At 64.3% G+C, this 55,308-nt stretch carries 59 protein-coding genes and 1 pseudogene (1 of these 60 only partly in view); 33 read left to right on the forward strand and 27 right to left on the reverse strand.

The features are described 5' to 3' along the window. Together AN189_RS14970 and AN189_RS14975 are read left to right on the forward strand one after the other, a co-directional pair. Positions 1–1,885 (forward strand): annotated as a pseudogene (locus AN189_RS14970) (DUF11 domain-containing protein); the annotation flags it as partial. Between the two features lie 14 nt (positions 1,886–1,899). Further along, a complete protein-coding gene (locus tag AN189_RS14975) occupies positions 1,900–5,361 on the forward strand; it encodes a hypothetical protein (protein WP_056037574.1) in 3,462 nt (1,153 codons plus the stop codon). A 6-nt stretch (positions 5,362–5,367) separates the two neighbouring features. Here the strand turns inward: AN189_RS14975 and AN189_RS14980 are convergent, their stop codons facing one another. Continuing rightward, positions 5,368–6,195, reverse strand: a complete 828-nt coding sequence (locus AN189_RS14980) for a class II fructose-bisphosphate aldolase (protein ID WP_056037579.1) — start codon at positions 6,193–6,195, stop codon at positions 5,368–5,370. Beyond that, entirely contained in the window at positions 6,192–7,034 is an 843-nt protein-coding gene (locus AN189_RS14985; RefSeq protein WP_056037581.1) for a 5-deoxy-glucuronate isomerase, read from the reverse strand. The genes AN189_RS14980 and AN189_RS14985 overlap by 4 nt, the downstream gene beginning before the upstream one ends. A 109-nt stretch (positions 7,035–7,143) precedes the next feature. Here AN189_RS14985 and AN189_RS14990 point away from each other — a divergent pair, with 109 nt between their 5' ends. From AN189_RS14990 to AN189_RS15010, 5 genes are read left to right on the forward strand one after another with little or no spacing between them, the layout of a single operon-like run. Continuing rightward, positions 7,144–8,247: a Gfo/Idh/MocA family protein gene (locus tag AN189_RS14990; protein WP_083484442.1), complete on the forward strand. Its 1,104-nt coding sequence runs from the start codon at positions 7,144–7,146 to the stop codon at positions 8,245–8,247. A 9-nt stretch (positions 8,248–8,256) separates the two neighbouring features. Beyond that, the gene (locus tag AN189_RS14995) at positions 8,257–9,165 is read left to right on the forward strand and encodes a TIM barrel protein (protein WP_056037584.1); all 909 of its coding nucleotides are present in this window, start codon (positions 8,257–8,259) and stop codon (positions 9,163–9,165) included. Next, a complete protein-coding gene (locus AN189_RS15000; RefSeq protein WP_056037587.1) occupies positions 9,162–10,331 on the forward strand; it encodes a Gfo/Idh/MocA family protein in 1,170 nt (389 codons plus the stop codon). The genes AN189_RS14995 and AN189_RS15000 overlap by 4 nt, the downstream gene beginning before the upstream one ends. Then, positions 10,328–11,491 (forward strand): phytanoyl-CoA dioxygenase family protein, encoded by a 1,164-nt coding sequence (locus AN189_RS15005; protein WP_056037590.1) that lies wholly within the window; start codon positions 10,328–10,330, stop codon positions 11,489–11,491. The genes AN189_RS15000 and AN189_RS15005 overlap by 4 nt, the downstream gene beginning before the upstream one ends. After that, a complete protein-coding gene (locus AN189_RS15010) occupies positions 11,482–11,703 on the forward strand; it encodes a hypothetical protein (protein ID WP_056037592.1) in 222 nt (73 codons plus the stop codon). The genes AN189_RS15005 and AN189_RS15010 overlap by 10 nt, the downstream gene beginning before the upstream one ends. On the opposite strand, the gene AN189_RS15015 is transcribed toward AN189_RS15010, so the two are convergent. Further along, positions 11,696–12,484, reverse strand: coding sequence for a glutaredoxin family protein (locus AN189_RS15015; protein ID WP_083484443.1), 789 nt, complete (start codon positions 12,482–12,484; stop codon positions 11,696–11,698). The two genes, AN189_RS15010 and AN189_RS15015, sit on opposite strands and share 8 nt — an antisense overlap. A gap of 123 nt (positions 12,485–12,607) precedes the next feature. Here AN189_RS15015 and AN189_RS15020 point away from each other — a divergent pair, with 123 nt between their 5' ends. After that, on the forward strand, positions 12,608–12,880 hold the full coding sequence (locus AN189_RS15020; RefSeq protein WP_056037595.1) for a metal-sensitive transcriptional regulator: 273 nt from the start codon (positions 12,608–12,610) through the stop codon (positions 12,878–12,880). A gap of 118 nt (positions 12,881–12,998) precedes the next feature. On the opposite strand, the gene AN189_RS15025 is transcribed toward AN189_RS15020, so the two are convergent. The 5 genes from AN189_RS15025 to AN189_RS15045 form a co-directional block, all read right to left on the reverse strand. Beyond that, positions 12,999–13,598, reverse strand: coding sequence for an SCO family protein (locus AN189_RS15025; RefSeq protein WP_056037598.1), 600 nt, complete (start codon positions 13,596–13,598; stop codon positions 12,999–13,001). Then, positions 13,598–14,560, reverse strand: coding sequence for a DUF1775 domain-containing protein (locus AN189_RS15030; protein WP_083484449.1), 963 nt, complete (start codon positions 14,558–14,560; stop codon positions 13,598–13,600). The genes AN189_RS15025 and AN189_RS15030 overlap by 1 nt, the downstream gene beginning before the upstream one ends. A 97-nt stretch (positions 14,561–14,657) precedes the next feature. Further along, positions 14,658–15,008, reverse strand: coding sequence for a hypothetical protein (locus tag AN189_RS15035; protein WP_056037605.1), 351 nt, complete (start codon positions 15,006–15,008; stop codon positions 14,658–14,660). Between the two features lie 108 nt (positions 15,009–15,116). After that, positions 15,117–17,093 carry a TonB-dependent receptor gene (locus AN189_RS15040; protein ID WP_056037608.1) on the reverse strand — a complete coding sequence of 659 codons (1,977 nt, stop codon included), beginning with the start codon at positions 17,091–17,093 and terminating at the stop codon, positions 15,117–15,119. 152 nt (positions 17,094–17,245) lie between these two features. Then, positions 17,246–18,256, reverse strand: a complete 1,011-nt coding sequence (locus AN189_RS15045) for an MBL fold metallo-hydrolase (protein ID WP_083484444.1) — start codon at positions 18,254–18,256, stop codon at positions 17,246–17,248. A gap of 145 nt (positions 18,257–18,401) precedes the next feature. On the opposite strand from AN189_RS15045, the gene AN189_RS15050 reads away from it, so the two are divergent. From AN189_RS15050 to AN189_RS15060, 3 genes are all read left to right on the forward strand, one after another. Continuing rightward, positions 18,402–19,358, forward strand: a complete 957-nt coding sequence (locus AN189_RS15050) for a LysR family transcriptional regulator (protein ID WP_056037613.1) — start codon at positions 18,402–18,404, stop codon at positions 19,356–19,358. 132 nt (positions 19,359–19,490) lie between these two features. Further along, the gene (locus AN189_RS15055) at positions 19,491–19,841 is read left to right on the forward strand and encodes an MbcA/ParS/Xre antitoxin family protein (RefSeq protein ID WP_056037616.1); all 351 of its coding nucleotides are present in this window, start codon (positions 19,491–19,493) and stop codon (positions 19,839–19,841) included. Continuing rightward, entirely contained in the window at positions 19,841–20,353 is a 513-nt protein-coding gene (locus AN189_RS15060; RefSeq protein WP_056037619.1) for an RES family NAD+ phosphorylase, read from the forward strand. The genes AN189_RS15055 and AN189_RS15060 overlap by 1 nt, the downstream gene beginning before the upstream one ends. Positions 20,354–20,370: 17 nt before the next feature. On the opposite strand, the gene arsJ is transcribed toward AN189_RS15060, so the two are convergent. The 3 genes from arsJ to AN189_RS15075 are packed head-to-tail and all read right to left on the reverse strand — an operon-like array spanning position 20,371 to position 23,455. After that, positions 20,371–21,627, reverse strand: a complete 1,257-nt coding sequence (gene arsJ / locus AN189_RS15065) for an organoarsenical effux MFS transporter ArsJ (protein WP_056037621.1) — start codon at positions 21,625–21,627, stop codon at positions 20,371–20,373. Beyond that, positions 21,624–22,622 (reverse strand): ArsJ-associated glyceraldehyde-3-phosphate dehydrogenase, encoded by a 999-nt coding sequence (locus AN189_RS15070; RefSeq protein ID WP_056037624.1) that lies wholly within the window; start codon positions 22,620–22,622, stop codon positions 21,624–21,626. The genes arsJ and AN189_RS15070 overlap by 4 nt, the downstream gene beginning before the upstream one ends. Next, positions 22,619–23,455: a helix-turn-helix domain-containing protein gene (locus AN189_RS15075; protein WP_056037627.1), complete on the reverse strand. Its 837-nt coding sequence runs from the start codon at positions 23,453–23,455 to the stop codon at positions 22,619–22,621. The genes AN189_RS15070 and AN189_RS15075 overlap by 4 nt, the downstream gene beginning before the upstream one ends. 177 nt (positions 23,456–23,632) lie before the next feature. Between AN189_RS15075 and phnC the strand changes: the two genes are divergently transcribed. From phnC to AN189_RS15110, 7 genes are all read left to right on the forward strand, one after another. Further along, entirely contained in the window at positions 23,633–24,448 is an 816-nt protein-coding gene (gene phnC, locus AN189_RS15080; protein WP_056037629.1) for a phosphonate ABC transporter ATP-binding protein, read from the forward strand. Between the two features lie 58 nt (positions 24,449–24,506). After that, a complete protein-coding gene (gene phnD / locus AN189_RS15085; RefSeq protein WP_056037811.1) occupies positions 24,507–25,418 on the forward strand; it encodes a phosphonate ABC transporter substrate-binding protein in 912 nt (303 codons plus the stop codon). A 66-nt stretch (positions 25,419–25,484) separates the two neighbouring features. Next, positions 25,485–26,360 (forward strand): phosphonate ABC transporter, permease protein PhnE, encoded by an 876-nt coding sequence (gene phnE, locus AN189_RS15090; RefSeq protein WP_056037633.1) that lies wholly within the window; start codon positions 25,485–25,487, stop codon positions 26,358–26,360. Further along, on the forward strand, positions 26,357–27,685 hold the full coding sequence (gene phnE, locus AN189_RS15095; protein WP_056037636.1) for a phosphonate ABC transporter, permease protein PhnE: 1,329 nt from the start codon (positions 26,357–26,359) through the stop codon (positions 27,683–27,685). The genes phnE (AN189_RS15090) and phnE (AN189_RS15095) overlap by 4 nt, the downstream gene beginning before the upstream one ends. Beyond that, positions 27,685–28,326 (forward strand): SDR family NAD(P)-dependent oxidoreductase, encoded by a 642-nt coding sequence (locus AN189_RS15100; protein ID WP_056037639.1) that lies wholly within the window; start codon positions 27,685–27,687, stop codon positions 28,324–28,326. Before phnE (AN189_RS15095) ends, AN189_RS15100 begins: the two co-directional genes overlap by 1 nt. Before the next feature lie 2 nt (positions 28,327–28,328). Then, positions 28,329–28,952 (forward strand): DapH/DapD/GlmU-related protein, encoded by a 624-nt coding sequence (locus AN189_RS15105; RefSeq protein WP_056037644.1) that lies wholly within the window; start codon positions 28,329–28,331, stop codon positions 28,950–28,952. Positions 28,953–29,020: 68 nt separating this feature from the next. Beyond that, positions 29,021–29,893: a lysophospholipid acyltransferase family protein gene (locus AN189_RS15110; RefSeq protein WP_056037815.1), complete on the forward strand. Its 873-nt coding sequence runs from the start codon at positions 29,021–29,023 to the stop codon at positions 29,891–29,893. 5 nt (positions 29,894–29,898) lie between these two features. Here the strand turns inward: AN189_RS15110 and phnF are convergent, their stop codons facing one another. Next, positions 29,899–30,618 carry a phosphonate metabolism transcriptional regulator PhnF gene (phnF, locus tag AN189_RS15115; protein ID WP_056037647.1) on the reverse strand — a complete coding sequence of 240 codons (720 nt, stop codon included), beginning with the start codon at positions 30,616–30,618 and terminating at the stop codon, positions 29,899–29,901. Between the two features lie 81 nt (positions 30,619–30,699). On the opposite strand from phnF, the gene phnG reads away from it, so the two are divergent. The 9 genes from phnG to phnN are packed head-to-tail and all read left to right on the forward strand — an operon-like array spanning position 30,700 to position 36,782. Continuing rightward, entirely contained in the window at positions 30,700–31,155 is a 456-nt protein-coding gene (gene phnG / locus AN189_RS15120; RefSeq protein WP_056037650.1) for a phosphonate C-P lyase system protein PhnG, read from the forward strand. Further along, entirely contained in the window at positions 31,155–31,736 is a 582-nt protein-coding gene (gene phnH, locus AN189_RS15125) for a phosphonate C-P lyase system protein PhnH (protein WP_056037653.1), read from the forward strand. Before phnG ends, phnH begins: the two co-directional genes overlap by 1 nt. Continuing rightward, positions 31,736–32,830, forward strand: a complete 1,095-nt coding sequence (locus AN189_RS15130; RefSeq protein ID WP_056037656.1) for a carbon-phosphorus lyase complex subunit PhnI — start codon at positions 31,736–31,738, stop codon at positions 32,828–32,830. The genes phnH and AN189_RS15130 overlap by 1 nt, the downstream gene beginning before the upstream one ends. Further along, positions 32,827–33,426, forward strand: coding sequence for an HAD family phosphatase (locus AN189_RS15135; protein WP_056037659.1), 600 nt, complete (start codon positions 32,827–32,829; stop codon positions 33,424–33,426). Before AN189_RS15130 ends, AN189_RS15135 begins: the two co-directional genes overlap by 4 nt. Beyond that, positions 33,423–34,280 (forward strand): alpha-D-ribose 1-methylphosphonate 5-phosphate C-P-lyase PhnJ, encoded by an 858-nt coding sequence (locus tag AN189_RS15140; RefSeq protein WP_056037662.1) that lies wholly within the window; start codon positions 33,423–33,425, stop codon positions 34,278–34,280. Before AN189_RS15135 ends, AN189_RS15140 begins: the two co-directional genes overlap by 4 nt. Beyond that, on the forward strand, positions 34,277–35,080 hold the full coding sequence (gene phnK / locus AN189_RS15145) for a phosphonate C-P lyase system protein PhnK (protein ID WP_056037665.1): 804 nt from the start codon (positions 34,277–34,279) through the stop codon (positions 35,078–35,080). Before AN189_RS15140 ends, phnK begins: the two co-directional genes overlap by 4 nt. A gap of 3 nt (positions 35,081–35,083) precedes the next feature. Then, a complete protein-coding gene (locus tag AN189_RS15150) occupies positions 35,084–35,545 on the forward strand; it encodes a GNAT family N-acetyltransferase (RefSeq protein WP_083484445.1) in 462 nt (153 codons plus the stop codon). After that, positions 35,542–36,225, forward strand: a complete 684-nt coding sequence (phnL, locus tag AN189_RS15155; RefSeq protein WP_056037670.1) for a phosphonate C-P lyase system protein PhnL — start codon at positions 35,542–35,544, stop codon at positions 36,223–36,225. Before AN189_RS15150 ends, phnL begins: the two co-directional genes overlap by 4 nt. Then, entirely contained in the window at positions 36,222–36,782 is a 561-nt protein-coding gene (gene phnN, locus AN189_RS15160) for a phosphonate metabolism protein/1,5-bisphosphokinase (PRPP-forming) PhnN (protein ID WP_056037673.1), read from the forward strand. Before phnL ends, phnN begins: the two co-directional genes overlap by 4 nt. On the opposite strand, the gene AN189_RS15165 is transcribed toward phnN, so the two are convergent. Beyond that, a complete protein-coding gene (locus AN189_RS15165) occupies positions 36,734–37,435 on the reverse strand; it encodes a DUF1045 domain-containing protein (RefSeq protein WP_056037819.1) in 702 nt (233 codons plus the stop codon). The two genes, phnN and AN189_RS15165, sit on opposite strands and share 49 nt — an antisense overlap. A gap of 49 nt (positions 37,436–37,484) precedes the next feature. Here AN189_RS15165 and AN189_RS15170 point away from each other — a divergent pair, with 49 nt between their 5' ends. Beyond that, the gene (locus AN189_RS15170) at positions 37,485–38,627 is read left to right on the forward strand and encodes an alpha-D-ribose 1-methylphosphonate 5-triphosphate diphosphatase (protein ID WP_056037822.1); all 1,143 of its coding nucleotides are present in this window, start codon (positions 37,485–37,487) and stop codon (positions 38,625–38,627) included. Here the strand turns inward: AN189_RS15170 and AN189_RS15175 are convergent. Beyond that, the gene (locus AN189_RS15175; protein WP_056037675.1) at positions 38,620–38,817 is read right to left on the reverse strand and encodes a hypothetical protein; all 198 of its coding nucleotides are present in this window, start codon (positions 38,815–38,817) and stop codon (positions 38,620–38,622) included. The genes AN189_RS15170 and AN189_RS15175 overlap by 8 nt on opposite strands. Before the next feature lie 204 nt (positions 38,818–39,021). On the opposite strand from AN189_RS15175, the gene AN189_RS15180 reads away from it, so the two are divergent. After that, on the forward strand, positions 39,022–39,609 hold the full coding sequence (locus AN189_RS15180; RefSeq protein ID WP_056037825.1) for a YceI family protein: 588 nt from the start codon (positions 39,022–39,024) through the stop codon (positions 39,607–39,609). Here AN189_RS15180 and AN189_RS15185 read toward each other — a convergent pair. The 7 genes from AN189_RS15185 to AN189_RS15215 are packed head-to-tail and all read right to left on the reverse strand — an operon-like array spanning position 39,606 to position 46,594. Further along, positions 39,606–40,439, reverse strand: a complete 834-nt coding sequence (locus AN189_RS15185; RefSeq protein ID WP_056037679.1) for a carbohydrate ABC transporter permease — start codon at positions 40,437–40,439, stop codon at positions 39,606–39,608. The genes AN189_RS15180 and AN189_RS15185 overlap by 4 nt on opposite strands. Further along, on the reverse strand, positions 40,436–41,350 hold the full coding sequence (locus tag AN189_RS15190) for a carbohydrate ABC transporter permease (RefSeq protein ID WP_253279643.1): 915 nt from the start codon (positions 41,348–41,350) through the stop codon (positions 40,436–40,438). The genes AN189_RS15185 and AN189_RS15190 overlap by 4 nt, the downstream gene beginning before the upstream one ends. Beyond that, on the reverse strand, positions 41,347–42,636 hold the full coding sequence (locus AN189_RS15195; RefSeq protein WP_056037682.1) for an extracellular solute-binding protein: 1,290 nt from the start codon (positions 42,634–42,636) through the stop codon (positions 41,347–41,349). The genes AN189_RS15190 and AN189_RS15195 overlap by 4 nt, the downstream gene beginning before the upstream one ends. Positions 42,637–42,655: 19 nt before the next feature. Further along, positions 42,656–44,224 carry a hypothetical protein gene (locus AN189_RS15200; RefSeq protein ID WP_056037684.1) on the reverse strand — a complete coding sequence of 523 codons (1,569 nt, stop codon included), beginning with the start codon at positions 44,222–44,224 and terminating at the stop codon, positions 42,656–42,658. Beyond that, positions 44,221–45,126, reverse strand: coding sequence for a lysylphosphatidylglycerol synthase transmembrane domain-containing protein (locus AN189_RS15205; protein ID WP_056037687.1), 906 nt, complete (start codon positions 45,124–45,126; stop codon positions 44,221–44,223). Before AN189_RS15205 ends, AN189_RS15200 begins: the two co-directional genes overlap by 4 nt. After that, on the reverse strand, positions 45,117–45,851 hold the full coding sequence (locus AN189_RS15210) for a CDP-alcohol phosphatidyltransferase family protein (protein ID WP_253279644.1): 735 nt from the start codon (positions 45,849–45,851) through the stop codon (positions 45,117–45,119). Before AN189_RS15210 ends, AN189_RS15205 begins: the two co-directional genes overlap by 10 nt. Beyond that, positions 45,848–46,594: an endonuclease/exonuclease/phosphatase family protein gene (locus tag AN189_RS15215; protein WP_253279645.1), complete on the reverse strand. Its 747-nt coding sequence runs from the start codon at positions 46,592–46,594 to the stop codon at positions 45,848–45,850. The genes AN189_RS15210 and AN189_RS15215 overlap by 4 nt, the downstream gene beginning before the upstream one ends. Positions 46,595–46,866: 272 nt before the next feature. Here AN189_RS15215 and AN189_RS15220 point away from each other — a divergent pair, with 272 nt between their 5' ends. From AN189_RS15220 to AN189_RS15230, 4 genes are read left to right on the forward strand one after another with little or no spacing between them, the layout of a single operon-like run. Then, entirely contained in the window at positions 46,867–48,465 is a 1,599-nt protein-coding gene (locus AN189_RS15220; protein WP_056037695.1) for a glucan biosynthesis protein, read from the forward strand. Further along, positions 48,450–48,620: a hypothetical protein gene (locus tag AN189_RS19215; protein ID WP_157057515.1), complete on the forward strand. Its 171-nt coding sequence runs from the start codon at positions 48,450–48,452 to the stop codon at positions 48,618–48,620. The genes AN189_RS15220 and AN189_RS19215 overlap by 16 nt, the downstream gene beginning before the upstream one ends. A gap of 28 nt (positions 48,621–48,648) precedes the next feature. Next, complete coding sequence (mdoH, locus tag AN189_RS15225; RefSeq protein ID WP_301281462.1) at positions 48,649–50,391, forward strand: glucans biosynthesis glucosyltransferase MdoH; 1,743 nt, start codon at positions 48,649–48,651, stop codon at positions 50,389–50,391. Beyond that, a complete protein-coding gene (locus tag AN189_RS15230; protein ID WP_056037700.1) occupies positions 50,366–51,604 on the forward strand; it encodes an OpgC family protein in 1,239 nt (412 codons plus the stop codon). Before mdoH ends, AN189_RS15230 begins: the two co-directional genes overlap by 26 nt. Before the next feature lie 42 nt (positions 51,605–51,646). On the opposite strand, the gene AN189_RS15235 is transcribed toward AN189_RS15230, so the two are convergent. The 6 genes from AN189_RS15235 to AN189_RS15260 all read right to left on the reverse strand — a co-directional run. Further along, entirely contained in the window at positions 51,647–52,165 is a 519-nt protein-coding gene (locus tag AN189_RS15235; RefSeq protein ID WP_056037703.1) for a CoxG family protein, read from the reverse strand. Between the two features lie 78 nt (positions 52,166–52,243). Continuing rightward, a complete protein-coding gene (locus AN189_RS15240; RefSeq protein ID WP_056037707.1) occupies positions 52,244–53,077 on the reverse strand; it encodes a 3-keto-5-aminohexanoate cleavage protein in 834 nt (277 codons plus the stop codon). Between the two features lie 9 nt (positions 53,078–53,086). Next, complete coding sequence (gene pcaG, locus AN189_RS15245; RefSeq protein WP_056037711.1) at positions 53,087–53,698, reverse strand: protocatechuate 3,4-dioxygenase subunit alpha; 612 nt, start codon at positions 53,696–53,698, stop codon at positions 53,087–53,089. Continuing rightward, entirely contained in the window at positions 53,698–54,423 is a 726-nt protein-coding gene (gene pcaH / locus AN189_RS15250; RefSeq protein ID WP_056037714.1) for a protocatechuate 3,4-dioxygenase subunit beta, read from the reverse strand. The genes pcaG and pcaH overlap by 1 nt, the downstream gene beginning before the upstream one ends. After that, positions 54,420–54,797, reverse strand: a complete 378-nt coding sequence (pcaC, locus tag AN189_RS15255; protein ID WP_056037716.1) for a 4-carboxymuconolactone decarboxylase — start codon at positions 54,795–54,797, stop codon at positions 54,420–54,422. Before pcaC ends, pcaH begins: the two co-directional genes overlap by 4 nt. A 5-nt stretch (positions 54,798–54,802) precedes the next feature. After that, positions 54,803–55,308: the end of a cytochrome P450 gene (locus AN189_RS15260; protein ID WP_056037719.1), read on the reverse strand. It continues 673 nt past the right edge of the window; 506 of the gene's 1,179 nt are visible here — the last part of the coding sequence; its start codon lies beyond the right edge, outside the window — the gene reads right to left on this strand; the stop codon is at positions 54,803–54,805.

Consider the following 55,308-nt stretch of genomic DNA (forward strand, 5'->3'; position numbering starts at 1 on the left):
AACGGATCTGGCGATTGCGCCGACACCTGCACTGGAGGTGATCAAGGTGATCAGTCAACCTGCCAGTGCCGTGGGCGAGACCGTGGTGTTCGAGATCACGGCGACGAACACAGGCAACGTCACGCTGAGCGATCTGGCCGTGACCGATACCTTGACGGCGCTGGACGACAGTCCGCGCGATCCGGGGCCAGTGGTCCTGATTGCAGGCGATAGTGCCGATGTGCTGGCCGTGGGCGCGCGCAATACCTACGAGGTGCGCTACGTGCTGACGCAGGCCGACGTGAACGCTGGCGGTTTGCAGAACCTCGCAGAGGTGACGGGAACCACACCGGCGGGCGATGTGGTGCAGCGCGTCTCGCGCGATGACGACGACACCGACGGCAATCCGGAGGTCGACCCGACCGTGTTGCTGGTGGACGGCCTGTCGGCCATCGCGGTGACCAAGACGGCAAGTGTGCCGATCCGGCTCAGCCCGACCGAGGTGCGTTATGATTTCGAGATTGCCGTCGAAAACACCGGCACGATCACGCAGACCAACCTGCAGGTGCGTGACGACTTGCGCGCCTTTGCGGCACCGGCGCGGGTGATTTCGGTGTCCGGTCTGACCGCCAGCGGTCTGAGTGGGCCGGGTGGGATCGACCGCAGCTATGACGGTGTTGACCAGACCCGGACATTGCGTGGCGATGCGCAGCTGGAACCGGGTGTCACGGCTGTCGTCGCGTTTTCGGTCGTGCTGGACGTCAGCGCGGGCTATCCCGCGCAACCGAACCGGGCCGAGGTCACATCCGATACCGAAGAGGCCGCGATCGTGGGCAGCGCCGTGGTGACGGCACCGCCCCCGGCAGAGGTCCGCGTGACCAAGGTGGCCGATACGCAAACCGCGCTTTTGGGTGCAACGGTGGGTTACACGCTGACCTTTACCAACGTGAACCGCACGATCGAACGGGGTCTGACCTTTGTCGATGCGCTGCCGGCGGGGCTGGCCTATACGCCGGGGTCCGCCGTGTTCGACGGGCGTACAGAATCCGAGCCCGTGATTGACGGGGCGCGGCTGGAATGGCGCAACGTGACGCTGGGACCAGAGCAGACGATCACCGTCACGCTGTCGGCCCGGGTTACCGGCGGTGACGGCGATCTGGCCAATACCGCCTTTGCGCTGGACAGCAGCGGCGCGATCATTTCGAACCGCGCCGAGGCGGTGATCGTGCGCCGTCCCGAGGCCGTGTTCGACTGCGGCGACGTGATCGGCAAGGTGTTCGATGACCGCAACCTGAACGGCTATCAGGACGGCCTTGTGTCCGATGGCACCGGGGCGATCACCGACCAGACCTATGACGGCGCGAAATTCACTGCACCGCCCGTGGTCCTGCCGGATGGCGAACCGGGTCTGGCGGGTGTGCGCCTGTCCACCGTGAACGGCACCGTCCTGACCACGGACGCCTATGGCAGGTTCTCAGTGCCCTGTGCGGAACTGCCGGCGAATATCGGGTCGAATTTCACCCTCAAGCTGGACGAACGCACACTGCCGACGGGGTACAACGTAACGACCGAAAACCCGCGCACGGTGCGCCTGACACCGGGCACGGTGGCCAAGCTGAACTTTGGCGCGGCGATTGCCAACGTGGTGCGGATCGACCTGACGGCGCAGGCCTTTGCGGGTGGGGGTGCCACACCGGTGCCGGCGCTGTCGGACGGTATCGCAGCGGTGCTGGCGCAGATCCGCGACGTGCCGTCGGTGCTGCAACTCAGCTACTATACAGCCGATGAGGGTCGTGGGCTGGCGCGTGCGCGACTGGATGCGGTGGACGATCTGATCCGGTCCCTGTGGGACGGGTCGGCGGACTATAGTCTGATCATCGAACGCGCGATCCGGGCGGCGCAATAGAAATGGGACGAGCCATGACCACTGCATTGACCCCGCGTCGCACCCTGCTGGCCCTGCTGGCCGCAACGGCGATTTCGCACCCGGGGCAGGGGGCCTTGGCGCAGCAGTCCTGTGCGCCGGGCACGGTGCCGGTCCCGGGTGATTGCGCGCCCAAGGCCCCGGCATTGTCCGGCACGGGGTTTTCGATCACGCTGAACGGTGCGCCGGTCGCGGGCGATGCGCGGGTCGTCGAAGCCGTGCGCAAGGTCGATATCGCGCTGGCGCGGGCCGACCTGCGCGTCAGTTTCGACGGTCTGGGTGTGCAACCACGGCTGGACCTGGAACAGGTGCCGGGTGATGCGCCCGACACCTATCTGCTGGGATCGGCGCTGAACTATCCCGATTACGTGACGCGCGGTGAAATGCGGATCGTCCAGCTGGATGGTCTGGGCGGGCCACGCGTCATCGCCACATTGCCGGTCAACCCGGGCGGGCAGGTCAGCTATGCCGCGCCGGACACGGGCGAATATGCCGTGATCCATCGCGTCTATGACACGCAGGGCCGGTTTGACGAAACCTTGCCACAACCCTTGGGCGCGGCCTTGCCCCCCGGTAGCGCGGCTGGTGTCGAAGAAGGCCGCGACACCGTCGCACGCCGGGCGATCCCTGTCTTTGGCGGGGCGGTCACGGTGTCGGGGGCAAACGTGCTGCCCGGCAGCCGTGTGCAGGTCATGGGCCAGACCGTGCGGCCCGATGCATCGGGACGTTTCGTGGTGCAGCGCATCCTGCCGCAAGGCGGCTATGACATCGAGGTGGCGGTGACCGGGCCGGGGCAGCGGACCTCGCTGGTGCGCGACGTGGAAATTCCCGCCTCTGACTGGTTTGCGGTTGGCACTGCCGATGTCACGCTGGGCCTGCGCACCGACGGGCGCGATGACACATCCGACAGCTATGCCACCGGCCGCATCGCGGGTTTCATCAACGGGCGCACCGCCACCGGTTACGAGGTGACGGCCTCGGTCGATACGGGCGAAGGCCCGCTGGAGGACCTGCTGCGTGATCTGGACGAAAAGGATCCGCGCCAGCTGCTGCTGCGCGTCGATCCTGATGACTATTATCCGACCTTTGGCGATGACGCGGAAATCCTCGATCTGACGCCGACCTCGGGCAAGATCTATGCCCGCATCGCGCGCGAAAACAATTTTGCCCAATTCGGTGATTTCGTGGCTGATCTGGGGGACAACGCCTTCGTGCGCAACGACCGCACGCTTTATGGCGGGCAGGCCCATGTGGAAACGCGGGTCCAGACGGTGTTCGGCACCCCGCAGGGGCGGGCCACCGTTCATGCGGCGCAGCCCGACAGCATCCCCGTGCGCGAGGCGCTGACTGGCACGGGTGGATCAATCTATTTCCTGGCCAATCAGGACGTGTTGCGAGGCACCGAACAATTGTTCGTGCAGGTGCGCGATCCACAATCGGGGCGGGTGATTGACAGCCGCGCGCTGACGCCGGGGGTGGATTACGACATCAACTATATCCAGGGGCTTGTGACCCTGTCGCAACCCCTGCTGAGCAGCGCGGGCGACGGTATCGTGGGCAGCACCGGGCCGCGCCGCAACCGCGTCGTACTGGTCGCGCAGTACGAATATGTGCCGGTGCTGGACGATATCGACGGTTTCGCCAGCGGTGCACGCGTGGAACGCTGGGTCGGGTCCGGCCTGCGACTGGGCCTGTCCGGCACCCGCGACGACACCGGGCTGCGCGATCACACGCTGGTCGGGGGCGATCTGCTGTTTGCGCTGACCGAACGGTCCTATCTGCGGCTTGATGCCGCCCAAAGCGAGGGGCAGGGCATCGACACGCTGCTGTCCTTTGACGGTGGCCTGTCCAGTGAAACAGAGGCCGCGGCCACCGGAGAGGGCAGCGCCCTCCGGATCGAGGGCCGCGCTGATCTGGCCGATCTGGGCCTGTCCCAGGAGGGCACGGTCACCGCCTATGCCGAACAGCGCCAGCAAGGGTTTTCGTCGCTGGATACGCAGGTGACGGCATTCACTGGTGACGAGGATCTGTTCGGTCTGGCGGCCGACGTGCAGCTGACCGACGCGACCGCGCTGCGCCTGAGCTATGACAGCTATCGCAACGGGGCAGGTGACAGCGATATCGAAGGCGTAGCCAGCCTGACCACGGCGCTGAACGACCGTTTCAGCTATACGCTGGGGGCCGAACGCATCGACCGCGACGACGCGGGCGAACAGGGCAGCCGCACCGATGTGGCCGCCCGACTGACCTATGCGCTGGATGATGCGCGACAGGTCTATGTGTTTGGACAGACCACCGTGGACAGTGCGGGGCTGGACGACAATGACCGGGTGGGTGCTGGTCTGACCCTGGGCAGCGGCCCCGGCTGGGCGTTCGAGGGCGAGGTATCGGACGGATCGCTGGGCGCGGGTGCCAAGGCTTATGCGGTCTATACCGATGACGCGGGCGACACGCAGTATATCGGCTACACGCTGGAACCGGGCCGAGAGCTGGACGGGCTGGACCTGACCGGCGACGACAATGGCCGTTTCGTGGTGGGCGGGCGACGGACGCTGTCCGAAACCGTGTCGGTCTTTGGCGAAAACACCTATGACATGTTCGGAGAGCGCACCTCGCTGATTTCGGCCTATGGCGTGACCTATGCCCCGACCCAAAGCTTTAGCACCACCTTGGCATTCGAGACCGGGCAGATCGCGGTCGAGGATCTGGAAACGCTGGACCGGCAGGCCGTGTCGCTGGGCTTGTCCTATGCGACCGACGCCGTGTCGGCCAAGGGGCGGCTGGAATACCGCACCGAAGACGGGGCCGAGGACGGGTCACTGCGTGACAGCGAAACCGTCGCGGCGACCGTCGATCTGACCTACAAGATCGACGAGACGCAGCGCATCCTGTTCAGTGCCGATGCCCTGCAGTCCAGCGGTGACGAAACCGGGTTCCGCAACGGCGATTACGCTGATGTGTCCATCGGATATGCCCTGCGCCCGATCACGAATGACCGGTTCAACATGCTGGCGCGCTACCGTTATCTGGATGACCAGATCGGGCAGCGGCTGGACGGCGAAGATGCGCTGGGGCCGGTGCAACGCAGCCATGTGGCCAGCATCGACGCCTCTTATGACGTGGACCGTCATTGGACCCTGTCGGGCAAGCTGGGCTATCGCGGCGGTGAATTCGCCCCGCAGGAGGGGGCCGCCTTTTCGCCCAACGACGCGATGCTGGCGGTGATCGGCGCGCGCTATCATCTGGTTGATGACTGGGACCTGCTGGCCGAGGCGCGCAGGCTGGACCTGATCACGGCGGATGTCACCCGTACCGGCGTGCTGGTCGCAGCCTTCAAGCAGCTGGGCGGCAATCTTCAGGTGGGCGCTGGTTTCAATTTCAGCACTTTCTCTGACGACCTGACCGATCTGACCTATGATGATCGCGGCGTGTTCCTCAATCTCGTGGCAAAATACTGACCCGGGTCACGGGCCCAATGCGGCGATGATCCGGCGGGCGGCGGTGCAGAGTGCGGTCTCGGTCGCGGATAGCGCCGCGATGCGGTCGAACAGCGCGGGGTCGTCGGCCAGTGTCTGCCGCAAGGCCGCGCCAAAGGTCATGCGCAGCTCTGTCCCGATGTTGAACTTGCAGATGTTGGACCCCCGCGCGAGGGCGCTGCGCTGACCGTCAGGCACGCCTGATCCGCCGTGGATCACCAGCGGCACATCGGTCAGTGTCCCGATCGCGTGGATGCGCGCCTCGTGCAGCGCGGACCCGGCCCCCTGTTGCAAATGCAGGTTGCCGACCGAAACGGCCAGCGCGTCAACGCCCGTGTCGCGGGCGAATGTCGCGGCCTCTGCCGGGTCGGTGCCGATGGATGCCGCGCCCGCGTCATAGCCCACGAAGCCGATCTCGCCTTCGCAGGACACGCCTGCCGCCTGTGCCATCCGCACCACCTGTGCCGTCTGCGCGATATTGTCGGCCAGCGGCAGGCGCGATCCGTCAAACATCACCGAAGTGAACCCAAGGTCGATGGCGGCCCGGCATTCATCCAGCGAATGGGCATGGTCCAGATGGAGGACGACCGGCACGCTGGCCGCCTCTGCGAGGTGCCGCATCATCCCTGCCAGAACGGGCAGGGGGGTATGGGCGCGACAGCCCGGCCCGGCCTGCAGGATCACGGGCGCGCGTTCAGCCTCGGCGGCGGACACATAGGCGCGCATGTCTTCCCAGCCCTGACAGACCAGCCCCGCGATGGCATAGCCGCCCGCGCGGGCCGGGATCAGTACATCGGACAGCGTGGCAAGGGTCATTTGAATTTCGCGATCATGTCCTTGATGCCGGGGATGGTTTCGATCTGTTCGGCATGGCTGGGCTGGAAATACTGTACCAGCGGCCGCTGGCTGAGGCCGCCGAGGATTGTGAAATAATACATCTCGTAGCCGGGCAGCACGGCGCATGGATGATAGCCGCGGTCGATGCAGATCGTGGACCCATCGACGATGTGATAGGCGTCGCCCGGCTTGCCGTCCTCGCGTTGCAGCATTTGCAGACCCGACCCGTGATTGGGGCGAAACCGGAAATTATAGGTTTCGTCATGGCGGGTTTCCTGCGGCAGACGGTCGGTGTCATGCTTGTGGCTTGGAAAACCGGACCAGCCGCCCTGACCCACGGTATACAGCTCGCTGACCAACAGGCGGCCCACCCGGTCGGCCTGTTTCTGGCCCAGGATATGCTTGATCTTGCGGTGGGTTTTCGTGTCGTCGCTGCCGTATTGCACAAGGTCGATCTGGTCGCGGCGCACGTCAAACGGGTCCAGCACCTTGTCGTATTTGGCCCCCGCGATGAATGTTTCGGTCGCATCCGAGGTGCAGGTGATCGTGACCCTGGCCCCTGACGGGATATAGGCGCCCTCCGGCTCTCCGTCCCAGACATCGGTGCCGCGTCCGCCCAGTCCGTCAAAGGCCACCCCCTCGACCGCAACATCGACGGTGCCGGTGGCGGGCACGATGCAGGTCTCGTAGCCGGGTACGCGGTAATCGAAACTTTGGCCGTGGGTCAGTTTGACGATGTTGAAATAATTCAGCGGCACCGTGTCGTCGTCGATATCGACGATCGGGCGGTTGCCGTTGTCATAGGGGGCGATGTGCATGGGCGGTCCTTTTGTCGGCGCGTTGCCCGCGGCTTGTGTGGGCGCTTTGAGCAGGCTACTGATTTCAAGGGCGCGTGCAACGGCGCCCACACGAAGGGGAGGTCGTGACATGCGCGAGATCGGCATCGGGATCATCGGTGGCGGCTACATGGGCAAGGCCCATGCGGTGGCGATGTCGGTGGTGGGTGCCGTGTTCGGAACTGCGCTGCGTCCCCGGCTGGAAATGATCGCCGCATCGTCGCCGGAGAGTGCCGCGCGCTATGCCCGTGATTTCGGTTTCGCACGCGCCGCCCCGGACTGGCAGACGCTGATTGCCGATCCGGCGGTCGAGGCCGTGATCATCGCGACCCCGCCGGATACCCATCACGCGATGGCACAGGCGGCCTTTGCCGCGGGTAAACCCGTGTTCTGCGAAAAGCCGCTGGCCGATACGCTGGACAACAGCCGCGCCATGCTCGCCATGGCAGAGACGTCGGGCGTCGCCCATATGGTCGGGTTCAACTATATCCGCACCCCGGCCAGCCAGTTCGCGCGGCAACTGCTGGCCGATGGTGAAATCGGGCGCGTGACATGGTTTCGCGGTGAACACACCGAGGATTTTCTGGCCGACCCCGATGCGCCGCACAACTGGCGCTGTGACGGGATGGCCAATGGCAACATGGGCGATCTGGCCCCGCATCCGGTCAACGCGGCCCTGGCCCTGATGGGCCCCATCACCAGCGTCATGGCCGAGGTCGAGACGCTGCACAGCGACCGCCCCGGCGGGCGCGTGACCAACGACGACCACGCCCAGATCATGTGCCGGTTCGCCAGCGGCGTGCTGGGCCACATCTATTCCAGCCGCACCGCCACGGGACGCAAGATGGGCTATGCCTATGAAATCCACGGCACGCGGGGCGCGATCAGGTTCGACCAAGAGGACCAGAACGCCCTGTGGCTGTACAAGGCCGAAGGCCCCGAGGCGACACGCGGTTTTCGCAAGATCCTGACCGGCCCCGCGCATCCCGACTACGCCCCGTTCTGCCAGGGCCCCGGCCACGGCACCGGCTACCAGGACCAGATCATCATCGAGGCCAAGGATTTCCTGACGGCTATCCATGAACGCAGGGCTGTATTTCCCACCTTTCGCGACGGGCTGGCCGTGGCGCAGGTGATCGACGCTGCACTGACCTCGGCGCGGGAACGGCGCTGGGTCGATGTGCCCCAGACCTGAGGACCGACCATGACGATACGGATTGGCAATGCGCCCTGTTCCTGGGGTGTGGAATTCGCGGATGATCCGCGCAATCCCCATTGGCGCGACGTGCTGCGCGATTGCGCGGCGGCGGGATATGGCGGGATCGAACTGGGGCCTGTGGGCTATATGCCAGAGGACCCCGCCGTGTTGCGTGATGCGCTGGATGAACATGCGCTGGACCTGATCGGCGGGGTGGTGTTCCGCCCGTTTCATGACCCTGCCGCCTGGGATGACGTGATGGACGGTGCGGTGCGGACATGCCGCGCCTTGCAGGCGCATGGGGCCGAACATCTGGTGATCATCGATTCCATCTCGCCGCGCCGGGCCCCGACTGCGGGACGCGCGGCCGAGGCGGAACAGATGGACGCCGCCGAATGGCAGGCGTTTCGCGACCGGATCATGACCGTCGCGCGCATGGCCGCCGATGACTATGGGCTGACGCCGGAACTGCATCCCCATGCGGGCGGATTTTTGGATTTCGAAACCGAGGTCGAGCGCATCCTGCTGGAAACCGATCCGGCACAGCTGAAACTGTGCCTTGATACCGGGCATTGCACCTATGCCGGGTTCGATCCGCTGGCCTTTATGCAGCGGCACATCGACCGGCTGACCTATGTACATTTCAAGACGACAAACCCCGTGGTCAAGGCGGATGTGATCGCCAAACGCACCGGGTTCTACGATGCCTGCGGGCAGGGCATTTTCTGCAACCTGTCCGGCGGTGAGGTCGATTTCAAAGCGGTACGCGCCCTGCTGCTGGATGCGGGTTATGCAGGGTGGTGCACGGTGGAACAGGACTGCGACCCGACGCTGGATGTGTCGCCCATGGCGGATGCGCGGGCGAACCGTGATTACCTGGCCGGGATCGGCTTTGACGAGGGGATCGTAACATGACGAAACTGAGATGGGGCATGATCGGCGGCGGCGAGGGCAGCCAGATCGGGCCGGCGCACCGGCTGGGCGCAGGGTTGGACGGCGCGTTTGAATTCACCGCCGCCGCACTGGATCACCGCCCCGACGCGGGCCGCGCCTATGGTCAGACGCTGGGTCTGGCCGCCGACCGGTCCTATGGCGACTGGCAAGAGATGCTGGCGGGCGAACGCGGGCGCGACGACCGCATCGACCTTGTGACCGTCGCCACGCCAAACGCCACCCATTTCGAGATCACCAAGGCCTATCTGGAGGCGGGCTTTCACGTGTTGTGCGAAAAGCCCATGACCATGACCGTCGAAGAGGGCGAAGAGATCGTCAGGATCGCCCGGACCACCGGGCAGATCTGTGCGGTGAACTATGGCTACAGCGGCTATTCACTGGTGCGCCACATGCGGGCGATGGTGGCGCGCGGCGATCTGGGTGCGATCCGTCTGGTCAAGGCAGAGTTCGCCCATGGTCACCACGCCGATGCCGCCGACGCTGATAATCCGCGCGTGCGCTGGCGGTATGATCCCGCACAGGCCGGGGTGTCGGCGCAATTTGCCGATTGCGGCATTCACGCGCTGCACATGGCGTCATTCGTCATCGGGCAAGAGGTGGAAAAACTGTCCGCCGACACCGTGTCCTGCATCCCCAGCCGCGTGCTGGAGGATGACGCCATGGTGAACATGCGCTTTGACGGGGGGGCGGTCGGGCGGTTGTGGACATCTTCGGTCGCATTGGGACGCCAGCACGGTCTGACCTTGCAGGTCTTTGGCGAAAAGGGCGGATTGCGGTGGTCGCAGGAAAAGCCCAACCAGTTGTTCTGGATGCCGCTCGGCGGGCGTTTGCAGACCATCGAACGCGGCGAGGCGAACCTGTCGCCAGAGGCCGACCGCACCAGCCGCGTCACGATCGGCCATGCCGAGGGGATGCCGCTGGCCTTTGCCAACATCTACCTCGACCTTGCCACTGCGATCCGCGCCCACGCCGCAGGTCGTCCTGTTGATCCCGCTGCCGATCTGTACCCGCGTGCCGAGGATGGCCTGCGGTCCATGGCCGCCGTTTTCGCCGTGGCCGCCAGCGGGCGCGACGATGGCCGCTGGGTGGATGCGCGGCCCCCGATGTTCCGGGACGCCGGGTCATGACGCAGGTCAAGACGACAGGCTATTTCGACGCGGATGCAGGCGATCCAGAGGCGCTGCGCGCGTTGATCGGGCGGCAGCTTGATCATTCCGATGTGCCCCATGCCGCGACGGTGACGCGGCAGGTGCCATTCTACGACATGCACGCCCTGGCCCCGGCGCTGGCCGACCAAGGCGCGCGGCGGGCGCTGATGGCGGAATGGGCCTGGGTGCTGCGGGAATCCGCAGGGGTGATCGTCCTGCGCGGCAGCTATGGCGACACCGGCGTCATCGACCGGGCGACGGATGTGTTCAACGCGATCATCGCGGCAGAGGCGGCGCAGGGCGCGGGCAAGGGCGACCATTTCGCGGCATCGGGTGCCAATGACCGCATCTGGAACGCCTTGCAGAAACTGTGCCTGCGCGATCCTGCCTGTTTTGCCGGGTATTTTGCCAACGACGCCATTGCCGCTGTCTGCGAGGCCTGGCTGGGCCCGGCCTATCAGTTGACCGCGCAGATCAATCAGGTGCGCCCCGGTGGCAAGGCGCAGCAGGCGCACCGCGATTATCACCTGGGGTTCCAATCCGCTGCAGGGGCCGCACGTTATCCCGTACACGCCCATGATCTGACCGCTGCGCTGACGCTGCAGGGTGGCATCGCGCATTGCGACATGCCCATCGAAAGCGGGCCTACGAAATTGCTGCCGTTCTCGCAGCTCTATCCGCCGGGCTATGTTGCGTTTCACGATCCCGCCCACCGCGCGCTGTTCGAGGATCACTGCATCCAGCTGCCGCTGGCCAAGGGCGACGTGATCTTTTTCAATCCCGCGCTGTTTCATGCGGCGGGCGAAAATCGCAGTGCCGACATCGCGCGGATGGTGATGTTGTTGCAGGTGTCCTCTGCCTTTGGCCGCGCCATGGAAAGCGTTGACCGCGCGGCGATGGTCCGTGCGCTCTATCCTGTGTTGTCGGAGTCCGCGATGACGGCGGCGCAGGTCGCGGCGGTGATCGCGGCCAGCGCCGAAGGCTATGCCTTTCCGACGAACCTCGACACGGACCCGCCGCTGGACGGCAACGCGCCGGTGTCGCAGGCCGACATCCTGCGTCGCGCCCTGACCGAAAGCTGGTCCGGCGACCGGCTGGACGCCGCCCTGACAGAAATGGACAACCGCCGATGCCCCTGAGTGACCTGATCAACGTGCGGGCGCCGTTCTTTGCGCCGCGGTCCCGCAGGCTGGTGGTCTGTGTGGTGCTCTGGGGCTGGGCGCTGTTCGAACTGCTGTTGGGCACGCCGCTGTGGACAATGATCGCCTGCGCCGCGGCGGGCTGGTGTACCTACGAATTTTTCGTGGTCTTTGACCCGGACAATTACCGCGAAAAGGATGACCCTAGCTAAAGGTCAGCATGATCATGACAATGGCCATGCCCATCATCATCAGGTTTTCAGTCAGGCTGACGAACCCCAGCGGCACGTTGGAATTGCCGCCCACACAGGCGCATTTCAGCGCGCGCTTGTCGATATAGACCGCCTTGAACACGCTGATGGCGCCGACGGTTGAAATGAACAGTGCCGCTGGTGCTGCAAGCGGGGTCAGCAGCATCCCCGTCATCAATACGCCCGCGCCGGTTTCCACCCAAGGATAGACATAGGCATAGGGCACCCATTTGCGCGCCAGCAGATCATAGTTCAGGAACATGGTGGAAAAGCTTTCGATGTCGCGCAGCTTTTGCATGCCCAGCAAGATCATCGAAACCGAGATGAACCAGCCCAGCGTCTGCCAGGTGATCCCGCCCAGAAAACCGATCGACAAGGCCAGCGCCGTCGCGGCAGCCACCGCGAACAGATAGATCACCGGGCGATAGGTCGTGGCCTTTGGGTCGTAGTCGGTCAAGGCCACGCGCAGATCGCTGTAGCCCCCGATGCGCGTGCCGTCGATCCAGACCTGCGGGGTCGTCGGCACGTCGAACGTTTCCTTGAACGCATCGACCTCGGGGCGGGTGCGAAACAGGCGGTCGTCGATGTCATACCCCTTGGACTGCAACAGCCAGCGCGCCTTTTGACCGGACGGACACAGGTGGTCGGGCAGGGCCATGCGATACAGAACAGCCGTTTTCCCAGTGGCCGCGGTGGCGGGGTCTGTCGGCACGTCGGACACGTTGCGGGTTTGGGTCGACATCGTCTGCCTCCTGACAGGGTGGTCATGTCGCATGTCGCGACATCACGTTTTCAGGTGACCTATATACCCTATAGGGGTATATGACCAGAGGGTCAGCGAACCCGGCGGAACAGGAGTGCCCGGATGAAAGCCAACAAACAAAAAACCCTCGACCGGCTGTCCCGCGTCGAAGGTCAGGTGCGCGGCGTGGCCCGCATGGTCGAAGAGGACCGCTATTGCATGGATGTGCTGGCGCAGACCGCCGCGATCAGGTCAGCCCTGCTGGGTGTCGAACGGCTGGTGCTGGAAAATCACGCCGCCCATTGCGTCGAAACCGCGATCCAAAGCGGCAACCCCACCGAACAGCGCGCCAAATTCGACGAGCTGATCGGTCTGCTGCAGAAGGCGTCCCGGTGATACGGCGCGCCGTATAAACAACATTATGTCATATATCGATTGGTTCAGGGCAGTCTGCATGCGTGCGCTGCCGGACTGACAGCCACGCCAGTCCGACATTGCAATCTGCGATCCCTTATCAGCCGGCCAAGAGGCGGCGGATCTTGGCGATGGCCCGTTCGGTGTCCTCTTGATAGCCGATCGGTTCAAACAGCCGGCCCTTGTCATCGAACAACAGGACCATGGCAGAATGGTCCATGGTATAGCCGCCACCGTCCAGGGGCACCTTTCTGGCGTAGACGCGAAAGGCTCTGATGGCTTCTTCGATCTCGTCGGGCGTTCCGGTGACGCCTGTCACGCCGGGAACCCAGCCTGCATAGTCGTCCAGCAGTGCGGGCGTGTCCCGTTCGGGGTCGACCGTCACAAAGTAGGTGCGCAGCGGCGGGTGGCCGTCCGCGGCCAAGGTGTCCTGCCAGCCTGCGATATCGCCCAGCGTCGTCGGGCAGACCTCTGGGCAATGCGTGAAGCCAAAGAACACCGCCGAAGGTGCCCCTCTGAGCGTCGCCTGGGTAAAGCGGCCACCATCGGTCATGACCAGATCATAGTCACCCTGACCGAATGTATCGGCCACTGTCGGAATCAGCCGTGGTTCCAGAACGAAATTCCACCCGATGAAAAGGAGCGCCGAGACGACGACTCCTCCCCATGCGGCAAGGGCGATCTTGCGGATCGGTTTCATCAGTGCCCACCGTGGCCTGAATGATCCGCGCCGCCGCCTTGCAGATCGGCGACCGGCATCGTCAGCGTCACTTCGCCCGCGTTTTCAAATGTCAGCGTGACCGAGATGCTGTCACCCGCGACAAGCGGTCCCGCAAGATCCATGAACATGATGTGGAACCCCCCCGGTTGAAGCGTCACGGTTTCCCCCGATGGGATCCGCAGCCCGTCATCCAGCGCGCGCATCCGCATGACGTCGCCATCCATTGCCATTTCGTGAATTTCCATGCGACCGGCCACGGAAGATGCGGCGCCAATCAGCACATCATCGGCCTGCCCGGTGTTCGTGATCGTCATGAAACCACCGGCCACGGGCTGATTGGGCAAGGTCGCGCGTGCGAAGGGTGCGGCAATTTCCAAATCACCCAAGGTTGTCGCCGTCATGTCCGTAGAGGCGTGGCCGTGACCAAGATCCGCAGCACCTGCGATCAGTTCCAGCGACGGGGCGGGGTTTGGCACGTCACGCGACCCGCTGGTATCGGTCCAATCCGCCGTGCCGTTGGCGCAGGTCTGAACCGCAGGAAAGAACATCGCCTGTCCGGCCGACATTTTTGGCCCGACCGATCCGCGGATTGTGAATTCGTCATAGTGGTCGTCGGCCAGGTCGCCGCCCGACCAGATGACGGCGCGCACGCCTTCGGTCATTTCGCGGCCGTGGTTGTCATAGGGTTCGGCGTAGGGGCCGGTTTGCGTCGTCAGCGTCCATCCTGCCTTTGGCATGGGTTTGACGGCGTAAAATCCATCGGGGATTTCAATGCGGACGGCGTTGGTGGCCTCGCCGTTGCAGCCATGCGGGACACGCAGGGTGATCTTGGTTGTTGCACCGATCAGGGCGGTGTCCTGTTCCAGCGTTGCATGGGCATTGGCGCCGCCCGTCAGTGCGATCACGGCCGCCAGAGCGGTCAGGTTGGTTTTGATAATCATGTCTGTTTCCATCAAGATAGGTTCAGGTCGTCGCTGAAAATGGGGCGACCTGCAAAAGGCACAGTCCAGGTATCCGGACCGGCATTACGGCTTGGGATCAGACAGTCAGGGGCGGTGCGCGTGGTGCGGCATGGGAACGGATGTGCAGCGGCCCGGTGACCAGATCGCGCCCGCGTCCATCTGCCAGGGCAAAGGCAAGGGTGCGCATGACCTGCGGGGCCACAGGCACCGGAGGTTCCGGCAACTTGTGACAGAACGGACAATCGGAATGGTCTGGCCCTGTGGTGCCGCAAAAGTCTTCGAGGGTCGCACCAAGCGCCAATGCTGTTTGCATTTGCTGGATGGACGCGCGTTCGGGGGCCATGTCATGGGCCGACACCACGCTTTGCGCCGCCAGAAAGGCGGCAGCAAAGGCGACAGTCAGAAATCGAACGAACCCGGTCAGCATGCGCCCTTTTAGCCAAGAAGATGAAATCGGAAAAGATGCCAACTGGCAAAAACGTAACGAGCACTGACCGGGCAAGAGCGTGATGGCCCGGTCAGTGCATGACCGTCGTCAGAATTGCGTGGTGATGCCGAAATGGGCTGTCCGACCATTCTGCGCCGTTCCGTGTTCGGCGTCGGTGATGCTGGTGTCGGTCACATTGTAGATGGCGCCGCGGAACGTCAGCGTGTCGTTGAATGCATAGTTCAGGCCGACATCCACCGTGTTGTAGCTGTCATATTCGGTTACGCGCTTGGCACCGCGTGCCATCCGGGCGGAACTGCTCTCGCCGAAATGGGTGGCGGCCGCCCAGACATCGACACCGTCCAGACCGGTTTGCCAGTCCGCGCGCAGGCTGGCCTGATGCCGGGGTGTCCGGGCAAAGGGTTCCCCCTTCAGGCTGCCATCAAGATGCCGGGTGTCGGTATAGGTATAGCTCGCCGCCACCTTGAAACGGTCCCCGATGGCCTGGCTTGCGTTCAGCTCGACGCCTTCTGACCGGGCATTGCCGATATTGTACCATTCATACAGGTCGGTGCGGCCAGCGTATTGCAGACCGGTGTCACGGCTGTCGATGCGGTTGGTGAAATCGGTCTTGTAGATGACGACACCGGCTGTGGTGGTGCCGTTGTCGAACCGCAGGCCCAGTTCATAGCTGGTGCTTTCCTCTGGCTGTAGGTCGGGGTTGCCGGGGATCACGGCCTGACTGCAACTGCCGCCGGTGCAGGAAAAATAGTCAGGCGCGGATTCACGCAGGCCCGGCGTCTTGTATCCGGTCGATACGCCACCGGCCAGAACAAGGCTGTCCGTCAGCGCCCAGGTTGCATAGGCGCGCGGCGTGACCTTGCCGCCAAAGCGTTCGTCCCGCGTGTAGCGCGCGCCAAATGTCAGGGTGACACGATCTGTCACGCTCCAGACGTCTTCGGCGAAAACGGCCCATTGCGTGTTGTCGAACCGGGTGTTTTCGGTTTCGCGCAGCCCCAGGTTCTGATCGCCAAGTTCGGCCTCCAGCACCTGCGCCCCGATGGTCAGTGCATGTGTGCCATACCAGTCCAGGTCACGCGATCCCTTGATGTCGAATGTCGTTGTGGTGATTTCCGGCTTGCGCCCTGTCCGAGAGGCCGAGGTTTCGCGCTTGGCATCTTCACGCGCCAGCAATGCCTCGATGTCCCAGGCGCCGATCGTGCTTTCGTAACCCAGTGCGGTGGTCCGGCGGGTGTCGTCGAATGCCGAAACCTCGCCATCGCCGCTGTCGTTTTCGCGGCTAATGTCGTTCACGCCGAACTGCAGGAAAACCTCGTGTCCCGTGACCGGAAGCCACGTCAGCCGTGCCGTATGGTCGGTGACGGTGCGATCATCAGGCCCGACGATCGCGCCGTCCTCACGTTTGGTCGAACCGTCACGGTCAAGCCTGCGCCCCCACAGCTGAAGCCCGAGCGTTTCACCCGCAACCGGCCCGCTGAGGTAGTAGGACAATTGTTGCTGCGCGCTGTCGTCGTCATTTTCGGGCACTGTGGTTTCAAATGTCGCGGACCCGGTCCATGCGGGTGCCACCGGCTTGGTGATCACGTTGATGACGCCGCCGATCGCGTCCGATCCATACAGCGATGACATCGGCCCGCGCACGACCTCGATCCGGTCAATCGCCGAGGCTGGTGGAATGAAATACTGGTCCACGCCACCACCGTTGCCGTTGGTGCGCGATTGGCGCGTGTTGATCCGTTGCCCGTCCACCAGCAACAGCGTGTAATCGGCGGGCATGCCGCGGACATAGATGTCCTGGGCATCGTCGCCACCGCTGACCGCAACCCCCGGCACCCCGCGCAGGGCATCGGTCAGGTCCGTCAGGCCAGCGCGTTCCAGCTGTTCACCGGTCACGACCGTCACACTGGCCGGCGCGGTCAGCGGGTCCACTGCGACACCGGCTGCGGACAGGATCAGCGTGCCGAGGTCATAGGCCTCTGTGTCCTGTGCGGTTGCGTTTTGGGGCAGGCCTGCGAGGACCAGCCCGGCAAGCGTTGTATAAAGGGATGCGGTAGCGACGTGCATCACGGACTCCTTGGTGCGAAGTTGAGATGTCTGGGTGTCGCGCGGTGCTGGCGGTGCCTTGACGGGTTCGGTGCTGACTACGGCGGAAATTCAACCGGTATCAAGCGATGGTGCAGGTGTGGTCTATAAATTACAGCGATAAGACATGCAGTTTACTTATCGCTATTTGCCTCTGCCTCGATTCGTGCGGCCTGGGCGAGCGCGCATTCCTCGAGCACGGTGAACAGTTCGCGCCCCGATGCGCCGGCGACAAAGGGGTGCGGCGCATCAGGCTGTCTGACCTCTAGCGCCGCAAGCTTGTCCAGCGCACCATCGCGGCGCGGATGCGCAGAGAGGAACACGTCGATGTCTTCGGCGTCGGAGACTGCCCGCGCCGCCCGCGCCGATTCTGCATATTGGCGATAGATCGCGGGGAAACGCCCGAAATTGAATCCGGTCCCACCCCAGATCATCGCGCGGTGGACCCTGTCGCCATCGCGCAGATCAAGGATCGGCGAAATGGTCCCCGGCGTATGGCCCGGCGTGACAAAAACCCTGAGCGTTGACCCGCCAAAATCCAACTCTTGACCATCGGTGACAACGCCACCGGGTGCGGGGGGCGGTCCGAACCGGGGATGTATGCCCAGCCCCGCCACCAGATCCCAATCGGCCTGCGTCATCAGGACCTCAACGCCCAGCTGTTCCGCCACGAAATCGGCACCGCCGTAGTGATCGCCGTGACCGTGGGTAACCAGCACCGCCTTGATCGCTGCCGGGTCAAGGCCCGCGCGGCGCATGCCGTCCAGGACGTAGGTTTCGGCCTCTGCATCGTCGTTCAGCCCGTCGATCAGCACGTAACCCTTTGGCGTGCCGTATAGAAACGCCGTGACGGATGCTGTGCCAAGCACCCAGAGATTGTCGAATATCCGGGTGGGCAGGATGGGTTCCGGGCCCGGTCGCGCCGCGTTTCGCGGCTGGCCTTCGGGTCTGGGCTGCCTGTCGCGCGGCGCATTCACGTTCCGGATACGGGCATCCAGATCGCATAGCGATGCATAGCCGGGGAAATCCGCGGCCGCGGCCAGACCGGTGCGGGCATGGGTTTCGGCCGCCGTCATGTCCTGCGCCGCCGCCGGAAAGACAGCGCCACACAACAGAAAAGCGGCTGATAGTCTGGATGTCCACATGTCGGATTGTCCTCGTCTGATCGCGCCGCAACGCTGCGCGGATTTCGGGTCCTGCTCCCCTTATGGGCAATCCGGCACGGCAACCATTGCAGACCGCGTCAGGCGTGATAACTTATTAAAATAGTCGATAAGAAAGCGATATACCTTGTCCCTGACCGCCACGGGCCTGCGCAACCGTTTCACTCTGCGCGCCAAGTTCCGCCACATGCAGGTTCTGGTCACGCTGGCCGAACTGGGAAGCATGCGGCGTGCGGCAACGGCTCTGAACATGACGCAACCGGCCATTTCGCAAATGGTGGCCGAGCTTGAACGTCTGGTCGAGGCGGATCTGTTTCAGCGGCACGCCCGTGGTGTCACGCTCAACGACGCGGGCAAGGAACTGCTACCGGCGGCGCAATCGGTGCTTGCGACCTTGGGCGATGCGGCAGAACGCATGACCAGCCGCATGCAGACCGGGGCGGGTGTGGTCCGGCTGGCGACCAGCCCCGCCGCCAGCGGCGCGCTGCTGCATGGCAGGCTGGCCCATTTTGCCGTACGGTTTCCCGATACGCATCTTCAGATCCTCACGCATGATTTCGAGACCAGCGCATCCAGCCTGACGGGCCAGGGTTTTGACATCATCTGCACCCGCAAACCGCATGTCGTGTCCGAAGGCTGGCAGTTCACGGCCTGCATGGCGGATGGGCTGACGGTGGTGGGCCACTCGTCGCATCCGCTGGCGGGCAAGCCGTCGGTTTCACCGGCTGATCTGGGGCAGGCCACCTGGCTGTCGCACAGGGTGGGGTCCATCGCCCGCGACCGCCTGGAAGACGCGGCCAGGCGTTTTGACTGGCCATCGCTGAACCTGTGCCGGATCAACACGCATATCCCCGAACTGACCCACGATCTGCTTGCGGATGGGACGCGGCTTGCGCTGATGCCACGTTCGGTCGTGCTGCCATGGCTGCGCACCGGTGCGCTGGTTGCGCTGGACACAGAGCTGACCCAACCGCTGGCATCGCTGGGCTGCCTGTGGAAACCTGACGATTGTTCCAAGGCAACAAGACGCGCCGTTGAATTTTTCGCCCAGACCACCGCTGATGAGGGTGCTGCCGCCGTTTGATCGCAGTCAGCCATGTCGGGGGGGCTGGCCGCGCCTTGTGGATCGGTGTCTTGCCTGCCGGTCGGGTCCAAACAACTTGAAATTCGGCAATAGTGACGCTATATTGCGTCGTAATAACTGTTGGAACCAATCATGCATATCACGCATTTTGCAGAAGCCGGACAATTTGAACCGCGCAAGATCGCGGCTGTCCTGCGCACCTCGGCCGAGGAAATCGCCCTGACGGTCGGTCTGGGCAAGGATGCCTTGCAGCGGCGCACCCGGATCGGTTCGGACAAGACACAGCGCCGCCTGCGCGAACTGGTCGAGGTGCTGAACAAGGTTTCGCCACGCTTTGGATCGGAACTGATTGCCTATGCGTGGTATCGGTCCGAACCCCTGCCCGGCTTTGACGGCAGGACCGCCATGCAACTGGTCCAGGAAGGCAAGGCGCAGCAGGTTCTGGAATATATCGACGCGGTTGATGCAGGTGTCTTTGCCTGATGCCGCTCAGGCAGGGACGCTATCGCGGGCCACTCTTTCGGGCCCTGAACCCGGTCTATGCACGCACGCCCCTGTCCGGGCATGGTGCGGCGCTGCACGGCGGGCGCTTCAACCCCAAGGGGACACCGGCGCTCTATACCGCGCTTGATCCTGCGACCGCACTGCGCGAGGCCAATCAGGTCGGCAGTTTGCAGCCCACGATCCTGGTGTCTTACACCGCTGACCTTGGCCCGGTTTTCGACACAGGCGATCCACTGGCACTGCGACGCTACGATGCCACGCCAGCGCTGCTTGCGGATGTGGCATGGCGCAGCAGGATGCTGGACCAACAGACGGTGCCGACACAGGACCTTGCGCGCAGATTATCGGCGGACGGTTTTGCGGGTCTGCTTGTGCGCAGCTTTGCCAGGGGTGCTGCGGCATCGGACATGAACCTCGTGTTGTGGGCATGGGCGGGCGACGCCGGGTCCCTGGTCGTTGTGGATGACGAGGACCGGCTGTCACGCATGTGATCGGCAGCGCTGCCCCGTCAGGCGGGACGCAGACGCCCCGTGATCAACGCTGACAGCCCCACCATGACCGTGGCCACACCCAGCATCAACGGCAGACCGCCCAGCTGATAGGTCAGTCCCGACAGCACCGTGCCCAGCAGCCGGCCCGCCGCATTCGCCATGTAGTAAAACCCCACGTCCATGGTCACACGCTCGGCCTTGGTAAAGGCGAGGATCAGATAGGAATGCAGCGCCGAATTGACGGCGAACACCCCGCCAAAGGCCAAAAGCCCCGCCACAAGCGTGACGGTCAACCAGGTCTGGGGACCGTCTGCCACCATTGCGGCGGCCGTCAGGACCGCAGGCACCGCGGCCAATGTCCAGCCCCAGCCCCGTGCCGCGCGGGTCAGATCGCCTTCGCTGCGCTGTGTGGCGCGCAGCAGGCGCGGCGATGCGGCCTGCACCATGCCATAGAGGATCACCCAGACCGCCATGAAACTGCCGATCATGAAAAACGCGGCCCGGTTGCCTTCGTTCGTGCCATCCGACAGGACCGCGTAGAAATAGATCGGGATGCCCACGACGAACCAGACGTCGCGCGCGCCGAACAGGAATACCCGCGCCGCCGACAGCCAGTTGACGTTGGCGGATTTGGAAAACACCTCGCTGAATTTTGCACCGCGCCGTCCGCGCGGCAGGCCCGGCGGCATAGCGATCAGCACCGCGATCAGGATCACCGCCAGCACCGCGGCCATCCCCAGCACCGCACCGGTGAAACCGATCGTGGCCAACATGCCTGCCCCTGCGAGAAATCCCAGCCCTTTGACCGCGTTCTTGGACCCGGTCAGCAGGGCGACCCAGCGGAACAAGCCGCCGTCCTGCGCGGGGGCCAACAGCTTGACCGCGGATTTCGACGACATCTTGGCCAGGTCCTTGGCCACGCCGCTGGCCCCCTGCACCACCATGACATAGGCGACCGACAGGCCCACCGTCCAGGCAGGGTCCAGCTGTGTCAGCGCCAGCAATGCCAGCACCTGAATGCCCAGACCCGCATAGAGGGTGGCGGTCAGGCCGAACCGCGCCGCGATCCAGCCCGCGCAGAGGTTCGTTACCATGCCCGCGATTTCATACAGCACGAACAGATAGGCCAGCTGCACCGGGCTGAACCCCAGCCTGTGGAAATGCAGCAGCACCAGCATCCGCAGCGCGCCATCGGTCAGCATGAACGCCCAGTAGGCCGCCGTGACGGCAATATAGGCGGACAGCCCCTCGGGGCGTGGATGTGTCGCGGTCACAGCGAATTCCCGACCATCAGGGCCACGTCAACCAACCGGTGCGCGTAGCCCATTTCGTTATCATACCAGGCGTAGATTTTGACCTGCGTGCCGTTGATCACCATGGTCGATGGGGCGTCCACGATCCCCGACCGGGTGTCGTTGGTGTAATCCGACGACACCAGCGGGCGTTCCTCATATCCCAGTATGCCCTGCAATGACCCTTCGGCGGCGGCCTTGAACAGGGCGTTGACCTCTGCGGCGGTGGTCGGGCGGTCCACCTCGAACACGCAATCGGTCAGCGATGCGTTCAGCAGCGGCACGCGCACCGCGTGACCGTTCAGACGGCCCGTCAGTTCAGGGTAGATCAGCGTGATCGCCGTCGCACTGCCCGTCGTCGTGGGAATAAGCGAATTCAGCGCGGACCTTGCGCGGCGCAGATCCTTGGCCGGGCGATCCACGATGGTCTGGGTGTTGGTCACGTCATGGATCGTGGTGATGGACCCGTGTTTGATGCCGAGGTTTTCGTGCACAACCTTGACCACCGGGGCGAGGCAGTTGGTCGTGCAGCTGGCCGCCGTGACGATCCGGTGGCGGGCGGCATCATAGGTGTCATGGTTCACGCCAAAAACGATATTGGCCGCGTCACCGTCCTTGACCGGGGCCGAGACCACGACCTTTTGCACGCCGGCGGCAAAATAGGGGGCAAGGGCTGCGTCGGATTTGAAAACGCCGGTGCAGTCGATCACCACATCCACCCCGTCCAGCGGCAGATCCGCGATGTTGCGCGTGCCCACAAAGGGCAGCCGCACGCCGTCGATGGTCACGCTGTCGGCGTCGTGGCTGAAATCCGCATCCCAGCGACCGTGCACCGAATCGAATTCCAGCAGATGCGCCTGCATCGCGGGATCGCCCACCGCGTCGTTGATCCACGCGATCTTTGCGCCGCGTGCCAGCAGCGGTTTCAGGGCCAGTTTCCCGATGCGGCCAAGGCCGTTGAGGGCATAGGTGGTCATGCGACAAATCCTTTTTGTGCGGCAATGTCATCGACCGCCCGTTGCAGGGCGATCCGGTCCAGCGATGCGACCGGCAGCGCCGCAAAGGCCCTGATCCGGTGCAGCAACGCGCCATAGGTCTGATGGAACGCCAGCGCGCGTTCCGCGTCGGTGCCCGTGACTGCGGCGGGATCGGGCAGACCCCAGTGGCCGCTGATCGGTTGCCCCTGCCAGGCGGGGCAATCCTCGTTCGCGGCCTGATCGCAGACGGTGAACACGAAATCGAAGTCGGGCGCATCGGGGGTCTGGAACACGGTCATGCTCTTGGCCTCCAGCGATGCCGTGTCGTGCCCCTTTTGGCGCAGCAATGCGAAGGCATCGGGGTTTATCGCGGACCGGGGCCGGGTGCCTGCGGACCACACGTCGAACCGGTCGCCCGCCTGCGCCCGCAGGATGGTTTCGGCCATGATCGACCGGGCGGAATTGCCGGTGCACAGGAACAGCACCTTGAACTTGCGGCCCGCCGTATCGGCAGTGGGCCCATCCATCGACAGCGGCGTGCAGATGTCGGGCCGCCCCCGGCAGCAATCGTGCAGCAGGTAGTCGAATGTTTCGCGCGTGCTGTCCAGACGGATGGCATAGCGCAGGGATGTCCCGGCGCGTTCCTGATCGACCAGCCCGGCCTGCATCAGCGCGCCGATGTAAACGGACAGCGTATTGGGTTTCAGCCCCAGCGCCCGCGCCAGTTCGCTGGCGGGCACATGGTCGGGATAGCGGCGCATCAGCAGCCGAAACAGCGCAAGGCGTTGCGGATGACCCAGGATGGACAGACGGTGTGCGATCATTGATTCCATAATTCATGAATTACGGAATTATTATTTTTCGCGCAAGTGATTCCTGCCCCGTAAGGCTGGTAAACACAGCACCCTGCCCGTCACAGAACCGTTTCAAAACCGTAAAGAACCTGAAACAAAACCGTCACGGTTCTGTCGTCTGACGCCCTTATCTCGCCTCCAAACCAAGGGGGTGACATGCTCAGGATAGACGCACTGACGAAACGGTTCGGGGACAAGACAGCCGTGGACACGGCCAATATCGTTGTCACCAAACCCGCCATGATCGGGATCATCGGCCGGTCGGGCGCCGGTAAATCGACCCTGCTGCGCATGATCAACCGCCTGAGCGACGCAACCAGCGGCACCATCATGTTCGGGGATGAAGACATCACCGCGCTGCGCGGTGCGGCCCGGCGCGACTGGCAATCGCGTTGCGCGATGATCTTTCAACAATTCAACCTCGTGCCGCGCATGGATGTGGTGTCCAACGTACTGCACGGCACGCTGAACAAACGGTCAACGCTTGCGACGCTGTTCAACCTGTATCCCCAGTCCGACATTCACCATGCGATCGAAATTCTCGACCGTCTGGGCATCGCGGAACAGGCCCCCAAACGTGCCGAGGCCCTGTCGGGTGGTCAGCAACAGCGCGTGGCCATCGCCCGCGCCCTGATGCAGGACCCCAAGATCATTCTGGCCGACGAACCCATCGCATCGCTTGATCCGATGAATGCGCAGGTGGTGATGCAGGCGCTGCGTGCCATCCACGAAGAGGATGGCCGCATGGTCATCGCCAACCTGCACACGCTGGATACCGCGCGTCGCTACTGCGACCGCGTGATCGGGATGCGCGACGGGCGCATCGTGTTTGACGGCACCCCCGAGGAACTGACCACCGACACCGCGCGCGACATCTACGGCGCCGGCGCGGATTTTTCCGAGGCCGCCACATCCACCGAAATCGAAACACTGGACAGGTCCGAGGTCCGTTTGGCCGCGGCATACGCCTGAACCAGCACCACCCCGCAGATTTCGCGGGCCACCTTCATCAAACCCAATGGAGAACATGATGAAAAAGACCCTCGCCCTGGCGCTTGCCGCCACCACGACACTGTCATCCGGCGCATTCGCCCAAGAGATCACGGAATTCCGCATCGGCATCCTGGGCGGCGAAAACGCACAGGACCGCATGAACAGCTACCAGTGCCTGGCCGACTACACGACCGAGGCGCTTGGCGTCGAAACCCGCCTGTTCGCCCCGGCCGACTACAACGGCGTGATCCAGGGCCTGCTGGGCGGCAGCATCGACATGGCGTGGCTGGGCGCATCCGCCTATGCCTCGATCTATCTTCAGGACCCCGAAGCCGTCGATCCCGTGCTGATCAAGGTGAACCTTGACGGTTCTGTCGGCTATCATTCCATCGGGTTTGCCCGCGCCGACAGCGGCATCACGTCGCTGGACGACATGGAAGGCAAGGTCTTCGGCTTTGGTGATCCGAACTCCACCTCCGGCTACCTGATCCCCTCGATCGAGATCCCGCAGTACAAAGACGGCATCACGATGGAATCGGGTGAATACTTTGGCGAGGTCTCCTTTACCGGCGGTCACGAACAGACCATCGTCGCGGTTGCAAACGGCGATATCGACGGCGGCGTGACCTGGGCCGACGGTCAGGGCAACTGGGAAGACGGCTACAACTCCGGCGCGCTGCGCAAGGCCGTGGATGCCGGTCTGGTCGACATGAACGACCTGGTCGAAATCTGGAAATCCGCCGTCATCCCCGAGGGCCCGGTCGTCCTGCGCAAGGCCCTGCCGGACGATGTGCGCGCGACGATGACCGAACTGGTCGCAAACCTGTATGAAAACGACCCTGATTGCGCCTATGGCGTGGCCGCCGGTGACACGCTGGGTTTCCAGCCCGTCACCCATGACATGTACACCAGCATCGTCGCCGCCCGTCAGGCCGTGATCGGCAACTGAACCGATTGAACCAATGATCCGGCAGCCCCCCGCGGGCTGCCGGTCTTTCTATGTCCGGGGGGCAGGATGTCAGACATATCACTCAGCGGCGGTGCGGTGCGCGTGGACAGCATACAGTCCAGCTACATGGCGCAGGTCCAGCGACGCAGACTCTATGGCGGATTGACGCTATTGCTGTTCGTCGTGCTGATGGTGTCCGGTTTCAACATCGCCGATGACCGCAACGCGGGCGGGTTCTGGCAAGGCCTGCACCAGATCGGCGATTATCCCGCCGACGTGCTGTCAGAGGCCTGGGAAAAACGCGCCGATCTGCCCGGTCTGATCGCCAAGTATTTTCCGGCCCTCGTGGAAACCATCAACATTGCAGCCGTATCAACCCTGATCGGCGCTGTCGGCGGGCTGTTCCTGTCGCTGCTCGGGACGCGCGGCCTTGCGAAATGGCCGCGTCTGATCCCGCTGTTTCGCCGTATTTCAGACATCATGCGCGCGGTGCCCGAAATCGTCATCGCGCTGGTGCTGATCTTTGTGCTGGGCGGCGGTCCGGTGCCCGCGATGATCGCCATCGCGATCCATACCGCGGGCGCACTTGGCAAGATGTTTTCCGAAGTGGCCGAAAACGCCGACCTCAAACCGGTCGAGGGTCTGGCATCGACCGGCGCCACATGGTTCCAGCGGATGCTGCTGGGCGTGCTGCCGCAGGTCGCACCGAATTATGTCAGCTACACGCTGCTGCGGTTCGAAATCAACATCCGCGCCTCGGCGATCCTGGGTTTCGTGGGCGCGGGCGGTCTGGGCTACGAGCTGCGCAATTCAATGGCCTGGGGGCCGGGCCGGTTCGACGAGGCCGCGGCCATCTTTATCCTGTTGTTCGGCACCATCGTGTTCTTTGACCAGGTGTCCAGCCGCTATCGCAACCGCCTGACAGAGGGGCAGGGTCAATGACCGCGACCGACATCAACACCGACCTTTCCGCAGCCAAACACCGTGCCGAAGGTCTGTTCCGCCGCAAACGGATGTTCGCGCTGGGGGTGCCGTCGGTGATCGGAGCCTACCTGATCTATATCTTCTTTGCCTTTGACCTGCCGGGCCTCGCGCAGCGTGCCAGCCTTGAAAACGCGATCACGCTGGCCGCTGACAGCTGGTCGCACAAGGTGCATGTCAACCGCGACAACCGGTCCGGCGAGATCACCTATGCGATCGAGGGCGAACGCAAGGGCACCTATCCCGACGGCATGCGCCCCGATTGGGTCAGCGGCACCGAAGACGCGCTGACCATCGACCTGGGCGCGGGCCATATCGTGCGCTACCTGCCCGACCGCGTGACCGAAATCGACGTGCCGGGATTCCAGCGCATCACCGTGCAGGCCGAAGGCCGCAGTCTGACCAGCAATCTGCCGGACGACCTGCCCGACTGGATTTCCGCCACCACCCGCCGCATCGGGATCACCACCCCCGAAGGCCGGATCACCCTGACCGGCTCGCGCAGCGAGGTGTTCAACTATTTCCCCGGCTGGGAATTGTTCTGGTTCACGCTGGACAGCCCCTATTACGGGCAGGGCCTGACGGCGATCCTGTTCGGTGACCGCATCGACCCCGCACGCTCCAATATCGCGGGGGCCGTTTCGGACTGGTGGAACAACGCCATGTGGCGCCACAAGGATGTGGCATGGGCCATCGGCGAGACGATCCTGATGGCCTTTCTGGGGACGATGGGTGCGGCAATGATCGCCCTGCCGCTGGGCTTTCTCGCGGCCAAGCGGTTTTCGCCCATCATGCTGGTGCGGGCGGCGACCCGGCGGCTGTTCGATTTCGTGCGCGGCGTCGATGCACTGATCTGGACGGTGGTTCTGGCGCGTGCCTTTGGCCCCGGCCCGCTGACCGGCGCGCTTGCGATCCTGATCACCGACACCGGCACCTTTGGCAAAATCTTCTCCGAGGCGCTGGAAAACGTCGATCAACGCCAGATCGAAGGCGTCGCATCCACCGGTGCCAAGCCGATCCAGCGCTACCGTTTCGGCGTGATCCCGCAGGTGGTGCCGGTGCTGCTGGCGCAGATCCTGTATTTTCTGGAATCCAACACCCGGTCCGCCACGATCATCGGCGCGATCACCGGCGGCGGCATCGGCCTGATGCTGACGCAGGCGATCCAGACCCAAAAGGACTGGGAAGAGGTCGCCTATTACATCGTCCTGATCATCGCCATGGTCATGTTCATGGACTGGTTTTCGGGCTGGCTGCGCGGCAAGCTGATCGGACGCAAGGACTGATGCCGCGCGTCCTGATCACCGGGGCAAATCGCGGCATAGGTGCGGCCCTGATGATCGCCGCGCGCGACGCGGGTCACAGCCCCATCGGCACCACGCGCCATGGCGGTGACGGGTTCACCGCATTGACGCTGGACAGGCCTGACACGATCGCGGCTCAGCTTGCGCAGATCGGGGCGGTGGATATCGTGATCAACAACGCGGGCGTGATCGGTCCCGACCGCCAGTCGCCGCTGGACATGGATTTCATAGGGTTCGCACAGACGCTGGCCGTGAACACACTGGCGCCGCTTGCCGTGGTGCAGGCGCTTTTGCCGCGGCTGCGTGACAGTGCCACGCCCCTGGTGCTGACGCTGTCGTCGCAGATGGCATGGATGGGCTATCGCAAGCCCGACCGCATTGCCTATCGCGCGTCAAAGGCCGCATTGAACAAGGTCATGCAGGGGTTGGCGTCCACATTGGAACCGGACCGCATTCCGGTCGTCGTGATTGATCCGGGCTGGGTGCGCACCGACATGGGCGGCCCCGAGGCCGATCAGGACCCCGCCACGGTCGCCGCGGGCATCATCGCGCTCATCAACCGTGTGACACTGGCCGACACCGGAAAATTTCTGCATTTCACCGGCAAAGAAAGGCCGTTCTGACCATGCCACGCCTGTCCGCCGATACAGCCCTCGTGCATCCCGACTGCGATATCACCGACAGCCACTTTGGCGCCTATGTCGAAATCGGCCGTGGCAGCCGCATCGGCAACACGACATTCGGCGACTACAGCTATTGCGACCGCTACGCCGATATTGCCAATGCCCGGATCGGCAAATTCGCCAATATCGCGGCCTTTACCCGGATCGGGGCGACGGATCATCCGCTGGACACGGCGGCCTGTCACCATTTTCTCTATCGCTCGGACGACTATTGGGATGATGCCGACCGCGACCCCGCATTCTTTGCCCATCGCGCAAGCCGGCTGGCCCATGTCGGGCATGACACCTGGATCGGGGCGGGTGCCATGATCAAACCGGAGGTGACGCTGGGCCACGGGGCGGTGGTGGCAGCCGGGGCCGTGGTGACCCGTGACGTGGACCCCTATACCATCGTGGCAGGCACGCCCGCGCGCCCCCTGCGCCTGCGCCAGCCGCGCGACATCGCGGACCGGCTGATCGCACTGGCGTGGTGGGACTGGCCCCATGACCGCCTGCGCGCGGTACTGCCCGATTTTCGCAGCCTGTCCGCCGCGGCCTTTCTGGACCGTTACGAGGACGCGACCTGATCCACCTGTCACACGACTGTTGCCTGACGGTCGTAATCAAATGCAGCCCAAGCAACATGGTGCAGCACATGGACAGCCCCGCCCGTTCCCACGTCAGCTACGCCACCGCGGCGCAGTCGCGCGCGGGTCGCGCCATGATCAAGCTGATCGAGAACGCGACCGGCCGCCTGCACCTGATCCAGCGCGCCCGCGACTATGACCAGGAAATCCGGCAGGGCCGCAGTTTCTGGGAGGTCATGGTCGACCGCTACGGGCTCAGCCTTGACGTGATGTCGGGCGCGATCACCGACATTCCTGCCACCGGGCCGCTGGTCGTGGTGGCCAATCATCCCTTTGGCATCCTTGACGGGCTGATCATGGGATATCTGTTGTCGGTCCGGCGGCCCGATTTCCGTATCCTGGCCAACAGCGTGTTTCAGGACGCGCCGGATCTGGAACGGGTGGTGCTGCCAGTCAATTTCGCGCAGACGCGCAACGCGGTGAAACAGAACCTCGACACCCGCGCGGCGGCCATCGGTTGCCTGCGGGCAGGCGGTGCAATCGGCGTGTTTCCCGGTGGGACTGTCTCGACGGCGGCCAGACCATTCATGCGGCCGCTGGACCCCGGCTGGCGCCGGTTTACCGCCCGCATGATCGTCAAATCCAACGCCACCGTCGTGCCCGTCTATTTCGACGGCCAGAATTCACGCCTGTTCCAGCTCGCCAGTCATATCCACCCCAACCTGCGGGTCGCGCTCTTGCTCAAGGAATTTCGCAGGCAGACCAACAAACCCGTGCGCATCGCCATCGGTGCGCCCATCGCGCCTGCGCGGATTGCGCGCTATGCCGATGATGCGCAGGGCATGATGGATTTTCTCAGGACCGAAACCTATGCGCTGTCGCCCCGGCAGATCGCACCGCAGGCCTATGGTTTCGAATTCGAGGACCGCTATCGCGCGTGACGCGCTCAGGCGTCGATGGTCAGCGTCACGCGGTCGCCCGCGAACCAGGTGCGGCCGTATTCGACCGGGCTGCCGTCTTCGCCCACATTGACCGCCGAGGACCGCAACAAGGGGTCGCCTTCGGTCAGGTGCAGATGCAACGCCTGTGTGGCCGTCGCCCGGACGGCCGTCAGCCGGGTCGTGGCCCGCGTGTAATCGGTGGCCCCCGCTGCCGCCAGCGCGGCCGTCACGCTGCGCGTCTGTTCCAGCGCCTGCGCGATACCCGGCAGGCGCGCCAGGGGAAACAGGCTCTCGAACAGGGCGATGGGCTGGCCGTCGGACAGCGACAGCCCGTGATAAGCGCAGACCGCATCGCCTTCGGCCAGGGCCAGCGCCCGCGCCTCGCCCGCGCTGGCGCTGCGCGTATCCAGATACAGCAGCCGTTTTTCCGGCCTGCGCCCGGCGGCGATCAGGTTGTCGTGGAACCGCACCCTGCGCCCGATGGGGTAATCGGTCGGCGTCGCAGTGACAAAGGCCCCTGCCCCGCGCCGCCTGCGCACCAGCCCCTCGGCGACCAGCGCGGATACACCGTGCCGCACCGTATGGCGGTTGACCCCGAAGCGTTCGGCCAAGGCAGCCTCGGTCGGCAAGCGATCGCCGGGGGCGTGGCGTCCCTCGCTCAGGTCGGTGCGCAGGGCATCGGCGATCGCCTGCCACACCGGGGTCTTGGGGGATCTGTCACGCAAACTTCACAAATCTCTTCTGTCTTTTGGCGGGGGTTCGGCTAGAATATGTATAGTTGTATAGTATTTGCAAAAGTTGTCGAGATGAAAGATTCCGCCGACCACGACAATCCGCGCAAGGCCTGGATGGGCCTGATGGCCAAGGCGCCCGAGGGCCGCGTCGCAGCACTGCTGGATGCGGCCATGACGCGCCCGGCCTATCGCTGGCTGCGGGCCCCCGAAATCGGCACGGCGATGGTGCGCGGACGCGCCGGAGGAACGGGGGCCGCGTTCAACATGGGCGAGGTGACAGTGACCCGCTGCGCCTTGGCGCTGGACGACGGGACCGTCGGACACGCCTATGTGCAGGGCCGCCGCACCGCCTGCGCTACCGCCGCGGCACTGGTCGATGCGCTGATGCAAGGGGCGGATGCCGACACGGTCCGCACCGCCGTGCTGGACCCGCTGGCCGCCGAACAGGCCGACAAGCGCGCAGCACGCGCAACCCGTGCCGCCGCGACCAAGGTCGAATTCTTTACCATGACAAGAGGAGAGGACTGATGCAGCCCGACACCCTGTCCGGCGGGTTCGATCATCCCGCGATCCAGTCCGCCCAGGCCTATCGCAGCATCCTTGAAGCGATGGCCCGCCCCGGCACGCGGCAGGACATCGCGGGCGCGCGGCCACCCGCGCCCCTGTCGCCCGCAGCGGGCGCGGTCCTGCTGACCCTGTGCGATGGCGACACCCCCGTGCATCTGGCCGGTGACGCAGACACCACCGCCGTGCGCGACTGGCTGGCATTTCACACCGGCGCACCGCTGACAGGCCCCTCTGACTGCGCGTTCGCGGTCGGCATCTGGGCCGCGCTGATGCCGCTGGACAGCTATCCGACCGGCACAGCCCAATATCCCGACCGTTCGGCGACCCTGATCGTGGACCATGCCGACCTGACCGGGCCCGGCGCTACCCTGACCGGACCGGGCATCCAGACAAAGGCCAGCCTGCCACTGCCCGACATCGCGGCCTTTCGCGCCAACCGGGCCATGTTTCCGCGCGGTCTGGATTTCATCCTGACCAGTGGGGCCCGGCTGGCGGCCCTGCCCCGCTCGACCCGTGTCAGCGCAACCGCCGAGGTGTCGTGATGTATGTCGCAGTCAAAGGTGGCGAACGCGCCATCCAGAACGCCCATGCCTGGCTGGCCGAGGAACGCCGCGGCGACCGGGATGTGCCCGAACTGGGCACCGCACAGATCCGCGAGCAGCTGAAACTGGCCGTTGATCGCGTCATGGCCGAAGGGTCACTGTATGATCCCGACCTGGCCGCGCTGGCGATCAAACAGGCGCGTGGCGACCTGATCGAAGCGATTTTTCTGATCCGCGCCTATCGCACGACCCTGCCCCGGTTCGGCGCATCGCGCCCCGTCGATACGTCCGCCATGGCCTGTGACAGGCGCATCTCGGCCACGTTCAAGGACCTGCCCGGCGGGCAGATCCTGGGGCCGACCTTTGATTACACGCACCGGCTGCTGGATTTCAAACTGGCCGCCGATGGCGTGGTGCCGGATGCCCCGCAGCAGGACGCCGCGACAGGCCCCGTGCCCCATGTCACCGGGTTCCTCAACCGCGAAGGCCTGATTGAAGAGGCCCCGCACGACGACACAACACCCCCTGACCTGACCCGCGAACCGCTGGAAATGCCCGCCGACCGGGCGCTACGGCTTCAGGCGCTGACCCGCGCTGACGAAGGCTTCACCCTCGGCCTCGCCTATTCGACGCAGCGCGGCTACGCCCGCAACCACGCCTTTGTGGGTGAATTGCGGATCGGGACGGTGGCCGTGGAAATGGACATTCCCGAACTGGGCTTTGCGGTCGAGATCGGCGAGGTCACGCTGACCGAATGCGAGACGGTCAACCAGTTCAAGGGATCGAAAACCGAACCGCCGCAATTCACGCGCGGCTACGGTCTGGTGTTCGGCCAATCCGAACGCAAGGCCATCGCCATGGCGCTCGTGGATCGGGCCCTGCGCTGGCAGGAACTGGGCGAGGACGACGTGGGCGCACCCGCACAGGACGCCGAATTCGTCCTGTATCACGCTGACAACATTCAGGCGACGGGGTTCCTCGAGCATATCAAGCTGCCCCATTACGTCGATTTCCAGTCGGAACTGGAGCTGGTGCGCAAACTGCGCCGGACAGCAACCGCCGCACAGGCGCAGGCACAGGAGGCCGCGGAATGAACGTGGACTCGGTCGTATTCGACATCGGCGGCGTGCTGGTGGACTGGCAACCCCATCTGGCCTGGGCGGATGACCTGGGCGAGGACGGCGCCCGCGCATTCCTGGACCGCATCCAGTTCGACAAGCTGAACCTGGCCTGCGACGCGGGTGCGACCTTTGCCCAGGCCGCGGCACAGATCGCAGACCCTCAGGATGCGGAACGTCTGACCCAATATGTCGCGCGCTACACCCGCACGGTGCCATCCAAGATCACCGGGACATGGGACATCCTGAATGCGCTGAAACAGGCAAATGTGCCGGTCCACGCCATCACCAACTGGTCCGCCGAAACCTGGCCCAGGGGCTGCGAGGCGCACCCCGAACTGTCCACGGCGTTCGACACCATCGTCGTGTCGGGCGAGGTGGGCGTGATCAAACCCTCGACCGAAATCTACACGCTGTTGTGCCACCGCGCCGACATCGCGCCCGCGCGCTGCGTGTTCATCGACGATGGCCTGCACAACTGCATCGGCGCACGGGCCGCCGGCATGGATGCGATCCATTTCAAGGGACCGGATGACCTGCGGGCGCAACTGCAACACAGGGGGCTCTTGTGACCGATCAGGCCTATAATTTCGCCTATCTGGACGAACAGACCAAACGGATGATCCGCCGCGCCATCCTCAAGGGTGTGGCGATCCCCGGCTATCAGGTGCCCTTTGCCAGCCGCGAAATGCCCATGCCCTATGGCTGGGGCACCGGCGGGGTGCAGGTATCGGCGGCCGTGCTGACCCCTGACGACACGCTCAAGGTGATCGACCAGGGTGCGGACGACACCACCAACGCGGTGTCGATCCGCAGCTTCTTTGAACGGACCGCGGGCGTTGCCACGACAACCGCGACCCGCGACGCCACCGTGATCCAGACCCGGCACCGCATCCCCGAGGAACCGCTGACCGAAGGTCAGATCCTCGTTTATCAGGTGCCGATTCCGGAACCGCTGCGGTTTCTCGAACCGCGCGAAAGCGAGACGCGCAAGATGCACAGCCTCGAGGAATACGGGCTGATGCACGTCAAGCTCTACGAGGATATCAGCCGCCACGGCCATATCGCCACCTCTTATGCCTACCCGGTCAAGGTCGAGGGACGCTATGTCATGGACCCCTCGCCGATCCCGAAATTCGACAATCCCAAGCTGTCGGGCACGCCCGCGATCCAGCTGTTCGGCGCGGGCCGTGAACAGCGGATCTATGCGCTGCCGCCCTATACGCAGGCGGTCAGCCTAGACTTCGACGATCACCCGTTCACCCCGTCCAAGGCAGATCACCCCTGCGGCCTGTGCGCCGCGACCGACAGCTATCTGGACGAGGTGATTACCGACGATCAGGGCGGGCGCATGTTCGTCTGTTCCGACACCGATTACTGCACGGCGCGTCAGGCCGCCGGCCACAAGGGAAAGGACGCGGCATGACCCCGCTGCTGTCGGTGCAGGGCATCACCAAACACTATGGCACCCATATCGGCTGCGCCGACGTTTCCTTTGACCTCTACCCCGGCGAGGTCATGGGGATCGTGGGCGAGAGCGGGTCCGGCAAATCCACCTTGTTGAACTGCATGGCGGGGCATCTGGCACCGGATGCAGGACGGGTCATGTTCGACACCCGCAAGCCGTCAGGGGACGACGCGGCAGGGCACGACACTTACGGGCCGCGCGATACCGTCACCATGTCCGAACCCGAACGCCGGATGCTGTCGCGCACCGATTGGGCGTTCGTTCACCAGCACGCCCGCGACGGGCTGCGCATGGGGGTGTCGGCGGGTGGCAACGTGGGCGAACGGCTGATGGCCGTGGGCGCACGTCATTACGCATCAATCCGGGATCAGGCCACCGACTGGCTGGGCCGGGTGGAAATCGACGCAGGACGCATCGACGACAGGCCCACCACCTTTTCGGGCGGGATGCAGCAACGGTTGCAAATCGCCCGCAATCTGGTCACCGGGCCGCGGTTGGTGTTCATGGACGAACCGACGGGCGGGCTGGATGTATCGGTGCAGGCGCGTCTGCTGGACCTGTTGCGCGGGCTGGTGCGCGACATGGGGCTGTCAGCGATCATCGTGACCCACGATCTGGCCGTGGTGCGCCTGCTGGCCGACCGCATCATGGTGATGAAATCGGGCCGCGTGGTGGAATCCGGCCTGACCGATCAGGTGCTGGACGACCCGCAGCACGCCTATAGCCAGCTCCTTGTGTCCTCCGTCTTGCAGGTTTGACCGATGTCAGTTCGAATCACTCAGGCTACGGAAAAGGATTGCCAAGAGGTCGCCACGTTCTTGACCACCGCCTTACCCGAGAGTTGGCGGCAACCAGAATTGCCAGACCGCGGACAAATTCAACGCGTCCTTTCCCATCGTGGGGCCATCCTTTTGATCGCCCGTCAGGACGATACTGTCGTGGGGCTGGCGCTTGGATGGTGTTTTCCCAACGCGATCGCCCAAGGCGATACAGCAATGCTGGATGAGCTTTTGGTCGATCCCGCCTGTCGGGGGAACGGCATCGGGACAGAGCTGGTTGCGGCATTCATCAAGAAGGCAGGACAACTCGGCAAAGCACCGCTCGAAATCTGGGCAACAACAGATTTTCCGGAAGAGCCATCCGCGACCCCGTTTTCAAGAACAGGTGGCCAGCAGGGTCAGTTGCTACGCCAATTTGACTGGCCAAGGGAGGCACGCGCATGATCACATTAAAAGACGTCTCGAAAACCTTTACCCTGCACAATCAGGGCAGCGCCGTGATCGCGGTGATCGACAAGGCGAACCTGACCGTGGCACCGGGCGAATGCGTGGCGCTGACCGGGGCGTCGGGTGCGGGAAAATCGACCCTGATGCGGATGATCTACGGCAATTACCTGACGCAATCGGGGTCCATCCGTATCGGTGATGTCGATCTGGTGCAGGCCCAGCCGCGCGACGTGATCGCCCTGCGCCGGGTGAAACTGGGCTACGTCAGCCAGTTTTTGCGGGTGGTGCCGCGCGTGCCGACGCTGGACGTGGTCGCAGAACCCCTGCGCGCCCTTGGCATGCCTGCGCCAGACGCACAGGACCGCGCCCGCGCCTTGCTGACCCAGCTCAATATCCCGCAGCGGCTGTGGGGGCTGTCGCCCACCACCTTTTCGGGGGGCGAACAGCAACGGGTCAACATCGCCCGCGGCTTTGCCCATCCCTATCCTGCGCTGCTGCTGGACGAGCCCACCGCCAGCCTTGATCCCCACAACCGCGAAATCGTGTTGTCCCTGATTGCGGACGCCAAGGCGCGCGGTGCCGCGATTATCGGCATCTTTCATGACGCCGAGGCACGCGAGCGGGTCTGCGACCGCGAAATCGACGTTGGTGCCTTTACCCCGCAGGCCGTGGTATGACGGCGGGGGCCGCAACCGCAGGCCGCCTGATCGCCGTCGTCGGCCCCTCGGGAGTGGGCAAGGACAGCGTGATGCGCGGCCTCTGCGCGGTCATGCCCGATCTGCATCTGGTGCGCCGCGTCATCACCCGCGCGCCCGATCTGGGCGGCGAGGATTACGACGCCGTCACCCCTGCTGCATTCGGCGACATGGCGGAAAACGGTGCCTTTGTCGTGCATTGGTGCGCACACGGGCTGCATTACGGCATCCCGCAAACGGTGCGGTATCAGCTGGCCAAGGGAACCCATTGCATCGCCAATTTCTCGCGCAAGGCGCTGGCCGCCGGGGCCGATGCCTTTCCCGGCATGCTGGTGCTGCACGTGACGGCGACCCCCGACACCATCGCCGCGCGGCTGGCCGCGCGCGGGCGTGAAACGCGGTCAGAAATCGCGAACCGTCTGGCACAGGCGGACAAACCGCTGCCAGCAGGGCTGGACGTCCTGCACCTGTCGAACGATGGCCCGCTGGATCAGACCATCGCACGCGCGCTTGCGCTGCTCGAACCGGTCAGGGCGTAGCGATGGATCAGCGCAAACCGCCCGTCATCCCCCGCGCCGCACAGCGCGATCTCGTTCAGCACAAAGGGCGCGGGCAAGGCGGGCAACCGGTCACGCAAGGTGGATTCCCACTGCGGCAGGGCCTCGGGCGTCAACTGGCCGGTCAGGGTCATGTGAAACCGGAAATCATCCATCACGTAGGGATAGCCCCAGGTCATCAGATTGGCCTCTTGGCGCGGGGTCAGCCCTGCCTGCCTGCGGCGGTCCAGTTCGGCTGTAGTGGCCGGGGCCCGGAACCGGTCCAGCGCATGCACGCAGTCCCCCGCCACACGGGCAAGGCCGTCCACCGGGCCTGTGGGCGTCAACGCCAGAAACCGGCCGATGCGCGACAGTTCCAGCCCGTCGCAAATCGCGGGCGCAACCTGCGTGGCCAATGCGGCCACCGCCTGGCCCAGATCGACTTGGGTCAGGCCGTCCCGCAACCTGAACGGCGGCTTGAGCGTGCCGTGAAACCCGTATTTGCGCGGTGTCATGGTGATGTCATGCAAACCGGGCAGATCGCACTGCGGCACGGTGCAGCCTTTCAGCACGTCCCATCCCAGCCATGCCGCGCCAAAATCGGCCAGCGGCCCGTCCGGCGGGATATAATAGATCGCAAAGCGAGCGTATGACATGAATTCCCCTATGTTGCCGGCATCCTTGACCAAACCATGTGACACGACGATGTCAAACGACCTGTGCCTGGCCAATGCGCAGCTGGTGCTGGCCGACCGTGTCGTGCAGGGGTCCGTCACCATCGCAGATGGTCAGATCACCGGGATCACCGACGGCAGCAACGTCCCCGATGGGGCCATCGACTGCGGCGGTGACCTGGTGCTGCCCGGCTTTGTCGAGTTGCACACCGATAACGTCGAACGCCACATGGAACCGCGCCCGGATGTGGATTGGCCGCATCTGCCCGCACTCTTGGCACATGACGCCGAACTGGCCGCCTGCGGGATCACGACCGTGTTCGATGCGATGCGCGTGGGGTCCATCCATTCCGGCAAGGGCCGCTATGTCGATTATGCCCGCACCCTGGCGGACGAAATGCTGACAGCCCGCGACCGCGGCATGTTCAAGATCAGCCATTTCCTGCACCTGCGGGCGGAAATCTGTTCCGAAACCCTGCTGGAGGAATTTGCAGCCTTTGACCCCGTCGATCGTGTCGGCATCGTCAGCCTGATGGATCACACCCCCGGTCAGCGCCAGTTCCGCGACCTCAGCGCGCTCAAGGCTTATGTGGCGAAAAAGCGGGGCATGAACGACGAAGAATTCGCCCAGCATGTGGCCGCCCTGCTGGCGCTGCGGGCGCGACTGGGTGACAAACACGAAAACGGTGCCGTGACCGAAGCCAGACGCCTTGGCGCGGTCCTGGCCAGCCACGACGACACCACGGCGGAACATGTGGCGACATCCGGGCGCCACGGCGTGGGGTTCGCCGAATTTCCCACGACACTGGACGCAGCGCAGGCCTGCCGGGCGCATGGTATCGCGGTGATGATGGGGGCGCCCAACCTGATCCGGGGCGGATCGCATTCGGGCAATGTCGCAGCAGCGGAACTGGCGCGCCATGACCTGCTGGACATCGTGTCATCAGACTATGTGCCCGCCGCCCTGCTGGGGGCCGCGTTTCAACTGGCGCAGATGTGGGATGACCTGCCGCGCGCCATCGCCACCGTGTCGGCCAATCCCGCGCGCGCGGCAGGTCTGACCGACCGTGGCAGGCTGGAAACGGGATTGCGCGGCGATGTGGTGCGGGTCAGGATGTTTGACGACACCCCCGTCTTGCGGGGGGTGTGGTCGCGGGGCGTCAGGGTCAGCTGATGGTCTGGTCTGTCAGGTAACGCTTGATCGCCAGTTCGCAGGCACCGGCAAAGGCTGCGGGTTCCGCCGGATCGAAACGATCCCTGCCTGCGTGGAATACGCGCGGACCGCGCCCCCCCTTGCGGTGCACCCAGACCGCGGCAATCGCATTTCGGTCGTCGGTTTCGGCGATGTAATGTATAACGGGCATGACAGCGGCCTTTGTAATGGATTTGTGAATGCTAAGGCGATTCGTCCGACCCGCAAACCGTTTTGTGCGCCTGCGCGACCGTCCCCGGCCAGACACTAGGACCAGACCCCGTCCGCCCTGTCTGCGACATCTACGCTGCCTTGCCTGTCTTTACGATGGCCACGACTGGCCTACCATTATTGCCTCATAGGGATGGAGGATGACATGAAAACGCCAATCGCGACCCTCGTCGGGGCTTTGGCCTTTGCGAACACGGTATCTGCCGAACCTGCGCGGTTCGAACTGGACCCCGCACACACCACGATTGCCTTTCTGGTGGATCATGTGGGCTATGCCGCGACCCTGGGCCTGTTCGCCGAGGTCAGCGGCGGTTTCACCTACGATACCGAAACGCAGGAGTTGAGCGATCTTGAGGTGACAGTCCGCACGCAAAGCGTCGAAACATTGAACGATGCCCGCGACGAACACGTGCGATCGGGCGATTTTCTGGCCGTGGCCGACCATCCGGACATGGTGTTCACAGCCGATGGCGGCGTGCCGTCCAACGCCACCAGCGGAACCGTCACGGGCGATCTGACCCTGTTGGGTCAGACGCATCCGCTGACGCTGGACGTCACATTAAACAAGGCCGCCGACTATCCCTTCGGTCACGGGCGGTTCACGCTGGGCATTTCGGCCCGCGGGTCGTTGCAACGCAGCCAGTGGGGCATGGTTTACGGCGTGGACAACGGCCTTGTGGGTGACACGGTGACATTGATTATCGAAACAGAGGCGATGCGCGCGGCCGACTAACCCTTGACCGCGCCCGCCATCAGGGCCGAGACGATCATCCGCTGCAAGGCGACAAAGACCATGACCGCCGGCAGCACAGCGATGATGCAGGCCGCCGCAAGCACTTGTGTCGTCGATGCGTTGGTCGCACCTGCAAAGTTGAAGATCGCGACTGAAATCGGCCAATCACCGTCGCGTTCCAGCAGAATGAACGGGATCAGGAACTGCGACCAGTTCATCACCATCGCAAGGATAAAGGCCGACGCGATGCCCGGACGTGCCAGCGGCAGCGTGATCCGCCACAGCGTCGTGAATCGTGATGCCCCGTCGATGGCCGCCGCCTCTTCCAACTCAATGGGCACGCCGTCAAACGTCACCTTCAACAGCCAGACGGCCAGCGGCATTCCCAGTGCGCCGTAAACGGCGATGACCGCCAGATCACTGTTCAGCAGACCCAGTGCGACCATCCAGCGATACAGCGGCAACAGGATCACCAGTGGCGAAATCATCTGCACCGCGAGGATGCCCACAAGGATCGCCTGCTTGCCCCGGAAATTCAGCCGTGACGCGGCATAGGCCGCCGGAATCGCCAGCGCGACAGCCACGAGGCCACCCGATGCCGACAGTTTCAGCCCGTTCCAGAGGTAGATCAAAAACGCGGGGTCTGACAGGATCAGCCGGAAATTGTCCAGTGTCGGTGCCTGCGGAATGAACCGCGATGCGCCCAGGTAAACCTCTGCGGGCGTGCGGACCGCAAGACTGATCAGCCACAAAAACGGCAGCGCGAAAAACGCACCCAACACGGCCAGCACCACATAGGTCGCCACATCACCCCAGCGTGCCAATGTCATGCGGCAGGCCTTTCGCGGCCAATGACGTAATGGACCAGCAGCGCGCAGCCCATTCCGATGGCAAACAAGAGCACGGCCAGCACGCTGCCCCCCGCCAGATCCAGATTGTAGAAAACGGTGTTGAAGGTGAACAGTGCCAGCACCTCGGTCGCGCGACCGGGACCGCCGCCGGTCAGTGCAAGGATGGAATCGAATGTGTTCAGCGTCTGTACTGTCACCAGCACCGTGTTCACCGCAATCAGCCGCCGCATCAGCGGCAGGGTGATGTAGCGGAACATCTGCCAGGGGGTCGCGGCGTCCAGTTCCGCGACCTCGTACAGGGTCGGGTCGATGGCACGCCGCGCTGCATAAAAGACGATCATCGAAAAGGCCGTCCCCTGCCACAGGTTCGCAATGACGGCAGAGGCCATGGCCATCTGCGGGTCAGACAGCCAGGCCACGGGGCCAAGCCCCACATACCCCAGCAGACTGTTGAGCGTGCCATAGGGGGCCTCGTCGAACAGCATCTGCCAGACAAGGCCGTTGGCAATGCCCGGCACTACCCAGGCCGCAAGGACCAGCGTGCGGAACGCCGCCATGCCGCGCAAGCCGCGGCGTTCGCCGCGTGCGATCACCAGCGCGATGCACAGACCCGCCAGTTGCAGGGCCGCGACATTGGCCAGGGTGAACACCAGCGTAGTTCCCAGAACCACCGGCAAGGCGGGATCCGCCAGCACACCGCCGATCGCATCGGTCGAATAGCGGCTGGCGGGTGCCAGCAGGCTGGCGTCACTGAACGCCAGCCGCAGGACATCCAGCACCGGAACGGCATAGAACGCCGCCAGGATCGCAATGGCGGGAACCAGCCAGGGCAGCGGATGTCCGTCGCCCGGTGCCGGTCCCCGATCCGTGGTCCGGTTCGTGATCGTCACTGACGATCAAACGCGGCCTGAACGGCTGCATCTGCGGTATCCAGCGCCGCCTCTGGCGTCGCCGTGCCGGACAGGACATCGCCCAGCATGATCTGGATCTGGTTGGACAATTCCGGATAGATCGCGGCCCCCGGACGCGCGACACCGTTCTGCAATGCCGCGCTGAACAAGTCGTATTCGGGGCCGTCATAGGTGTCATACTGGTCATAGATCGCAGCAGAGGTCGGCAGCAGCCCCTGTGCGGCATTGCCGGGACCCGCATAGATGTCCTTGGCGATTTCGCCGCACAGGGATGCCTTTGCCGGGTCATCCGTCAGGGCCGCGATGGTCCAGCCGCCGGTGCCGGTCGCACGCTGGTCCGCCGTGGGTCCGGGGATTTCCGACACCTCCCAGTTGGCGAATGTCTCTGGCGGCAGGGTGTTGCGCAGCTGACCGTATTGCCAGTTGCCGCCGATGAACATCGCGGCAGACCCAGCCGCGGCCGCCGCATTGAACGAATCGTAATCCGTGATCGACGTGACCCGCGCGGGGGCCGCACCGCTGTCGACCAGATCCTGATAATAGGCGATGGCGGTCAGCACCTTTTCACGGTTTTCACCACTGGCGAAAACGGGCGCGCCGTTGTCATCCACCAGTGTCGCATCCTGCGCCCAGACATTCGCCAACCAGTCAAAGGCGGTGCCTTCCCAGCGGCCACCGTTGAACAGGATACCTTCGCGGCCCTGTTCCACGGCAGACAGCGCGGCCGATTTCAGGTCTTCCCATGTTTGCGGGGCGTCAGGCACGACGCTGGTATCGCGGTACAGCACGCGCAGATCCGTGAACCACCACCAGGCCAGCACGTTGCCATCCGCATCGGTCACGGCATCGCGCACAAAGGGAAACAGGTCCGCCACCTCGGCGTCGCTGAATACATCGTTCATCGGTTTGAGAACGCCGTTGTCCTTGAACAGCGCAAGCTGGCTGGAATCGATCATGGCGCAATCGGGTCCGCGGCCGGCCTGTGTCTGTTGCAGCAGGCGGGCCTGTTCCTGCCCGATGTTTCCGGTCTGCAACTGGGTCTCGATCTTCCAGTCGGGGCGCGCCGTGATGAAATCGGTGAACAGCGCCTCGAACGCCGCCTTGGTTGCCGGATCAGACGAATACAGATCATAGGCCGTCAGGCGAAATGTCAGTGTGTTCGGCGCATCGGCCAGACCCACGCGTGTCCGCGTCACAAGGTCCTGGGCCGTGCCCATGACAGGCAGCGCAGATGCGGCGGCCGCAAGGAACAGGGTTTTATTCATGATACTCTCCAATGGTTGGTCAAAGTGGCGTTTCAAACAGGGTGGTCAAGAGGACCCGAAGGTCCTGCATGGGCAGAACGGGCGCATCCGTTGCGGGGACAATGCCGCGTGCGAAAACATCGGCGGGCAACCGGTCCAGCAGGCGTGGATCATCCGAAATGAAATGGACCGGCACATCCGGCGGCGCATCCTGACCGGCCAGCAACGGGGCAGGCTGGTGATCGCCCAGCACGACGAAAAACGCGCCGTCGCCGTGGCGCAGAATGTATTGCCCCGCCACTTCCAGCGCATAGTCGAGGGATTTGGCGTATTGCGCGCGGATCGTGGCAGGGTCCGACCAGACGACACGGGGGCTGTCCCCCTGTCGCCGCGTCCTGTCAAAGACCGACCCATCGCCCACGGCGTCCCACGGCACGATATCGGGCAGCGGCGTCCAGGGCGCGTGTGATGTGATCAGCGCCACCTCGATCATCGCGGGGGCCGTGACGGCCTTGCGCAGTTTTTCATCCAGCGCCGTCCAGGTGTATTGGTCCGGCATCGTCACCCACTCAAAGGGTTGGCCGCGATAGTCCAGACCCGCGGCATCCAGCGTGGTATCGTAGCCGTACCAGCCGGCCTCGGGCCAATCGAGGGTGATGGCAGGCATCGCGGCACCCGTGTGCCACCCGGCAGCCCCGAACAACCGGTTCAGCGATGTGCGGTCGGATGTCATCAGCCGATCATAGCGCACCTGGCTGTCGACCCACAGGCCCGACAGCAGCGTGCCATGGCTCAGCCAGCTTTGCCCGCCACGGGTCGGTGCCGCGACCCAGCCACTGCGCACATGCCAGCCGGCGGCGTCCAGTGCCGTTTCGACCGATGCCAGCCGTGGCACAGAGGTGGCCGCAAATTCCGGGTCATCCAGAAATGACCGGCCATAGGATTCCACGAATGCAAGGATCACATCCCGCCCCTGCAAGGCCGCGAATGTGGGGACCGGTCCGACCGGATCGGGCAAATCTGCGGTAAATTCCCGCAAGTCTGCGATGCCCCGGCCCATCCTGTCGAACTGTGCCTGAACCAGTGGCGTGACCTGCAACACCTGCCACCCCGGCAGCACCATCGCCAGAACGGCCAGTCCCGCCGGGACGGCAACGGTCAGGCTGCGCAGGCGCCAGCCCAGACGGGACAGCACCCACAGGCCCCGCCACATCACCGCGCCGACCGCAATGACGACCAGCAAGGTTGCGCTTATGCCAAACAGCGCCTGCCCGTGACCGATGCTGGACGCCAGCAGCGCCCAACCCGACACCAACAGATGCAAGTCCAGCAGCGGATTGAACGCCCGGCTGAACGCAAGGTATGTGCCGATGTCCGCAATCTTGAGCACGGCAAGACCCAGTGCCACAACGACAACGGGTGCCAGAACCCAGACACGCGGCAAGATCGCAACGCACAGCAAGATCAGCGGCAGCTCTGGCGTGGGACGGAACCACCGCGCCCCGGTCAGCCCAGCCGGGTGCGACGGCAAGACCAGCACCAGATGCAGCATCACGACCCCCACAAAGAGCCATGCCAGATCACGGCGTGCAGGCCCCCGCCGCATCATTGTGACGATGCCGCGACAGGGCGGCCGCCACCGCGCCAGATCAGCAACGGCAGCGCAGGCAGCAACGACAGGATCATGACCGCGCCGAACAGCACCCCGGCGGCAATCCCGGCCTCTGCTGACGCGCCGATCAGCGGAAAGACGACCGCCGCCGCCCCTTCGCGCCACCCCCAGCCTCCCACGGACAGCGGGATCAACATGGCCGACAGGATCAACGGCACGAGGACCAGCGCCGAGGGCAGATCAAGCGCGGTGCCGGTCGCTTGGGCGCAGGCGGCAAAGGCCGCGATATTCAACAAGGCTGCCGCCACCGACAGACCCGCCTGCACAAGGCCGATCCGCCATGTGGGCAGACATCGCCGCACCAGCGTGACGGGGCGTGATCCACGCATCACCACGGCGATCACGGCCCCCAGCATGCATAGCGCGACAGCCGCCAGCGCAATCCGGACGACAACACCCTGCGCCCCCGCCAGCGCGCCCGGCGCGAACAGGGCGAAGGTCAGCCCGATCATCGCCACCGCCAGCAACCCCAACTGGCCTGCGGCCCTTTCCAGAATGACAGCCTGTGCGGCAGGCATTCGGTTCCCGGTTCCCGGCGCGGACCGCAGTGCGCGCGCACCGTCCCCCAACACGCCACCCGGCAGGCCCTGGTTCAGCGTCTGCGAAAGCAAGTATTCACGCAACGCCCAAGGATAGGAAAAGGTCACGCCCAGACAGGTCGCCACCAGCCGCCAGCGCTGCGCCATCAGCATCGTCTGCGCAATCAGGCAAAGGGTGGCAGCGACGATCCAACCGGGGGCCACATTGCGCAGGCGGTCCCACAAGGCGTCCGTATCAACCACGGCGACCAGCAGCACACACAGTGCCGCAACACAGACCAGGCGCAGCGTCAGGTGCATCGTCGGCGTGCCAACCAGCGGATATCCACGGCAAATGACCAGACCAGCAGAACGGATGCGGTCAGTGCGATGACACGACCGGCAACTTCGGGCAGCACCGGCAGCGCCAGCGCCGCAAGCGCACCAATCTGGATCACGCAGACCAGCTTGCGCCTGAAACTTGCCGGCAATGGCGCATCCAGCCACGGCCAGACATAGCTTGCCAACACAAAGACATAGCGCGCGCCGCCCAGTATCAGCAGTTCTGGCCCCGCGCGCCCGTCCAGAAACAGCAGCAGCGCAAGCACAGCCGCCAGCAGCGCGTCGACCTCCATGTCAAAGCGCGCGCCAAAGGCGGACACAAGCGCCTGCCTGCGCGCCAGCCAGCCGTCGACACCATCCAGCGACAGTGCCACAGCCGCGATCGCAAAGACGGCCCACGACACCTCGGGGGCGAGAGGGGCACTGGCACCAATCCCGGCACACAGCACGGCCACCAGCATGAACCGGACAGTCGTCACGACGTTGCAGGCCCCGACCGCGCGATGCGGGTAATGCTGCGCCATGCGCACCACTACGAACGCCAAACCGGCCAGATAGACGACGGATGTCACGGGCAGGCCGGCGGCAAAGACTTGCCACGCCAGCCACAGCAGCACCGGAAACAGACCCAGCCCCCAGCAGGCCAGTCGATGTGCAGGGGCCGACAATCCAGACCAAGCCACGGCAGATACGCTGTGTTTCATGCGGCAAGCCGCGTGATCTGCGCCATCAGCGGACGGTGGTCGGACGCCGCCCGGATCTTGGGCGAATCGAGCGCCACAGCCCGGTCGACGCGCAACGCGGGGCAGGTCAGCACGCGATCCAGCGCAACAAGTGGGGCCTGCACCGGAAAGGTCCGCGCACGGGGGCCGGTCAGCGGCAGCGACGTGGCCCGAGGGTGCAAGGCCAGCCCGCCCCAGGGTCGCCATTCATTCAGATCACCAAGCAGGACCGTCGGCATCGCAGGGCGCGGCACGAGGGCACGCGCAATCGCACGCATCTGTGCCACACGCAGCACCTGCAACAGCGCCAGATGGCAGGCAATGATCCGCATGGGGGCACCGCGATACAGCACTTCGGTCACGACAGCGGCGCGGTGATAGCGACCCGGCAACCGCAGGACAAACTGCGACGTGGGGGCCATTTCGGGGTCAAGAAGCAGGATATTCCCGCGGCACCCATGCGCCGTCCCGCCACAGCGCATGTCCGGGTCGGCATGCTGGCTGCGCAGTCCGGTTGCGCGGCACACTGCATCCAGATCAAGCAAGGCCCGCGGCGGAACATCATCCGAATCCGCCTCTTGCAGCGCAAGGATCTGCGGCTGAAGCGCCGCGATATCAGATGCAATCGCACCGGTGATACGACCCGGATCAGCGCGCCCATCACGCCCCACGGTGCGGTGCAGGTTCCACGTCACGCATGTCATCGGATGGCGTCTGTCAGTCATCTTTGCCTGTCTGCGGGATCCGCAGGACTGCCACGGACTCTCTTGAACGATAGCCCGTCAATCCCTGTGGGCAATGCCCCGCCCCTGCGCAGGCGACCTGTTGCCGATTCAAGATCATTGGCGCGCGAAAAACTGTCGGTTTGGGTCGTGGGCGCTCGCTGCACCGCAGAAATCCGATCTTTGCAGCTTTTCGCTGCAACCCTAGGTCCTGTATTGAAGTTTCGCTGAAAACGAATGTATTCCGCGCTGCAGCACGAATTGGAACCTGATTCATGAGACCCTCCCGCACGTCACAGCCCCTTTCACGCCGATCTGTCCTGAAACAAGGCGGATCAGCCCTCGCCGCACTGTCCCTGCTGGGGACGCTGGCACAAACCGCAACCGCACAGACGGTCGCGTCCGCACCGGCCACGCCGTTTTCGTTTGCGGCGCTGGTGGACCGGGCGCGGCAGACCGCCGCACAGGCCTATGTGCCGCCAGAGGTGCTGAGTGCGGCATTCACCGACCTGGATTACGACGCCTATCGCACGATCCAGTTCAACGAGGCCCGCGCCCGCTGGGCCGGACCAGAGGCATTCGCCGTGCTGCACGCCTATCATCCTGGCTGGTTGTTCGACAGCACCGTCGATCTGTTCGAAATCATCGACGGCATGGCTGTTCCGATGGACTTTTCGGCGCGTGATTTCAGGTATGGCGGCGATGTCGAACAGCCCTTGAACGATGGCGAGGTCTTTCCGGGCGTGGCGGGGTTCCGGCTGAACATGCCGTTGAACGCGCCCGACCGGTTCGACGAGGTCGTGACCTTTTTGGGGGCCAGCTATTTCCGCGCGCTTGGCAAGGACAACCGCTACGGGCTGAGTGCGCGCGGGCTTGCGGTCAACACCGCTACCTCCGAGGCAGAGGAATTTCCGCGCTTCAGCGCCTTTTGGCTGACGCGCCCGGCACCGGGCGACACGGCCGTCACCTTCTATGCCCTGCTGGAAAGCGAATCCGTGGCCGGGGCCTATCAGTTCACGGTGACACCGGGAGAGACGACGACCATCGACGTCACATCCGAGCTGTTCTTTCGCAGCGATATCGAACAGCTGGGCATCGCACCGCTGACGTCGATGTTCCTGTTCGGACTGAACGATCAGGGCCCGTTTGACGACTACCGCACACGGGTGCATGACAGCGAAGCGCTGGTCATCAACACTGCGGGCGGTGAAACGCTCTACCGTGTGCTGAACAACCCGCAACAGCTGGCCAATTCCTATTTCAGTGCACAATCGCCCCGGTCCTTTGGTCTGGTGCAGCGCAACAGGGACTTTGAAGGCTATCTGGATGCCGAAGCCTATTACGAACGGCGGCCCAGCCTGATCGTCGAACCCGTGGGTGACTGGGGCGAAGGAACCGTGCGCCTGATCGAGATTCCGACGGATCTGGAAACGAACGACAATATCGTCGCCTTCTGGATTCCGCAAAATCCCTATGGCGCAGGCAGCAGTGCAAAGGTGTCCTACAGGCTGCATTGGGGCATGACCCCGCCAGGCGCGCAATCCGACCTGGCACAGATCACGCACACACTGGCGGGTGCCGGTGGTGTTTCGGGCGTTGAACCCAGTGCGGACACGCGAAAGTTCGTGATCGACTTTCAGGGGGGCCTGTTGGCGGAACCGATCGCAGAGTTGTTGGTTAAGGCACGAACAAGCATTTACGGCGGCACCCTCGTGCAAGAGGTGTTGCAACGCGTGGATGGTCAGGATGCGACTTGGCGGCTTGTCCTCGAAGTCGCAGCCGATCCCGGTGCAATCGTCGAAATGCGTGCCAATCTGGCCGAAGGCGACCGGCTGCTGACAGAGACGTGGGTGTATCAATGGATGAAAAACTGACCGTGACGATAGATAGCAATTTTGCACCGACCCATGACCTGACGCCACTGGCACCGCGCGCCGCGCCGCTGGACATGCCGCGTCAGGTGCTGGAACACGCAGCCCGCCCGTCACCATTCGAGATGGTCTCACGCCTGTTCCTGCGGAACGTGTGATTTGCAAAGGCACCTGAGACCGTCCAGCGTGCGGACCAGCCGTATCGTTGGTATCAGCTTTGCGCTGCTGTGCATGGTCGCAGCGGCGGCAACGCTTGCGCAGGCAGGGTTGAACACAGGGTTCGACGTCTGGGACGGCGCAAGCGTGCTGTTGATCGCGATCACCACGGGCTGGCTGGCCTGGGGGGCGGCGCAGGCGTTTATCGGGCTGCCGGCCCTGGCCCCTGCCCCGCGCACGACCTTGATGAGCGGCCATTTTCCGGCCACGGCGATCCTCGTGCCGATCTGCAACGAAAACCCGGTCGAGGTCTGCGCGCGTGTTCAGGCCATGCGACAGTCACTGGCGCGGGCTGGCGTCCCTGCGGATTTCGCCATCCTGTCCGACACGTCGGATCCCGACGCGCTGCGAGCAGAACGCGCCGCATTGGCATCGCTGTTTGACCCGACAGACGGTCTGAATACCGTCTATTACCGCGTCCGCGAGGATCGCCGTGGCCGCAAGGCAGGCAACGTCGAGGATTTCATCCGCAGGTCTGGCGGTAACTATACCTATGTCGTGCTGCTGGACGCCGACAGCCTGATGGAAGGCGAGGCAATCCGCCATCTGGTCGCCCGGATGGAGGCAAACCCCGGTCTGGGGTTGCTTCAGACGCTGCCGCGGATCGTCGGTGCCGCGACGGCGTTCGGGCGTGCGATGCAGTTTTCAGCCAGCTTTCATTCGCCCGTCTTTGCGCGCGGGCTGGCGCGGATGCAGGGCCCGGCGGGGCCGTTCTGGGGCCATAACGCCATCGCGCGCGTCCGCGCGCTGGCACAATGCTGCGGCCTGCCCGAACTGACCGGACCGCCCCCCTTTGGCGGCACCATCCTCAGCCATGACTATGTCGAGGCCGCATTGCTGGTGCGCGGCGGCTGGCAGGTCGAGATGGACCCCCGTATCGACGGCTCCTTTGAAGAGGGGCCGGAAAACCTGCTGGCCTTTGCGCGGCGTGACAGACGCTGGTGTCAGGGCAATTTGCAACATATCCGACTGCTGAACGCCCCCGGCCTGCGCAAGTGGAGCAGGTTCGTCTTTTTCCAGGGGATCGTGTCCTACCTCGTGTCGCTGGCCTGGGGTGCGTTTCTGATCGTGTCCCTGTTGGCCGCAGCGACGGCCGGGGCACCGAACTATTTCCCCGATGCCTACCAGCTGTTCCCGGTTTTTCCCGATGATCGCACGTTCCAGATCGTGGCACTGGCCTGCGGGGTCGGCGGGCTCTTGCTGCTGCCAAAGCTGGCGATTTATGCCGAATCCGTTGTGACGGGCCGGGCACAGCAGTTCGGCGGCACGCTGCGCGCGCTGGGGTCGGTTCTGGCCGAAACCCTGCTGACAGCCCTGATTGCCCCCCTGATGCTGATGTATCAGTCCCGCGCCGCAGCAGAGGTGCTGTCGGGTCGCGATGGCGGCTGGCCCGCCACCGCCCGCGGCGAAGGTCGCCTGGGCTGGATCGAGGGTTGGCGCGCGGGGCGCTGGATCACGCTGTTCGGCGTGGCCGTATCAATCTTTGTGCTGCGCGCGGCCCCCGATCTGGTGGTCTGGCTGCTGCCGGTCACCCTGCCGATGGTCTTTGCGCCATTTTTGATCACCGTGACGTCATGGCCTGTGCTGGTTGGCGCATTCGGCGTGCCCCAAGAAACATCCCTGCCGCCTGTCGTTGCGGATTACCGCCGGAATCTGGCGCGGGGCACCGATCCAAAAGGAACAGCCGATGGCGCAATCGTCCGCGCGGCCTGATCGCCAGCCCGCGTCGCGTCCTGCCGGTTTTGTCGCCCCCCCCGTGTCGCGCGATCCCCGGATCGACGCGTTTCGTGGTCTGGCGCTGGTGATGATCCTGATCGACCACATGCCCGGCAACCCGTGGGAGGCCGTCACCGTCCGCAATATCGGGTTTTCCGACGCAGCCGAGGCGTTTTTCGTGATGTCGGGCGTTGCCGCCGGCATCGCCTATTCCCCCGCCGTTGACCGCTGGCTGCACGGCGAGGCGCGACTGTGGGACGGGATGGCCCCGATGTGGCGCAGGGCCTGGACATTGTATTGCGTGCAGATCGTGCTGACCCTTGCGGCCATCGGGATGTTCAGTTGGGCGGCCGGGGTGTTTTTTCGCGGGGAATTCCGCGAGATGCACAACCTTGCTGCCATCTACGAAAATACCGGCGCGGCCCTGATCGGGCTGCCGATCATGACCTATCAGATCGGCTACGTGAACATCCTGCCCACCTATATCGTGCTGATGATCGCGGCCCCCTTCATCCTGATGGCCGGGTTGCGAAAACCCTGGTGGACGCTGACGGCGGCGGTCTTGTTGTGGGGCTTTGCCGGGGCGAACGGATGGAACCTCCCCAATTATCCCGGCAATGGCGTCTGGTTTCTGGGACCGCTGACCTGGCAGCTGATCTTTATCATCGGGCTGCTGATCGGCATCCGGCACCGGCAAGGCAAACGCCTGGTCCCGGTGTCGCGCGGCTTGTTCGCGGTGACGCTGGCCTTTGTGCTGTTTGCTTTTGCATGGCGACACATTCCCGACCTTGGCGCCTTTATGAACCACAAGATGGCGCAGCTGCGCGACCTGGGGGCGCCCGCCAACTTTACCTCTCATAACAAACCGATGCTGGCGGCACCGCGTTTGCTGCACATTCTGGCCTTGGCGTATGTGTTGTCCTGCCTGCCTGTCGTCACCCGGTTGTGCGCGCACCCCGTCGCGGATCCCCTGCGCCTGCTGGGGCGGCACGGGCTATTGGTGTTCGGGCTGGGGACGGTTCTGTCGCTGGCGGGCCAGATCCTGCTGCGGGTCGAGGCCGATGTGGTCTGGCTGCCGTGGCTTTTGCCGGTGGTTGGTGTGCTGATCAGCTATGCGGCAGCGCGGCTGGCCGACGCCCTCGCTGGCCGCAAACAACCGCAAAAACCGATCGCCGTGGCCCAGCAAATGCAGCCGCCAAAGGCGGCCTGAACCACCGCAGCCGCGCCACCGGGCATCATCCGGCGGTGAAAATCACTTGCCGATCAGGCGTTTGACCCAGCCCTTCTTGACCTCTTCGGGGGCATCGGGGGCGGGGGCATCATCACCGTCCACGCCTTCGACCACCGCGCGAAAGTTCTCAAAGAACTGGTCCGCCATCTTGCGCGCGAAACCGTCCACGATCCGGCTGCCCAATTGCGCCAGCTTGCCACCCACCTTTGCGTTGACCTTGTATTCCAGGCGCGTGCCTTCGGGGATTTCGGTCAGCGTCACATCCGCCCCGCCAGAGGCATGACCCGCCGCACCGCCCTTGCCCGATCCGGTGATTGTCAGGCTGTGGGGCGGCTGCATGTCCGACAATGCGACCTCACCCTTGAAGGTCGCTTTGACCGGACCGACCTTTTGCGTGACCGTCGCGGTGAACCCGTCCTGCGGGTTGCCCGCCATTTCCGAACACCCCGGCACGCACTGGCGCAACACATCCGCATCCAGCAATGCGGCCCAGACGGCGGCAGGCGGGGCTGCAATGTCCTTGCTGTCGTTCATATCCATGGCGTGTCCCCTCCCGGTGTTGCGACTGTCCTCAGGTGCAGCATGCCCGCGATCCCGCGCGCCGTCAAAGCGGGATCGTCAGGCGGGGCGCAATCCCAACATCTGCCGCGCCTGTTGCCATGTGGCGACGGGGCGTTCGTATTTTTCGCAGATCGCGACAGTGCGTGCCACCAGCGCCGCATTCGACGGCGCAAGCGTGTTGCGGTCCAGCCTGATGTTGTCCTCCAGCCCGGTGCGCGCATGGCCACCGCTGGAAATCGCCCAATCGTTCAGCACGGCCTGCTGCGCGCCGATCCCTGCGGCACACCACGGTGCGTCCTCTCCGAACAGGCGCTTGACCGTCTTGATGTAGAAATCGAACACCTCGCGGTCGGCGGGCATCGCGTTTTTGACCCCCATGACGAACTGCACATAGGGCAGGTCCTTGATCTGGCCTGCGTCATACATCGCCTTGGCGCGCAGGATATGGCTCAGGTCGAACGCCTCGATCTCGGGCTTTACGTCATGGGCCAGCATCTCGGATGCCAGCCAATCCACGAGGTCCGGCGGGTTCTCATAGACCCGCGTGGGAAAATTGTTCGACCCCACCGACAGCGACGCCATGTCGGGGCGCAGCGGCAGCATGCCCCCGCGCGTCTTGCCTGCACCCGACCGCCCACCGGTGGACATCTGGATGATCATGCCGGGGCAATGTTTTTCCAGACCTTCCTTCAGCGCTGCGAACTTGTCGGGGTCGCTGCTGGGGGTTTCATCGTCGTTGCGCACATGAGCGTGGCAGATCGTGGCCCCTGCCTCGAACGCGGCCTGGGTTGATTCCACCTGTTCGGTGACGGTGACCGGCACGGCCGGGTTGTCCGCCTTGCGCGGCAGCGACCCGGTGATCGCCACGCAGATGATGCAGGGTGTGGTCATGGTCGTCCCTCAAATATCGAAAAAGATGGTTTCGGCGTCGCCTTGCAACCGAATGTCGAACCGGTAGCCACCCGCACCGTCGGGCTGCGCCAGCAAGGTCGGCACGCGGTTTTGATGTTCGATCCGGCTCAGGATCGGGTCGTCGGCATTGGCCGCCACCTCGTCAGCGAAATACATCCGTGTTTGCAGACCCAGATTGATACCGCGTGCGACGATCCAAAAGGTGATATGCGGTGCCTGCAACTGGCCATTGCGCCATGGGACCTGTCCCGGTTTGACCGTCTGGAACGTAAATTCGCCTGTTTCCATATCGCCCGGCGACCGGCCCCAGCCGGTGAAATGCGGATCAGCCGCACCGCGCGGGTCATTGCCGGGGTAGATGCCGTTTGCATCCGCCTGCCAGATTTCCACCATTGCGTCGCGCAGTGGCGTGCCGGTGCCGTCGAACACGGCCCCGCGCACCGTGATTTCCGTCCCCTGCACGGGACCGGTTTTCATGGTCGTCCCCAGGTCGCCGCCGTAGATGTCGATGCCGGAAAAATTCGGTGTGCAGCCGATGTGGACATAAGGTCCGGCTGTCTGCGACGGGCTTTCCTTGAGCAGGTTCAACGATTGCACCATCACAGTCCCTCCGCACGGTTTTCAAAGAACGTCTGGCGCCGCCCGCGCAGCACGATGTCGAATTTGTAGGCGCGCGCGTCCATAGGAATCGTGCGCGACATGTCGAGTGCGGCAACCAGCGATTCCACCGCCTTGGGATCGTCGATCGTGCCGACGATGGGACACATCCAGATCATCGGATCACCCTCGAAATACATCTGGGTGATCAGCCGTTGGGCAAAGCCCTGACCAAACACGCTGAAATGGATATGCGCGGGCCGCCAGTCATTCGGGCCGTTGGGCCAGGGATACGGCCCCGGCTGGATCGTGCGGAATTCATAGCAGCCGTTCTCGTCCGTGATCACCCGCCCGCAGCCGCCAAAGTTCGGGTCAAGCGGGGCAAGGTAGGATTCCTTCTTGTGCCGATACCGCCCACCGGCGTTGGCCTGCCAGACCTCGACCAGCGCACCGGGCACGGGGCGGCCGGTCTCGTCCAGCACGCGGCCGTAAACGACGATGCGCGGGCCAATCGCGCTTTGATCGGCGGCGGCAAAGTTGTGGATCAGGTCATTGTCCAGGGGGCCGAGGATGTTGTGGCCAAACACCGGGCCGGTTTCCTCTGACAGCGACGTCGGAAACGACAGTTTGGCGCGGGTCGGACTGCGTGCGACGCTCGTTTTATAGCCCGGCGTCAGCGCGGGGGGATGCCACTGCGTGTCACGCGCGAAATACCCTTTCTGCGTCATAGAACCCCCATTTCCTGTAGTGTCTGTTTCGCCAGTTTGATCGCGTGGTTCGCCTTGGGCACGCCGGCATAAACGCCCACGTGCAAAAACGCCTGCATGATGTCGTCGGGGCTGGCCCCCGTGCTGGCGGTAGCGCGCACATGCATCGGGATTTCCTCGAAATTGCCGGTCGCGGCCAGCAACGCCAGCGTCAGCATCGACCTCTCTCGTCGGGTGATCGTGTCATCCGCCCAGACGGTGCCCCAGGCACCTTCGGTGATCATCCGCTGGAACGGCGCGTCAAAGGGCGTCTTGGCCGCCTCGGCCCGGTCCACATGGGCATCGCCCAGCACCGCGCGGCGGGTCGCCATGCCTGCATCATATCGGTCGGTCATCTGCGCTACTCCAACAGGACGGGAATCTGGATTGGTCCGCGAAAACCAAAACCGCGCCAGATCACGGCGTCGGTGTCGGGGATCGACATATTCGGGAAACGGTCGAACAGGATCGGCAGCATCACCTGCCCCACCGCGCGGCGGGCGACATGGGTGCCCTGGCAAAAGTGTGGTCCATTGCCGAACGACTGGTGCGGGGCCTTGTCGCGGTAGACGTCGAACACCTCGCCGTTTTCCAGCACATCTTCGTCGCGGTTAGCGCTGGCCTGAATCGTCATCACCGTATCGCCCTTGGGGATCAGGTGACCGCGAATTTCCGTGTCCTCTGTCACCAGCCGGGACGAGGCCGAGATCGGTGCAACCCAACGCACGCCTTCCTCGAACGCGCGGTCCCAGTCACCGTTTGCGACGACCTGCGCGCATTGGTCGGGGTTGGTCAGCAAACCGTACAGGGTCGTGTTCAGCGCATCGCGCGGTTCGTTGATGCCGCCGCCGATGGCAATCTTGATGT

The sequence above is a fragment of the Loktanella sp. 3ANDIMAR09 genome (genome assembly GCF_001420005.1).
GTDB lineage: Bacteria > Pseudomonadota > Alphaproteobacteria > Rhodobacterales > Rhodobacteraceae > Loktanella.

Excerpts from the sequence above, each read along its gene's own strand:
- AN189_RS14985 (WP_056037581.1), bottom strand. The coding sequence starts at position 7,034 with ATGCACATCGCCCCCTATGACAACGGCAACCGCCCGATCGTCGATATC.
- AN189_RS15030 (WP_083484449.1), bottom strand. The coding sequence starts at position 14,560 with ATGATTATCAAAACCAACCTGACCGCTCTGGCGGCCGTGATCGCACTG.
- pcaC (WP_056037716.1), bottom strand. The coding sequence starts at position 54,797 with ATGACCGACCGATATGATGCAGGCATGGCGACCCGCCGCGCGGTGCTG.
- AN189_RS19215 (WP_157057515.1), top strand. The coding sequence starts at position 48,450 with ATGGATGAAAAACTGACCGTGACGATAGATAGCAATTTTGCACCGACC.
- phnN (WP_056037673.1), top strand. The coding sequence starts at position 36,222 with ATGACGGCGGGGGCCGCAACCGCAGGCCGCCTGATCGCCGTCGTCGGC.
- AN189_RS15005 (WP_056037590.1), top strand. The coding sequence starts at position 10,328 with ATGACGCAGGTCAAGACGACAGGCTATTTCGACGCGGATGCAGGCGAT.
- AN189_RS15055 (WP_056037616.1), top strand. The coding sequence starts at position 19,491 with ATGCATATCACGCATTTTGCAGAAGCCGGACAATTTGAACCGCGCAAG.
- AN189_RS15150 (WP_083484445.1), top strand. The coding sequence starts at position 35,084 with ATGTCAGTTCGAATCACTCAGGCTACGGAAAAGGATTGCCAAGAGGTC.
- AN189_RS14995 (WP_056037584.1), top strand. The coding sequence starts at position 8,257 with ATGACGATACGGATTGGCAATGCGCCCTGTTCCTGGGGTGTGGAATTC.
- AN189_RS15020 (WP_056037595.1), top strand. The coding sequence starts at position 12,608 with ATGAAAGCCAACAAACAAAAAACCCTCGACCGGCTGTCCCGCGTCGAA.
- phnG (WP_056037650.1), top strand. The coding sequence starts at position 30,700 with ATGAAAGATTCCGCCGACCACGACAATCCGCGCAAGGCCTGGATGGGC.
- phnE (WP_056037636.1), top strand. The coding sequence starts at position 26,357 with ATGACCGCGACCGACATCAACACCGACCTTTCCGCAGCCAAACACCGT.
- AN189_RS14990 (WP_083484442.1), top strand. The coding sequence starts at position 7,144 with ATGCGCGAGATCGGCATCGGGATCATCGGTGGCGGCTACATGGGCAAG.
- phnD (WP_056037811.1), top strand. The coding sequence starts at position 24,507 with ATGAAAAAGACCCTCGCCCTGGCGCTTGCCGCCACCACGACACTGTCA.
- AN189_RS15025 (WP_056037598.1), bottom strand. The coding sequence starts at position 13,598 with ATGAAACCGATCCGCAAGATCGCCCTTGCCGCATGGGGAGGAGTCGTC.
- AN189_RS15235 (WP_056037703.1), bottom strand. The coding sequence starts at position 52,165 with ATGGATATGAACGACAGCAAGGACATTGCAGCCCCGCCTGCCGCCGTC.
- AN189_RS15015 (WP_083484443.1), bottom strand. The coding sequence starts at position 12,484 with ATGTCGACCCAAACCCGCAACGTGTCCGACGTGCCGACAGACCCCGCC.
- AN189_RS15205 (WP_056037687.1), bottom strand. The coding sequence starts at position 45,126 with ATGCACCTGACGCTGCGCCTGGTCTGTGTTGCGGCACTGTGTGTGCTG.
- AN189_RS15215 (WP_253279645.1), bottom strand. The coding sequence starts at position 46,594 with ATGACTGACAGACGCCATCCGATGACATGCGTGACGTGGAACCTGCAC.
- phnC (WP_056037629.1), top strand. The coding sequence starts at position 23,633 with ATGCTCAGGATAGACGCACTGACGAAACGGTTCGGGGACAAGACAGCC.
- phnK (WP_056037665.1), top strand. The coding sequence starts at position 34,277 with ATGACCCCGCTGCTGTCGGTGCAGGGCATCACCAAACACTATGGCACC.
- phnE (WP_056037633.1), top strand. The coding sequence starts at position 25,485 with ATGTCAGACATATCACTCAGCGGCGGTGCGGTGCGCGTGGACAGCATA.
- AN189_RS15100 (WP_056037639.1), top strand. The coding sequence starts at position 27,685 with ATGCCGCGCGTCCTGATCACCGGGGCAAATCGCGGCATAGGTGCGGCC.
- AN189_RS15060 (WP_056037619.1), top strand. The coding sequence starts at position 19,841 with ATGCCGCTCAGGCAGGGACGCTATCGCGGGCCACTCTTTCGGGCCCTG.
- phnL (WP_056037670.1), top strand. The coding sequence starts at position 35,542 with ATGATCACATTAAAAGACGTCTCGAAAACCTTTACCCTGCACAATCAG.
- AN189_RS15000 (WP_056037587.1), top strand. The coding sequence starts at position 9,162 with ATGACGAAACTGAGATGGGGCATGATCGGCGGCGGCGAGGGCAGCCAG.
- AN189_RS15175 (WP_056037675.1), bottom strand. The coding sequence starts at position 38,817 with ATGCCCGTTATACATTACATCGCCGAAACCGACGACCGAAATGCGATT.
- AN189_RS15010 (WP_056037592.1), top strand. The coding sequence starts at position 11,482 with ATGCCCCTGAGTGACCTGATCAACGTGCGGGCGCCGTTCTTTGCGCCG.
- AN189_RS15105 (WP_056037644.1), top strand. The coding sequence starts at position 28,329 with ATGCCACGCCTGTCCGCCGATACAGCCCTCGTGCATCCCGACTGCGAT.
- AN189_RS15180 (WP_056037825.1), top strand. The coding sequence starts at position 39,022 with ATGAAAACGCCAATCGCGACCCTCGTCGGGGCTTTGGCCTTTGCGAAC.
- AN189_RS15130 (WP_056037656.1), top strand. The coding sequence starts at position 31,736 with ATGTATGTCGCAGTCAAAGGTGGCGAACGCGCCATCCAGAACGCCCAT.
- pcaH (WP_056037714.1), bottom strand. The coding sequence starts at position 54,423 with ATGACGCAGAAAGGGTATTTCGCGCGTGACACGCAGTGGCATCCCCCC.
- AN189_RS15230 (WP_056037700.1), top strand. The coding sequence starts at position 50,366 with ATGGCGCAATCGTCCGCGCGGCCTGATCGCCAGCCCGCGTCGCGTCCT.
- AN189_RS15035 (WP_056037605.1), bottom strand. The coding sequence starts at position 15,008 with ATGCTGACCGGGTTCGTTCGATTTCTGACTGTCGCCTTTGCTGCCGCC.
- AN189_RS15170 (WP_056037822.1), top strand. The coding sequence starts at position 37,485 with ATGTCAAACGACCTGTGCCTGGCCAATGCGCAGCTGGTGCTGGCCGAC.
- AN189_RS15135 (WP_056037659.1), top strand. The coding sequence starts at position 32,827 with ATGAACGTGGACTCGGTCGTATTCGACATCGGCGGCGTGCTGGTGGAC.
- AN189_RS15210 (WP_253279644.1), bottom strand. The coding sequence starts at position 45,851 with ATGAAACACAGCGTATCTGCCGTGGCTTGGTCTGGATTGTCGGCCCCT.
- AN189_RS15040 (WP_056037608.1), bottom strand. The coding sequence starts at position 17,093 with ATGCACGTCGCTACCGCATCCCTTTATACAACGCTTGCCGGGCTGGTC.
- AN189_RS14975 (WP_056037574.1), top strand. The coding sequence starts at position 1,900 with ATGACCACTGCATTGACCCCGCGTCGCACCCTGCTGGCCCTGCTGGCC.
- AN189_RS15110 (WP_056037815.1), top strand. The coding sequence starts at position 29,021 with ATGGACAGCCCCGCCCGTTCCCACGTCAGCTACGCCACCGCGGCGCAG.
- AN189_RS15185 (WP_056037679.1), bottom strand. The coding sequence starts at position 40,439 with ATGACATTGGCACGCTGGGGTGATGTGGCGACCTATGTGGTGCTGGCC.
- AN189_RS15220 (WP_056037695.1), top strand. The coding sequence starts at position 46,867 with ATGAGACCCTCCCGCACGTCACAGCCCCTTTCACGCCGATCTGTCCTG.
- AN189_RS15240 (WP_056037707.1), bottom strand. The coding sequence starts at position 53,077 with ATGACCACACCCTGCATCATCTGCGTGGCGATCACCGGGTCGCTGCCG.
- AN189_RS14980 (WP_056037579.1), bottom strand. The coding sequence starts at position 6,195 with ATGACCCTTGCCACGCTGTCCGATGTACTGATCCCGGCCCGCGCGGGC.
- AN189_RS15075 (WP_056037627.1), bottom strand. The coding sequence starts at position 23,455 with ATGGAATCAATGATCGCACACCGTCTGTCCATCCTGGGTCATCCGCAA.
- AN189_RS15165 (WP_056037819.1), bottom strand. The coding sequence starts at position 37,435 with ATGTCATACGCTCGCTTTGCGATCTATTATATCCCGCCGGACGGGCCG.
- phnH (WP_056037653.1), top strand. The coding sequence starts at position 31,155 with ATGCAGCCCGACACCCTGTCCGGCGGGTTCGATCATCCCGCGATCCAG.
- AN189_RS15070 (WP_056037624.1), bottom strand. The coding sequence starts at position 22,622 with ATGACCACCTATGCCCTCAACGGCCTTGGCCGCATCGGGAAACTGGCC.
- AN189_RS15195 (WP_056037682.1), bottom strand. The coding sequence starts at position 42,636 with ATGAATAAAACCCTGTTCCTTGCGGCCGCCGCATCTGCGCTGCCTGTC.
- pcaG (WP_056037711.1), bottom strand. The coding sequence starts at position 53,698 with ATGGTGCAATCGTTGAACCTGCTCAAGGAAAGCCCGTCGCAGACAGCC.
- AN189_RS15200 (WP_056037684.1), bottom strand. The coding sequence starts at position 44,224 with ATGATGCGGCGGGGGCCTGCACGCCGTGATCTGGCATGGCTCTTTGTG.
- AN189_RS15045 (WP_083484444.1), bottom strand. The coding sequence starts at position 18,256 with ATGTGGACATCCAGACTATCAGCCGCTTTTCTGTTGTGTGGCGCTGTC.